Source organism: Chromobacterium sp. W521, assembly GCF_052805975.1.
The window spans coordinates 1-54390 of record NZ_JBRBAF010000021.1; the positions used below are offsets into that span (position 1 = coordinate 1).

Annotated in this window: 51 protein-coding genes; 28 read left to right on the forward strand and 23 right to left on the reverse strand. The window is 64.6% G+C overall.

Translation table 11 applies throughout. From position 1 onward, the window contains the following. From ACUXV1_RS22060 to ACUXV1_RS22080, 5 genes are all read right to left on the reverse strand, one after another. On the reverse strand, positions 1-1864 hold a 1864-nt coding region (locus ACUXV1_RS22060), incomplete at its 3' end, for a GumC family protein (protein ID WP_446020099.1). Between the two features lie 27 nt (positions 1865-1891). Continuing rightward, positions 1892-2698, reverse strand: coding sequence for a polysaccharide biosynthesis/export family protein (locus ACUXV1_RS22065; RefSeq protein WP_019104153.1), 807 nt, complete (start codon positions 2696-2698; stop codon positions 1892-1894). 5 nt (positions 2699-2703) lie between these two features. Further along, the gene (locus ACUXV1_RS22070) at positions 2704-3618 is read right to left on the reverse strand and encodes a glycosyltransferase family 2 protein (RefSeq protein ID WP_337883699.1); all 915 of its coding nucleotides are present in this window, start codon (positions 3616-3618) and stop codon (positions 2704-2706) included. Then, positions 3615-5078 carry a mannose-1-phosphate guanylyltransferase/mannose-6-phosphate isomerase gene (locus ACUXV1_RS22075; RefSeq protein ID WP_019104151.1) on the reverse strand — a complete coding sequence of 488 codons (1464 nt, stop codon included), beginning with the start codon at positions 5076-5078 and terminating at the stop codon, positions 3615-3617. Before ACUXV1_RS22075 ends, ACUXV1_RS22070 begins: the two co-directional genes overlap by 4 nt. A 7-nt stretch (positions 5079-5085) precedes the next feature. Further along, a complete protein-coding gene (locus tag ACUXV1_RS22080; protein ID WP_081556006.1) occupies positions 5086-6519 on the reverse strand; it encodes an undecaprenyl-phosphate glucose phosphotransferase in 1434 nt (477 codons plus the stop codon). Between the two features lie 238 nt (positions 6520-6757). Here ACUXV1_RS22080 and ACUXV1_RS22085 point away from each other — a divergent pair, with 238 nt between their 5' ends. The 20 genes from ACUXV1_RS22085 (at position 6758) to ACUXV1_RS22180 (ending at position 25269) form a co-directional block, all read left to right on the forward strand. Beyond that, positions 6758-6937 (forward strand): DUF3460 family protein, encoded by a 180-nt coding sequence (locus tag ACUXV1_RS22085; RefSeq protein WP_019101069.1) that lies wholly within the window; start codon positions 6758-6760, stop codon positions 6935-6937. 61 nt (positions 6938-6998) lie between these two features. After that, on the forward strand, positions 6999-7667 hold the full coding sequence (locus ACUXV1_RS22090; protein ID WP_043642366.1) for a class I SAM-dependent methyltransferase: 669 nt from the start codon (positions 6999-7001) through the stop codon (positions 7665-7667). A 266-nt stretch (positions 7668-7933) separates the two neighbouring features. Further along, a complete protein-coding gene (locus tag ACUXV1_RS22095; protein ID WP_194427191.1) occupies positions 7934-8344 on the forward strand; it encodes a biopolymer transporter ExbD in 411 nt (136 codons plus the stop codon). Continuing rightward, positions 8344-9210, forward strand: coding sequence for a cell envelope integrity protein TolA (locus ACUXV1_RS22100; protein ID WP_370551752.1), 867 nt, complete (start codon positions 8344-8346; stop codon positions 9208-9210). The genes ACUXV1_RS22095 and ACUXV1_RS22100 overlap by 1 nt, the downstream gene beginning before the upstream one ends. A 74-nt stretch (positions 9211-9284) precedes the next feature. Next, entirely contained in the window at positions 9285-10574 is a 1290-nt protein-coding gene (gene tolB, locus ACUXV1_RS22105; protein ID WP_194427193.1) for a Tol-Pal system beta propeller repeat protein TolB, read from the forward strand. A gap of 14 nt (positions 10575-10588) precedes the next feature. Then, a complete protein-coding gene (gene pal / locus ACUXV1_RS22110) occupies positions 10589-11116 on the forward strand; it encodes a peptidoglycan-associated lipoprotein Pal (RefSeq protein WP_043642370.1) in 528 nt (175 codons plus the stop codon). A gap of 308 nt (positions 11117-11424) precedes the next feature. Then, positions 11425-12168, forward strand: coding sequence for a tol-pal system protein YbgF (ybgF, locus tag ACUXV1_RS22115; protein ID WP_043642372.1), 744 nt, complete (start codon positions 11425-11427; stop codon positions 12166-12168). Positions 12169-12501: 333 nt separating this feature from the next. Continuing rightward, positions 12502-14163, forward strand: coding sequence for a hypothetical protein (locus tag ACUXV1_RS22120; protein ID WP_156039087.1), 1662 nt, complete (start codon positions 12502-12504; stop codon positions 14161-14163). Between the two features lie 27 nt (positions 14164-14190). Continuing rightward, entirely contained in the window at positions 14191-15669 is a 1479-nt protein-coding gene (locus ACUXV1_RS22125; RefSeq protein ID WP_052371023.1) for a S8 family peptidase, read from the forward strand. 316 nt (positions 15670-15985) lie between these two features. Continuing rightward, entirely contained in the window at positions 15986-16822 is an 837-nt protein-coding gene (locus ACUXV1_RS22130; RefSeq protein ID WP_446016617.1) for a CPBP family intramembrane glutamic endopeptidase, read from the forward strand. A gap of 102 nt (positions 16823-16924) precedes the next feature. Beyond that, positions 16925-17413, forward strand: coding sequence for a 5-(carboxyamino)imidazole ribonucleotide mutase (purE, locus tag ACUXV1_RS22135; protein WP_043642380.1), 489 nt, complete (start codon positions 16925-16927; stop codon positions 17411-17413). Beyond that, the gene (locus tag ACUXV1_RS22140) at positions 17413-18543 is read left to right on the forward strand and encodes a 5-(carboxyamino)imidazole ribonucleotide synthase (RefSeq protein WP_043642382.1); all 1131 of its coding nucleotides are present in this window, start codon (positions 17413-17415) and stop codon (positions 18541-18543) included. Before purE ends, ACUXV1_RS22140 begins: the two co-directional genes overlap by 1 nt. 184 nt (positions 18544-18727) lie before the next feature. Further along, positions 18728-19147, forward strand: coding sequence for a fosfomycin resistance glutathione transferase (locus tag ACUXV1_RS22145; RefSeq protein ID WP_446016615.1), 420 nt, complete (start codon positions 18728-18730; stop codon positions 19145-19147). Beyond that, positions 19144-19830, forward strand: coding sequence for a DNA alkylation repair protein (locus tag ACUXV1_RS22150; RefSeq protein WP_446016614.1), 687 nt, complete (start codon positions 19144-19146; stop codon positions 19828-19830). The genes ACUXV1_RS22145 and ACUXV1_RS22150 overlap by 4 nt, the downstream gene beginning before the upstream one ends. Next, positions 19827-20705: a phosphoribosylaminoimidazolesuccinocarboxamide synthase gene (locus ACUXV1_RS22155; RefSeq protein ID WP_043642387.1), complete on the forward strand. Its 879-nt coding sequence runs from the start codon at positions 19827-19829 to the stop codon at positions 20703-20705. The genes ACUXV1_RS22150 and ACUXV1_RS22155 overlap by 4 nt, the downstream gene beginning before the upstream one ends. A 232-nt stretch (positions 20706-20937) precedes the next feature. After that, positions 20938-21483, forward strand: a complete 546-nt coding sequence (locus ACUXV1_RS22160; RefSeq protein ID WP_043642389.1) for a cysteine hydrolase family protein — start codon at positions 20938-20940, stop codon at positions 21481-21483. Between the two features lie 5 nt (positions 21484-21488). Further along, a complete protein-coding gene (locus tag ACUXV1_RS22165; protein ID WP_043642391.1) occupies positions 21489-22070 on the forward strand; it encodes a GNAT family N-acetyltransferase in 582 nt (193 codons plus the stop codon). Positions 22071-22368: 298 nt separating this feature from the next. Beyond that, positions 22369-23307, forward strand: coding sequence for an alpha/beta hydrolase (locus ACUXV1_RS22170; protein ID WP_194427199.1), 939 nt, complete (start codon positions 22369-22371; stop codon positions 23305-23307). A 491-nt stretch (positions 23308-23798) separates the two neighbouring features. Then, the gene (locus tag ACUXV1_RS22175; protein ID WP_043642396.1) at positions 23799-24620 is read left to right on the forward strand and encodes a class I SAM-dependent methyltransferase; all 822 of its coding nucleotides are present in this window, start codon (positions 23799-23801) and stop codon (positions 24618-24620) included. 214 nt (positions 24621-24834) lie between these two features. Continuing rightward, positions 24835-25269, forward strand: a complete 435-nt coding sequence (locus ACUXV1_RS22180) for a lysozyme (protein ID WP_446016613.1) — start codon at positions 24835-24837, stop codon at positions 25267-25269. Between the two features lie 90 nt (positions 25270-25359). Here ACUXV1_RS22180 and ACUXV1_RS22185 read toward each other — a convergent pair whose 3' ends face one another. The 10 genes from ACUXV1_RS22185 to ACUXV1_RS22230 all read right to left on the reverse strand — a co-directional run bounded on the left by ACUXV1_RS22185 (position 25360) and on the right by ACUXV1_RS22230 (position 35947). Next, positions 25360-26457 (reverse strand): AAA family ATPase, encoded by a 1098-nt coding sequence (locus ACUXV1_RS22185; RefSeq protein WP_081555989.1) that lies wholly within the window; start codon positions 26455-26457, stop codon positions 25360-25362. Between the two features lie 49 nt (positions 26458-26506). Next, a complete protein-coding gene (locus ACUXV1_RS22190; RefSeq protein ID WP_446016612.1) occupies positions 26507-27334 on the reverse strand; it encodes a S1/P1 nuclease in 828 nt (275 codons plus the stop codon). 185 nt (positions 27335-27519) lie between these two features. Then, the gene (locus ACUXV1_RS22195; protein WP_043642468.1) at positions 27520-28179 is read right to left on the reverse strand and encodes a DUF799 domain-containing protein; all 660 of its coding nucleotides are present in this window, start codon (positions 28177-28179) and stop codon (positions 27520-27522) included. 11 nt (positions 28180-28190) lie between these two features. Beyond that, positions 28191-28547, reverse strand: coding sequence for a DUF4810 domain-containing protein (locus ACUXV1_RS22200; RefSeq protein WP_043642405.1), 357 nt, complete (start codon positions 28545-28547; stop codon positions 28191-28193). A 74-nt stretch (positions 28548-28621) separates the two neighbouring features. Continuing rightward, a complete protein-coding gene (locus ACUXV1_RS22205; protein WP_043642407.1) occupies positions 28622-29296 on the reverse strand; it encodes a CsgG/HfaB family protein in 675 nt (224 codons plus the stop codon). Positions 29297-29519: 223 nt separating this feature from the next. Then, complete coding sequence (tauD, locus tag ACUXV1_RS22210; RefSeq protein WP_446016611.1) at positions 29520-30350, reverse strand: taurine dioxygenase; 831 nt, start codon at positions 30348-30350, stop codon at positions 29520-29522. A 57-nt stretch (positions 30351-30407) separates the two neighbouring features. Further along, entirely contained in the window at positions 30408-31271 is an 864-nt protein-coding gene (gene tauC / locus ACUXV1_RS22215) for a taurine ABC transporter permease TauC (RefSeq protein ID WP_446016610.1), read from the reverse strand. Then, positions 31258-32052 carry a taurine ABC transporter ATP-binding protein gene (locus ACUXV1_RS22220; protein WP_043642471.1) on the reverse strand — a complete coding sequence of 265 codons (795 nt, stop codon included), beginning with the start codon at positions 32050-32052 and terminating at the stop codon, positions 31258-31260. The genes tauC and ACUXV1_RS22220 overlap by 14 nt, the downstream gene beginning before the upstream one ends. Positions 32053-32068: 16 nt before the next feature. Further along, positions 32069-33073 (reverse strand): taurine ABC transporter substrate-binding protein, encoded by a 1005-nt coding sequence (gene tauA, locus ACUXV1_RS22225; RefSeq protein ID WP_446016609.1) that lies wholly within the window; start codon positions 33071-33073, stop codon positions 32069-32071. 264 nt (positions 33074-33337) lie between these two features. Beyond that, the gene (locus ACUXV1_RS22230) at positions 33338-35947 is read right to left on the reverse strand and encodes a glycoside hydrolase family 15 protein (protein ID WP_446016608.1); all 2610 of its coding nucleotides are present in this window, start codon (positions 35945-35947) and stop codon (positions 33338-33340) included. A 238-nt stretch (positions 35948-36185) separates the two neighbouring features. Here ACUXV1_RS22230 and ACUXV1_RS22235 point away from each other — a divergent pair, with 238 nt between their 5' ends. The 3 genes from ACUXV1_RS22235 to ACUXV1_RS22245 all read left to right on the forward strand — a co-directional run bounded on the left by ACUXV1_RS22235 (position 36186) and on the right by ACUXV1_RS22245 (position 41054). Further along, entirely contained in the window at positions 36186-37790 is a 1605-nt protein-coding gene (locus ACUXV1_RS22235) for an FAD-dependent oxidoreductase (RefSeq protein ID WP_446016607.1), read from the forward strand. A 173-nt stretch (positions 37791-37963) separates the two neighbouring features. Continuing rightward, positions 37964-39919, forward strand: a complete 1956-nt coding sequence (locus ACUXV1_RS22240; protein WP_446016606.1) for a hypothetical protein — start codon at positions 37964-37966, stop codon at positions 39917-39919. Positions 39920-39956: 37 nt separating this feature from the next. After that, positions 39957-41054, forward strand: coding sequence for a ferritin-like domain-containing protein (locus ACUXV1_RS22245; protein WP_446016605.1), 1098 nt, complete (start codon positions 39957-39959; stop codon positions 41052-41054). Here ACUXV1_RS22245 and ACUXV1_RS22250 read toward each other — a convergent pair. Together ACUXV1_RS22250 and ACUXV1_RS22255 are read right to left on the reverse strand one after the other, a co-directional pair. After that, a complete protein-coding gene (locus ACUXV1_RS22250; protein WP_446016604.1) occupies positions 41029-42345 on the reverse strand; it encodes an ATP-binding protein in 1317 nt (438 codons plus the stop codon). The two genes, ACUXV1_RS22245 and ACUXV1_RS22250, sit on opposite strands and share 26 nt — an antisense overlap. Continuing rightward, positions 42342-43007 carry a response regulator gene (locus ACUXV1_RS22255; protein ID WP_043642421.1) on the reverse strand — a complete coding sequence of 222 codons (666 nt, stop codon included), beginning with the start codon at positions 43005-43007 and terminating at the stop codon, positions 42342-42344. The genes ACUXV1_RS22250 and ACUXV1_RS22255 overlap by 4 nt, the downstream gene beginning before the upstream one ends. Positions 43008-43117: 110 nt before the next feature. Here ACUXV1_RS22255 and dsbD point away from each other — a divergent pair, with 110 nt between their 5' ends. The 4 genes from dsbD to dsbG (ACUXV1_RS22275) all read left to right on the forward strand — a co-directional run bounded on the left by dsbD (position 43118) and on the right by dsbG (ACUXV1_RS22275) (position 47267). Beyond that, positions 43118-44902: a protein-disulfide reductase DsbD gene (dsbD, locus tag ACUXV1_RS22260; RefSeq protein ID WP_446016603.1), complete on the forward strand. Its 1785-nt coding sequence runs from the start codon at positions 43118-43120 to the stop codon at positions 44900-44902. 26 nt (positions 44903-44928) lie between these two features. Continuing rightward, on the forward strand, positions 44929-45678 hold the full coding sequence (gene dsbG, locus ACUXV1_RS22265) for a thiol:disulfide interchange protein DsbG (protein WP_446016602.1): 750 nt from the start codon (positions 44929-44931) through the stop codon (positions 45676-45678). A 118-nt stretch (positions 45679-45796) separates the two neighbouring features. Continuing rightward, the gene (locus ACUXV1_RS22270) at positions 45797-46510 is read left to right on the forward strand and encodes a redoxin family protein (protein WP_446016601.1); all 714 of its coding nucleotides are present in this window, start codon (positions 45797-45799) and stop codon (positions 46508-46510) included. 7 nt (positions 46511-46517) lie between these two features. Beyond that, positions 46518-47267: a thiol:disulfide interchange protein DsbG gene (dsbG, locus tag ACUXV1_RS22275; protein ID WP_446016600.1), complete on the forward strand. Its 750-nt coding sequence runs from the start codon at positions 46518-46520 to the stop codon at positions 47265-47267. Between the two features lie 7 nt (positions 47268-47274). Here the strand turns inward: dsbG (ACUXV1_RS22275) and ACUXV1_RS22280 are convergent, their stop codons facing one another. Beyond that, positions 47275-47892 carry a VTT domain-containing protein gene (locus tag ACUXV1_RS22280; protein ID WP_446016599.1) on the reverse strand — a complete coding sequence of 206 codons (618 nt, stop codon included), beginning with the start codon at positions 47890-47892 and terminating at the stop codon, positions 47275-47277. Positions 47893-48137: 245 nt separating this feature from the next. Between ACUXV1_RS22280 and ACUXV1_RS22285 the strand changes: the two genes are divergently transcribed. Beyond that, positions 48138-48872: a glycoside hydrolase family 16 protein gene (locus ACUXV1_RS22285; protein ID WP_194427214.1), complete on the forward strand. Its 735-nt coding sequence runs from the start codon at positions 48138-48140 to the stop codon at positions 48870-48872. A 201-nt stretch (positions 48873-49073) separates the two neighbouring features. On the opposite strand, the gene ACUXV1_RS22290 is transcribed toward ACUXV1_RS22285, so the two are convergent. From ACUXV1_RS22290 to ACUXV1_RS22310, 5 genes are all read right to left on the reverse strand, one after another. Further along, positions 49074-49868 carry an N-acetylmuramoyl-L-alanine amidase gene (locus ACUXV1_RS22290; protein WP_446016597.1) on the reverse strand — a complete coding sequence of 265 codons (795 nt, stop codon included), beginning with the start codon at positions 49866-49868 and terminating at the stop codon, positions 49074-49076. A 124-nt stretch (positions 49869-49992) separates the two neighbouring features. Continuing rightward, positions 49993-51180, reverse strand: coding sequence for a WD40/YVTN/BNR-like repeat-containing protein (locus ACUXV1_RS22295; RefSeq protein ID WP_446016595.1), 1188 nt, complete (start codon positions 51178-51180; stop codon positions 49993-49995). Between the two features lie 185 nt (positions 51181-51365). After that, on the reverse strand, positions 51366-52301 hold the full coding sequence (locus tag ACUXV1_RS22300) for a hypothetical protein (protein WP_446016593.1): 936 nt from the start codon (positions 52299-52301) through the stop codon (positions 51366-51368). Next, a complete protein-coding gene (locus ACUXV1_RS22305) occupies positions 52267-53274 on the reverse strand; it encodes a DUF2515 family protein (protein WP_446016591.1) in 1008 nt (335 codons plus the stop codon). Before ACUXV1_RS22305 ends, ACUXV1_RS22300 begins: the two co-directional genes overlap by 35 nt. Positions 53275-53279: 5 nt before the next feature. Continuing rightward, on the reverse strand, positions 53280-54390 hold a 1111-nt coding region (locus ACUXV1_RS22310), incomplete at its 5' end, for a DUF2345 domain-containing protein (protein ID WP_446016589.1).

The following is a 54390-nucleotide window of genomic DNA, read 5'->3' on the forward strand; positions in this document are numbered from 1 at the left end:
CCCCCCCCCCCTTGAACCCCCCCCCCCCCACCACCAGCAGGATCAGATCGGCGCGCTTCAACTGCACAAAGGCCTGTTGATTGTCGAGCAGCGCCGGCGCCTCGATCAGCGCCACTTCGCCGGGGCCGACGCGCGCGTCGCCGGCGGCCAGCCTTGCCGGCACGCCTCGCTCGGCCAACACGCGCAGGAACTGGCCGGCGATGAAGCTGACGCCCTCGCCGCGCCGCGAGGACACCAGACCGATGACCAGACCGTCTCGCGCCAGCTTGTCTGCCGGCAGTTGGCTGTAAAGTCGATAGACACTGGCTTCGAACGCCGGAGGCGGGGTTTGGCCCGGCTCCAATTCCATCAGCGTGCTCCACAGCGGCACGCCAAAACGGCGCTCAACGCCCCCACCATCGTGAATGCGCTGGTCCAGCAGGTAGCACAGGTAGAGCACGAACAGCCCCACCGCCAAACCGGCCGGCACCGCGGCCAACAGGATGGCCAAGCTCTTGGGAAACACTCGCGCCGGGCTAAAGGTGGCTTGCTCGATCACCGCGATATTGCTGATGCGGCTGTTGTCCAGCTCACGGTCGATGCGCGCTTTTTCCAGACTGTCGCGATAGAGCAGGTAGTTCTTTTCCGCCACCGCCAGATTGCGCTCCAGCCGCGACAGCTCCGGCTCCACGCTCAGAATGCGCGCGCGCTCGTCCTTCAGCGCGGCGATGGCCTTGTCGTAAGCCGCCACCTTGGCCTTTAGCTCGCCGGCGCGCATGCCGCGCTCCAGCTTGCCGCGCTCCAGCAGATTGACGAGGTCGCTGGGCACGCGGTTTTCCGAGCGCTGCACCGTGTCTTTTTCGCGCGCGATCAGCGCCTTGAGCGCAGCGATGTTTTCGTCCAACTCGCGGATGGGCGGCGCGTCCGGCAAATAAGTCTTGAGCTTGTCCAGCCGCTCCAGCTCCAAGCCGTTGAGCTTGAGCTTGAGATCCTGCTGCGCCGGATTCAGGCTCAGTTCGCGCTCCTTGGTGATTTCACGCGGCAGCTTGCCGCCGCTGGCCTGGGCATTGGCGATGCCGCCCTGCGCCGCCATCCAGTCCGCCTGGTCGGCGCTGCGCGCCGCCTCCAGCTTGTTGAGCTGGTCGGTGAGGCTGTCCAGCCTCTCCTTGGAACTGATGCCGTCGATCTGGCGCAATTGCTGGCCGATGCGTTCCTTGTAGCCGGCGATCTGCTCGGCCAGCTTGCCGCTCTCGGTTTCGTAAAACGCGTACAGGCTTTTGCGGCCCAGCGCGCGGCTGCGCTCATCGATGTACAAGGACAGCCACTTGGCCAGCACTTGCTGCGCCACCGCCGGATCGTCCCAGCTGAAAGCGATTTCCATCACCGCGGAGCCGCTCTGATGGCTGACGCTGAACTGTTTTTCCAGCCTCGCGGCCAGGCGCTCTTGCGGGGTCTGCGTTTCCACCACCCCGATCAGGGCCAGCGCGTCGCGCACCCCGTCCAACACCGTGGCGGCGGCCTGCTTCGCCTGATACTTGAAGGTTTTCCACCAGCCTTGCGGCGGCTGAGAGCGCATTTCGTTCAGGTAGTAGTCGGCGACCTGGTGGATGATGGGACGGCCGGTCAGCAGCTTTTCCTCATCCACGATGGGGTCGCGCTGGGTGCTGGGCGCCACCAGCGTCTGACGGTCGGCGTATTCGATCGGCAGCGTGCTGGTGTCGCGGCCGGGCTTGACCAGCAGCCGCGCCTCGGATTCGTAGCGGGCCGGCAGCAAGAAAGCGCCCAGCACCGCCACCAGCACGGTGGCGGCGAACGCCCATTTGAACTCCCGCCGGAAGATGAAGAACAGGCGGGCCAGATCGCGGAAGGAGCGGATTTCTATCATGTCGCTATCGCCGGTGCGGACCAGGGGCTAACCGCCGGCCTTGATGGTAGGGTTGTTCTGGATGTTGACGTTGTTGCTGCCTTTGCCGCCCAGGTCGTAATTCAGGCCTATGCCTATCGCCTTGGAGAAGGGCAGCAGCTGGTTGACGTACATGTCCACGCCTTCCACCGCCTTGCCGATGGCGGACTTGGGCACAAACACGATGTCGCCGCGTTGCAGCATGACGCCGCGCCGTCCAGCGGCCGGGTCCAGCATCCGCGCCAGATCGGTGAAATAGATCTGATACAGGCCGGTCTCGTCCATGCGCAGCAGCGCCACGTGCTCGCTGTCGGCGGACGGCAGCACTCCGCCGGCGCCGATCACCGCTTGTTCTATGCTGGCGGCGGCGCTCAGTTCGAAGGCGGACGGATTGCGCACCGCGCCGCCTACGAAGACGCGGTTGCCCGGCGCGATGGCGATGTTGACGGTGACTTGCGGCTGGCGATACAGCGTGGACAGCCGGTCGGTGATCTCCGCCCCTATCTCCTCCGGCGTGCGGCCGCCGCCGCGAACCAGGCCGGCGTGGGGGTAGGAAAAGCTGCCGTCCGGGCGTACGAAGAACAGCGCCATCTCGTCTTTTTCGGCCGGAGATTGCGCGTCTCGGACAATGCGCAGGGTGTCGCCGTTCATTACCCTGGTAACGGGCGGCGGCAATTGGCTGATGTCGCGCAGCGCCAGCTGCCGCGCTTCCACGGTCTTGGCGTCCGGCAGCGCGATGGTGCTGGGGGTGGAACAGGCCGTCAGACCGCCCAGAACGGCGAACAACAAAACGGCGGCGAGTTTGGCGGTAGTCATCGCATTCATTTCCAATAAGCGGGGAACATGCTGAGGCGGCGCTTGAGCACTCGCGGCAGCCAGCGCTCGACATGGCCCAGGCGGTAGCCGGCCAGCTTGAGCGCGCAACGCAGCAACACTTCGGACTGCCGCCACCGCTGGCCTGCCCGGCGGACGGTTTCCAGCTCGGAGCGCAGAAAACGCCGCCCTTCCGCGCCAGCGCGGCCGAAGCGCTCGGCGATCCAGCGCTCGCGGCCGTAAAACACGCCAATGTCGAAATAGCGGCGCATTTCCTCCAGCAGTCCGTAATCGTGCGAGTGGTGAACGCAGGCGGCGGCCTCGTAACGCACCGCCCAGCCGGCCAGCAGCATGCGGCCGGCGACGTGGGCGTCTTCGGAGCCGATCACGTCGGAAGGGAAACCGCCCACCTCGCGCAAGGCCTCGCGGCGATAGGCGGCGAAGGAGTCCGAGCTGAAACAGGTCCTGATGCCCAGTTCGGCGGCATCGGCCAGCCGCTTGGTGCGGCTGAACGGCGGGTAATTGAAACGGCGCGCGTGCGCGCCCAACAGGCCGGCGTCCGGCTGCGGCAGTTGGCGGCCGTAGGCGACGCCGATGTCGTCCTCCGCCAGCAGCGCGTCGCGCAAGCGGCGCAAGGCGTCGGGCCCGGCCGGGATGGCGTCCTGGGTCAGATAGATCAACACCTTGGCGTCGGTCAGTTCGCTGGCTAGCCGGCGCGTGCCGCCGTGATTGAAGTCCGCGGCGCGCACCGGCACCACGCTGGCGCCGGCGGCCAGCAGGCGCGCCCGGCTGCCGTCGCTGGACTCGCTGTCCAGCGCCAGCCATTCGTCCGGCCGCAAGCTTTGCGCCGCCAGCGCCGGCAACAGCCGGTCCAGGTGGCGACCGGCGTTGCGCACAGGCAGGATCAATGCGGTGCGGCTCACGGCGCGGCCTCCGAGCGGCCGTAGTCATCGGCGAAGCGCACGATGTCGTCCTCGCCCAGGTATTCGCCGCTCTGCACCTCGATCAATACCAGATCGATCAGCCCGGGGTTGCTCAATCTATGCGTTTCGCCAGCGGGAATGAAGGTGGATTCATTGGTGTGCAGCAAACGCTCTTCTTGGCCGTGGGTCACCATCGCGGTGCCGCTGACCACGATCCAGTGCTCGCTGCGGTGGTGGTGCATCTGCAAGGACAGCGACGCGCCCGGCTTTACCACGATGCGCTTGATCTTGTAGCGTTCGCTGTCCGCCAGCACGGTGTAATGGCCCCAGGGCCGCTGCGAGCTCAGATGCAGCCTCCAGGCAGGATGATTCTGGTCCTGCAGCCGCCGCGCCAGCTCGCGCACTTCCTGGCTGCGCCCGCGGTCTGCCACCAACAGGGCGTCCGGGGTGTCCACCACCGCCAGATTGTCCACGCCCAGCATCGCGATCAATCGGCCGCGGCTCTGGATGAAGCAATCATGGCTGTCCCGCAGCAAGGCGTCGCCGCTGACGCGGTTGCCGTCCGCGTCGGCGGGAAACTGCTCGGCCAGGCTGTCCCAGTTGCCGATATCGCTCCAGCCCAGTTCGCAACGCACCACCGCCGCGGCGCGGGTGCGCTCCATCACCGCATAGTCGATGGAAATGTCCGGGCAACGGCCAAAGCGCTCGCGCTCCAGCGCCCGCAAGCGGTGGTCCGCGCTCTGGGACGCAGGGCTGTGCGCCAGGCAATCCCGCACCGCCGCCAACACATCGGGCGCGTGTTCGGCCAGTTCCTCGCACAAAGCAGCGGCGGAAAAGCAGAACATGCCGCTGTTCCACAAATGCCGTCCGCCAGCCAGATAACCTTCGGCGGCGGCGTGGTCCGGCTTTTCCACGAAGCGAGCCACTTCCTGTCCGTCAGCGCCTATCGCCGCGCCGGCCTCGATATAGCCGAAACCGGTTTCCGCGCGGCTGGGCTTCAAGCCGAAAACGACAATGCGTCCATCGCCGGCCAGCCGCGCGGCTTTCTCCACCGCGGCGGCGAAGGCGGCTTCGTCGGCGATCAGATGATCCGCCGGCAGCGCCAATAGCAAGGGATTCGCCGCCGGTTCGCGCTCCAGCAGGTCCGCGGCCGCCGCCGCCAGCGCTGGAGCGGTATTGCGCCCTTCCGGCTCCAACAGCAGCTCCAACGCCAACCCGCCGGCGTTGACCGCCCGGCATTCGTCCAGGGTGCGCAGTTGCGCCTGCTGATTGGTGATGATCATCACCCGCTTCACCCCCGGCAGGCGCGCGGCGCGCAGAAAGGCCTTCTGCAGCAGGCTCTGATCGTCGGCCAAGCGGATGAAGGGTTTGGGAAAAGCCTGCCGGGACACCGGCCACAAGCGGGTGCCGGCGCCGCCGGACACGATGCAGGGAATCAGTTCTGGAATTTGGGTTTGCATGGCGGCCTCAATAGGCTTCGTCGGCCGACAGCACGGCCGGCAGAGTGCGGATCAGAATGTAGGCGTCGAACCACAGCGACCAGTTCTCGATGTATTCGAGATCGTGCGCCACCCGGCCCTCTATCTTGGCCAGCGTGTCGGTTTCGCCGCGGTAGCCGTTGACCTGGGCCCAGCCGGTAATGCCCGGCTTGACCCGATGGCGGGCGGAATACTCCGCCACCGCGTCTTCGAACAAGACACCGGCGGCCTTGGTGGCGGTTGCGTGCGGACGCGGCCCCACCATGGACATGCTGCCGCCCAGCACATTGAGCAATTGCGGCAGTTCGTCCAGGCTGGTCTTGCGGATGAAGCGCCCGACGCGAGTCACGCGCGGGTCGCTGCGTGTGGTTTGCGCCTCGGCGTCGGCGTCGGTCCGCTCCACGTACATGGAGCGGAATTTGTAGACCTCGATCAAACGGTTGTTGTAGCCATAGCGCCTTTGCCGGAACAACACCGGCCCCGGCGAATCCAGCTTGATCAACAAGGCGATCAGCAACATCAGCGGCGCGGTCAGCGCCAGCGCGCAAACGGCGAGCAGCACGTCCTCGCAGCGTTTGAGCAAGGGCGACCACCCCTTGAGCGGGCGCTCGGAAATATTGAACATCGGCAACCCCGCCACCGCGGTCACCCGATGATGAGCGTGCTGCAAGCCCGCCATGTCCGGCGCCAGCAGCACCGTCACCGGCAAGCGTCGCAGCATGCTGACCAAGTCTCCCATCCGCTTGACCGCCGCCCAAGGCAGCGCCACCAGGATTTGCTGTACCTCGCCCTCGCGCACCATCGTCTCCAGCCGACGCATGCCGCCCAAATAAGGCAGGCCGGCCATGGCGTGCTGCAAGCGGTCCGAACGATCGTCCACAAAGCCGATCACGCAGGCGCGGATGTCCGCGTTTTCCTTCAGAAAACCGGCCAGCAAATGGCCGCTGGCAGTACAACCCAGGATCACCGTGCGTTGCAGGCCCACGCCGCGACGCACCAGCCGGCGGCACCAGACGTGCACCAACAAGCGCTGCGCCAGCAATAAGGCCAGCGTCGCCGTAAACCAGACCGGCCACAGCCGGTCCGGCAAGGCGGCCAAGGCCGGGGACAGCCCGCGGGCCAGCCACAAGACCAAAAACAAAAGCACGCACGCCGCGGCCAAGGGCCGCAGGCGCAACTGACGTAAAAACATGCCTCCGCCGTAAACGCCCAGCGCCTGGAAAGACAGCAAAGCCAGCGCGCCGGCCAACAACAAGAGCTGTCCGGCCTGCCCGCGGGCCGCCGCGGCGGCCGGATCAAACAACAGCAAAATACAGCCGGGCGCCAGCACCATCGCCAGGTGCGTCAACCGGGCCAGCAGCCGCAGATAGGTCAAGGTCTCGGGATAGAACTGCACCAAGCCGTCCACATTGCGAATTCGCATCTTGTAAACCATTAAGTTTAATTTGATTAAACAAATCCACCTTTTCAGTTTAAAATTTTAATTTAATGTCTTTAAACCTTTTGCGTAATATCGCAGCAAAGCGTCCTACACGCAACCAGGATTTGCTCTGCACCTTGAAATCTGTTGTCAAAAAGAATGTAAAGCGAAGCCGGCAAGCTGACTGCGCGACGATTTATCGATTAAAATCACAACATCAGCCTTAGGAAGGAACGATGCGATGTATCAGTCCGATTTCACCCAATTCATCAATGGCTTCCTGGAAGAACACCCGGAAGTGGACAGCCAACGCCGTGAGCTGCGCCTGACCCTGTGGGACCGTCAATTGAACGCCGACGACCAGAAGCGCTGGAAAGAATCCCGCGTTCCGCAGCAGCCCTACGTTTACCAGCCGGAATAAAACCGGCTCCCGCCTGACCCGACGCCCGCGCCGCGGGCGTTTCCGATTGCACTGCATACCCATGACCAGCCGCACCCTGGCGCTAGACGGCGCCTTGCACGACTACTTGCTGAACATCAGCCTCAGCGAACATCCGGTGATGCGCGAGCTGCGCGAATTCACCGCCACCCACCGCATGTCCAAGATGCAAATCGCGCCGGAACAAGGCCAGTTCATGGCCTGGCTGGCTCAACTGATCGGCGCGCGCCGCTATCTGGAAATCGGCGTGTTCACCGGCTACAGCGCGCTGGCGGTCACCTTGGCGATGCCGGCGGACAGCCGCACGCTGGCCTGCGACGTCAGCGAAACCTTCACCGCCGTCGCCCGCGATTACTGGGCCCGCGCCGGCGTCGCTGATCGCATTGAGCTAGTGCTGCAACCGGCGCTCGTCACCTTGCGCCAGCAGCTGGACGCCGGCCAAGCGGGTCAGTACGACCTGGCCTTCATCGATGCGGACAAGCCAGCCTACCGCGACTACTACGAAGCCTGCCTGCAACTGGTGCGCCCCGGCGGCGTGATCGCCATCGACAATATTTTCCTGTCCGGCCGCGTGGTGGAACCCAAGCCGGAAGACCCGCCTGGCGTGCACCTGATGCACGAATTCAACGCCGGGCTGAAGCACGACCCTCGCATCCGCATGTGCGTGCTGCCGGTGGGCGATGGGCTGACCTTGTGCACGCGGCTGGCCTGAACGCCTCAGGCCGGCGCGGCCATGAACTTTTCATGATCCGCCGCGGTCTGACCCGCTTAGAGCCTGCTCATCAGTCTCGCGAGCTAAGGCGAGACAAGGCGAAAGTCGTTGAGAAAGCGGAATGTACAAGCGGTACATGAGCATTTCGAAACGGTTTTCAACGCCGTATCGCCAACGCGCAGCAGATCGTAAACAGGTTCTTAGCCGGCCCACTTGGGCCGGAGCCCGGTGTATCATGACCGCTTGCCAACGCTAACAGACGCTCCATGCTCAATCGCCGTCCCCGCCGCCAGATGAACCAGATGAACGTCGTGCCTTACATCGACGTGATGCTGGTGCTGCTGGTCATCTTCATGGTGACCGCGCCGATGTTCACGCCTGGCGTGATAGAAGTGCCCAGCGTGTCCCAAGCCGCCAGCATCGACACCCGTCCGCTGGAAGTGACCGTGGACGCCCAGGGCAAGATTCAACTGATAGACCAAGACCGCAAGACAGACGTCGCCTCCGTCGCCGACCTGGCCTCGCAGATCCAGGCGCTGGGCGCGGCCGAGCGCCCGGTGGCCATCTCCGCCGACGCCAACCTCAAATACGCCGAGGTAGTGCGCATCGCCGACAAACTCCACCAGGCCGGCGTCAAGCGCGTAGCGCTGACGGTCAAGCAGCAAAAGCAGGGATGATGGCCGCAGTGTCCACCTCCCCGCGCCCTTGGTCGCTGATTGTCTCGGTGCTGCTGCACATCGCCGTGGTCGGCCTGCTGCTGTGGGGCGGCTTCCATTCCCAAACCTTGCAGGAACAAGCGCCGGTAGCGCTGGAGCTATGGACCACCGCGCCTCCGCCCCCCGCGCCCAGCGCCGTGGCCGAACCCAAGCCCGCGCCGGTGGTGGAGCCGCCGCGTCCCGCCGTGGCGGAGCCTCCAGCCGACGTCAACCTGGGCCGCCACAAGAAACCGCCGGAGCCGCCCAAGCTCAAACCTGAACCCAAGCCCGAGCCTAAGCCGGAGCCCAAACCCGAGCCAGCGAAGAAGCCCGAACCCAAAAAAGCGGACAAACCGGCCGAGAAAAAACCGGAGGCCAAAGCGCCGTCGGCGACGGCCGCCAAGCCGCAGGCCAAACCCAAGCCGTCCAAGACCTACAATCCGGAGGCTGACGACTTGCTGGCCAGCCTGGACAGCCCCCGCGCCAACGGCAAAGCCAATGCGCGCAGCGACCAGGCCGGTTCCCCCAACGGCGTGGCCGGCGGCGCGGCCAATGGCTCGTCAACGGCCAAAGCAGGCTGGATCAGCCGGGTCAAGGCCAAAGTCACTCCGCTGGTGCAGGTGCCGCCGGAACTGAGCGGCAACCCCAAGGTAGTGTTGCAGGTCAGCCTGCTGCCCTCGCTGGAGGTGAACCGGGTTCAACTGCTGCAAAGCAGCGGCAGCAAGGCCTACGACGACGCGGTGCAAAGGGCGATCTGGGAAGCGAAAACCTTTCCGGCGCTGCCGCCCGGCGCCAATTTCAACGACGGCTACCGGCAGTTCAAAATGGAATTCCGTCCCAGGTCATAAGACGGATCAAGCACAAGCCATGATGGAACGGCTGCGGCGTCGCCTCATGCCGATAGACTGATTCGAGGGAACTAATGTCCAGCTTTAAAACTCTGTTGAATATGCTGCTCGTCACGCTGGGCCTGATGGCCGCAGGCGGCGCGCAAGCGGAAATGACTATTGAGATCGTCGGCGGCGGGGCGAATCGCCACGCCATCGCCATCGCTCCGTTCAAGGACGAGGCCAACGCCCAGGGCGGCCTGGGTCCGGTGATCAAGAACGATCTGACGATTTCCGGCGTCTTCCGCATGGTGGACGCGGCCGGCGTGGCCAATGTGCCGTTTGAGCCTGCTGACATCCGCTACCCGATGTGGCAAGCCGCCGGCGCGCAATCGGTCGCCATCGGCAAGGTGGAGGCCGCGGGAGGCGGGCAGTTGAAAATCAGCTTCCGGCTGATGGACGTCGCGCAGAAGAAACAACTGACCGGCGGCGAATTCACCGTCACCCCGGACCGCACCCGCCAAGTGGCGCACGCGATCGCCGACATGATTTACGAGGCGATCACCGGCCAGAAAGGCTTCTTCAACACCCGCATCGTTTACGTGCTGAAGACCGGCGGCAGCTATCTGCTGCAAGTGGCGGACGTGGACGGCGGACGCGCCCAGACCATTCTGCGCTCCAGGGAGCCCATTATCTCCCCGAGTTGGAGCCCGGACGGCGGACGCATCGCCTACGTGTCGTTTGAAAGCAAGAAGCCGGTGGTCTGGGTGCAGAACTTGGCCACCGGCCAGCGTTTTGCCGCCGCCAACTTCAAGGGCAGCAACTCCGCCCCGGCCTGGAGCCCGGACGGCAGCAAGCTGGCGGTGGTGCTGACCACCAGCGGCAATTCGCAGATTTACGTGATCAACGCCAACGGCGGCGGCTCGCGCCGGCTGATGTACAACGGAGGCATCGACACCGAGCCCACATGGAGCCCGGACGGCGGCAGCCTGTACTTTGTCTCCGACCGCGCCGGCGGCCCGCAGATCTACCGCGTGTCCGCCGATGGCGGCAACGCCCAGCGCGTCACCTGGGAAGGACGCTACAACGTATCGCCCAAGGTGTCGCCGGACGGCAAGACCCTGAGTTATATCCGTCGCGAGGGAGGCAACTTCCGCGTGATGGCGCAAGACCTGGCCACCAACGACAGCCGAGTGCTGTCGGACGGCGGCTACAACGAACGCCCAAGCTTCGCCCCCAACGGCCGCATGGTGCTGTACGCCAGCGACGCAGGCGGCAAGAGCGTGTTGTACGCCGCCACCACGGATGGCAGCAGCAAAGTGAAATTGGCCGTGATCAACGGCGATGTACAGGACCCGGCTTGGGGCCCATTTAATCGTCCTTAATTGGAGCTATTGATATGAACTGGAAACAACTCGTCCTCGGCACCGCCACCGTAACCCTGCTGGCCGCCTGCGCCAGCACCAAACCGGCCGACACCACCGCCGGCACCCAGCAGCCCACCACGCCGCAGACCACCGCGCCGGTGGACACCGGCAGCGGCAACCAGAATCAGGTGTCCGTGGATCCGCTGAACGATCCCAACAGCCCGCTGGCCAAGCGCAGCGTCTACTTCGGCTTCGACTCCTCCTCCGTCGACGCCAACGGCAAACCGGTCGTGGAAACCCACTCCGCCTACCTGAAGCAGAACGCGGACAAAAAAGTCATCATCCAGGGCAACACCGACGCTCGCGGCAGCCGCGAATACAACCTGGCCCTGGGTCAACGCCGCGCCGAGAGCGTGAAGAAGGCGATGGAAGTACTGGGCGCCAAGGAAAGCCAACTGGAAGCAGTCAGCTTCGGCAAGGAAAAACCGCGCGCCACCGGCAACACCGAAGCGGACTTCGCAGAGAACCGCCGCGCCGACATCGTGTACCAAGGCCACTAAGAACGGGTTTACGATCTCGCGGGCTAGGACAAGACAAGGCGAAAACGGCTGAGAAAGCGGAATGTGCAGCTGGCGCATGAGCATTTCGAGGCGCGACTCGCCTTGCCACGTCTCACGACGCGCAGCAGATCGTAAACAGGTTCTAGTCCTATGACGCCGGCCCGGTTCCCCGGGCCGGCTTTGCAGCCGGACATCGGGCGAGTGCGTTTTCACGCGCTTGCCGTTAAGATATCCGGCTGTATTCATTGCCACCCAACTCACACGCGTCGTCCCCTCCGGGGCGGACGGCGGGACATCCTGGGACAACCATGAAACGGCTCACCCTTTGCAGCGCGCTGCTGCTGGTCCTCACCGGCTGCGCCACCACCGGCGATCTGGAAGAAACCCGCCGCCAGCTGGACCAAGTCAACCGCCAGGCCTCTACGCGGCTCAATGAAGTGGAAAGCAAGCTTTCCAATGAAAAGCTGCTGGAGATGGTCAGCCAACTGGAAACGATGAAGGCAGAAGTGGCCAAGCTGCGCGGCGACGTGGAAGTGCTGAATTACAATCTGCAAACCACCCAAAAGCGTCAGAACGACCTGTACAACGACCTGGACGGCCGGCTGGGCCATCTGGAGAACAGCGGCGCCAAACCGGTGCCCGCCACGCACGGCGACGCCTCGGGCGCTGCGGACGGCGGCGCGGCCACCAGCCCGGATTACGACAAGGCGCTGAACTTGCTTCGCGCTCGCGACTTCGCCAAGGCCGCCGACGCGCTGCGCGGCTTCATCGAACAAAACCCGCAGGCGCCGCAAGTGGCGGAAGCCACCTACTGGCTGGGCGTGTCCCACACCGCCTTGCGCCAATACGACGCCGCCATCGACATCCACCGCCGCTTCGTCGAACAGTTTCCGGACAATCACTTCGCGCCGGAGGCCCTGCGCAATATCGGCAACTGCCAGCGCGACCTGGGGCAAATGGATCAAGCCAAAACCACTTATAAACGCCTGATCAAACTGTATCCCAAAACAGATTCCGCCCAGAAAGCGCGCCAGCAACTGGCAAAAATGTAACACCCCGGCCGGCTCGCTTCCGGCCCTCATGCCCCATTTTGACGCCAGCCCGCCGCGGCTGGCTTTGTCTTATGCGCCATTTCCTCCCCCGGCAAACATCTGATTTTTCAACAAAAAATTAAAACACAAATAATTATAACCGCTGGTTATCTACACGTCGCACCAAAATAGCGCATTGCTCCGTCTTTTCCATCCGCTTGTCCCCCCGCTTCCTCTTGCCTTGTCCATGCGTTTTCTCTACCAAACATGCTTACCGCATGACAATATATTCATTCTGGGTTTAAACCCGGATTAAAAACACAAACGACAAGCTATACAAAGGAGTTATCCGTGATGAGAACCAGACAAGCAAGTGGAACCCAATGGTTCCGGCTTGGCGCTATCGCCGTGGGCGTGGCGCTGATCGGCGGCCTCGCCGGCTGCGAAGACGACGGCAGCACCCCCGGCGACGGTTCCAGCCATCATGGCGGCAGCGGCCGCCTGGCGGTGGACATCTTCGGCAACCGCGGCGGCGTGCTGACCGCCGTGCCCAGCGGCCGCTGCCTGGGCGAACCGCGCGTGCAATGGAGCAACGGCGCGCGCGGCTTCAGCGCTGAGGACAGCGCGCCGGACCAGCCGCTGACCGCCACCGTCAGCTGCGCCTTGACCAGCGCCAGCCAAACCCTGGTGCCGCAGAACGTCTTCAGCGCGCCGTCGGTGTTCGCCGTGCTGAAGACGGACCGCACGCTGGCGGTCTGGGGCAGCCGACGCCTGGGCGGCGACACTTCCACCCTGCCCGCCCAGCCTAAAAACGTAGTGGCGGTGGCCGGCAACGAACGCGCGATGGCCGCGCTGCAAGCCGACGGCACCATCGTGGGCTGGGGCCGCGCCGGCTCCGGCGCCAGCTACGCCGGCCCGGTGGGCATAGGCAACGCCGACGCCACCTCTCCGGTGGCGCCGCTGGGCAAGGTGGCCAAACTGTGGCCCACCAAACGCGGCTTCGTCGCTCTCAACGACGACGGCAGCGCCACAAGCTGGGGCAATATCGAAACCACCTTCGACGGCAACGGCGGCTCCAAATCCATTTCCTCCTACTTCGACGCCGCCCGGCTGGCCGCGCTGAAGGACGTCGCCAGCGTCAGCCACAACCTGGGCGCGGTGGCGGTGCTGAAGAAAGACGGCAGCGTGCTCGCTTTCGGCGACCCCAACTCCGGCGGCGACGCCTCTCCGTTGGCCGCCAAGCTCAACAATGTGGCTAGCATCGCCGCCACGGACTACAACTTCGCCGCGCTGAAAAAAGACGGCAGCGTGGTGGTATGGGGCCTGAACTGGGACGGCCAGACCAGCGACTACTACGACGGCAGCGAAGCGATGCCGGCCGGCGTCAGCGCGGTGCAAACCAACCTCAACGTCTTCGCCGCGCTGAAGCAGGACGGCTCGGTCGCCACCATAGGCAGCGCCTACTTCGACCGCGGCGCCGACACCGGCCCGGTGGCCGGCAGCCTGGCTGGCGTGGCTAAAATCTACGCCAGCAAGACCGCCTTCGCCGCCTTGCGCAAGGACGGCAGCGTGGTCACCTGGGGCGACAGCGCCCGCAACGACGCCAGCGGCGTGCAGCACAAGCTCAACCGCGTGCGTTCCATCGCCGCCACCGAGCTGGCCTTCGCCGCCTTGCGTCAGGACGGCAGCGTTGTGACCTGGGGCGACGAGCTGCGCGGCGGCGACAGCAGCGCGGTGCAACATCGTCTGCGCAACGTGGTGGCCTTGTTCTCCAACGACTACGCCTTCGCCGCCCTAAAGGCCGACGGCAGCGTGGTCACTTGGGGCGCGCCCACTCATGGCGGCGACAGTTCCGCCGTCAACGCGCGCCTGGTCAATATCCGCGCCATCTACAGCACCCCGCTCGGCGGCTTTCTCGCCGTGGCCAAGGACGGCAAGTTCGTCGCCTGGGGCAGCCCGTCCGCCGGCGGCAACGCCCCGGCCGGCCTCGCCGCCATCCCCTACGTCAAGAACTAAGTCCCCGACGCATTGGAGCAATAGAACATGAACCGCAAAACCTCGCTGTCCCTGCTGATCGCCGCGCTGCTGGCCGGCGCCGGCGCTGAAATCGCGGCGGCCGCGCCCTCCGCCGCCGGCATCACCGGCATCATCGTCAAATACCACAGCGTCTCCCAGCAGCAACTGGTCCAGGCGCGCATCGCCAACGGCGGCCGCGCCCCGTCCAGCCGTCCAGCCGACTTCGCCGCCCGCACCCAGCGCGTGCAGCAACTGAGCGGCAGCCCCTTGCAATTCCATCACCAGATGGGCACTGGCGCCTATGTCTACCAAAGCGGCAAGACGATGAGCGTGGCCGAGGCCCAGACCCTGGCGCGCAAAATCCAGCAAGACCCGGCGGTGGAATACGCCGAGCCGGACTTCGTCATGAGCCCCAACTATCTGCCCAGCAGCCCGCTATACGCCGGCAAGCAATGGGATATGCAGGCCAGCGCCGGCGAACCGGGCGCGATGAACCTGCCCGCCGCCTGGGACCTGTCGCTGGGCGCCGGCGTCACCGTCGCGGTGCTGGACACCGGCTACCGTCCGCACGCGGACCTCAAGCCCAACCTGCTGGAGCCGGGCTACAACTTCATCTCCGACCCCAAACGCGCCCGCCTGCCCGCCGTGGCGCAAACCAACGCCGACGGCAGCCCGCTCTTGGACAGCAACGGCCAGCCGGTGCAAAGCGCGCGCACCAACAACGGCCTGGACCAAGGCGACTATAGCGACGGCAGCCTGTGCCGCGCCGGCAATAGCAGCTGGCACGGCACCCACGTGGCCGGCACCATCGCCGCGGCCGCCGGCGACGCCAACGGCCTGACCGGCGTGGCGCCCAAGTCCAAACTGCTGCCGTTGCGCGTGTTGGGCCAGTGCGGCGGCGCCAGCTCGGATATCGCCGACGCCATGCTGTGGGCAGTGGGCGCCACCGTGCCCGGCGCGCCGATCAACGCCAATGTGGCTCGAGTGCTGAGCATGTCTCTGGGCGGCGCCCAGCCTTGCAGCCGCACCTATCGCGATGCCATCCAGCAGGTCAACGCCCGCAACGGCGTGGTGGTGGTGGCCGCCGGCAACGCGATGAAAAACGTGCGTAACACCAACCCGGCCAGCTGCCCCGGCGTGATCACCGTGGCCTCCAACGGCAAATCCGGCGGCATCGCCTCCTACTCCAACTATGGCGCGATCACCACCGTCACCGCGCCGGGAGGCGATCTCAACAGCGGCGACCCCGGCATCTACTCCACGCTCAATAGCGGCACCACCGTGCCGGGCGCGGACAGCTACGCCGCCTTCCAGGGCACCTCGATGGCCACGCCCCACGTGGCCGGCCTGGTGGCGCTGATGCTGTCCTCCAACCCCAGCCTCAACTGGAAAGCGGTGCGCAACATCCTGATCAAGACCGCGCGCCCACCGGCGGCGGATTGCGAAGGTTGCTCCGCCGGCATCACCGATGCCGCCGCCGCGGTGCGCGCGGCCAAAGCCAACTAAGCCCGCCGGCGGCGCGCACTTGCGTGCAGACCGCCGGTTCGCTTACGGCTTCCTTTCCCTGCACACGGGAACCTGCCGCCGTGGTTCTGGCCCAAGCCGGACGGCGGCGGCTTTTTTCTCAACGCTTCGCGGGCGCGTTTACGATCCAGCAAATCAAGACGCGGCAAGGCGTTGCGGCTGAGAAAACGGAGTGTACACACAGTACATGAGCATTTCGAAGCCGTACTCACCGTGCAACGCTCCACGACGCGTAGCAGATCGTAAACAGGTTCTTAGGTATCATTCAGTATCCAAACCCATCCCGCCGCGAGCCCCCATGTCCCTGCCCACCCCGCCCTTGCCGGATTCCCTGTCCCTTGCAGCCTTCCTACTATTGGCGCTCGCCCTGCTGGCGGAAAGCCTGCGCCTGCGCTGGCCCTCCCGGCTGGCCGCGCTCAGCAGCGCCGGCATCGCCGTCGCTTGCGGCCTGGTGCAGCCCTTGGGCGCGGCGGCCCTCCTCACCGCCCTCGCCGTCAGCCTGGCCGCGATCCGCTACCGCCGGCCGGAGTTGTGGCTGGTCTGGATCGCTCTGCTGCTGGCGCTGGCGCTGCACGCGCTGCCCGGCTTCGACAACCCCTTGCTGTGGCAAGGCCTGAGCACGCCGAACAGCGCGCCCTATCGGCTGTACTGGAGTTACGACAAAGGCGCCGCCGGCTGGCTGCTGCTGATGGTGCTGGCGGCCAGTCCGCAGGTGGAGCGGCGCTGGGGACCGGCCGCCGCCGGCGTTGGAGCGCTGCTGTTGCTGATCGTGCTGGGCCTGGCCAGCGTGGCCGGCGTCATCGCCTGGGCGCCGAAATGGCCGTACTGGCTGCTGCCCTGGCTGTTCGCCAATTTCTTCCTGGTCTCGCTGGCGGAGGAAGCCTTCTTCCGCGCCGGCCTGCAACGCTGGCTGGAACTACGCACCGAACCCTTCGCCGCCTTGATGGCCGCCTCCGTGGCCTTTGGCCTGGTCCATGTTGCCGGCGGTTGGGTCTGGGTCGGCCTGGCTACCCTCGCCGGCCTGGGTTACGGCCTGGTTTACGCCGCCACCCGCCAGGTCTTGTGGGCGGTGCTGGCCCACGTCGCTTTCAACGCTGTGCACCTGATTCTGTTCACTTATCCGCGGCTGATGTGATATGCCCTAAGTACCTTGATGTCAAAATAAAAAACCATAACGGCAGCAGGCCCCAATCGGGTAAAATCACGCCTTTAGCCTCAACCAGCGAGCTTCTCCGCCATGATTGAAGTCGGCATCGTGATGGGTAGCAACAGCGATTGGGAAGTCATGCAGAACGCCGCCCGCGTGCTCAAGGACTTCGGCATCGCCTGTGAAACCCGCGTCGTCTCCGCCCACCGTACTCCCGACCTGCTGTTCCAATACGCAGAAACCGCTGCCGAGCGCGGCCTGAAGGCCATCATCGCCGGAGCCGGCGGCGCCGCCCACCTGCCGGGCATGCTGGCCGCCAAGACCCATCTGCCGGTGCTGGGCGTGCCGGTGCCGTCCAAATACCTGCGCGGCGAGGATTCGCTGCTCTCCATCGTGCAAATGCCCAAGGGCATCCCGGTGGCCACCTTCGCCATCGGCGAGGCCGGCGCCGCCAACGCCGCGCTGTTCGCCGTGGCCATGCTGGCCGCCACCCGCCCGGAACTGGCGGAACAGCTGATCGCCTTCCGTCGCCAGCAGGAACAGACCGTGCTGGCGATGACCTTGCCGGAGATCGAATAATGTCCGCCATCCTGCCCCCGGCAATGCTGGGCATCCTGGGCGGCGGCCAATTGGGCCGCATGTTCGCCGTGGCCGCCAAAACCATGGGCTACCGCGTTACCGTGCTGGACCCGGACGAAGCCGCGCCGGCGGCGGATTTCGCCGACCGTCACCTGTGCGCGCCGTTCAACGACCCGGCCGCGCTGGAAGATCTGGCCAGGAGCTGCGCCGCCGTCACCACCGAATTCGAAAACGTCAACGCCGACGCCATGCGCGTCTTGGCCAAGACCACCCGCGTGTCGCCATCCGGCGACTGCGTCGCCATCGCTCAGGACCGCATTGCGGAGAAAGGCTGGATCCGCAAGGCCGGCTTGCCCACCGCTCCCTATCTGGCCATCCAGAGCGTGGAAGACATTCAGGTTGAACTCGCGCCCTACCTGCCCGGCATCCTGAAAACCGCCCGCCTGGGCTATGACGGCAAGGGCCAGGTGCGGGTCGGCACCGCGGAAGAAGCGCGCGCCGCCTACGCTAATCTGGGCGGTCAAGCCTGCGTGCTGGAAAAGATGCTGGACCTGCAGCTGGAAGTGTCCGCCATCGTCACCCGAGTCAGCGCCACCCAGTGCGCGGTGTTCCCGGTGGCGGAGAATATCCACGTCGGCGGCATCCTGGACGAATCCATCGTGCCGGCGCGCATCAAGCCGGCGCTGGCGGCCGAAGCCCAAAGCATGGCGCTCAAGCTGGCCGAGGCGCTGGACTACGTCGGCGTGCTGGCGGTGGAGTTCTTCGTGCTGGCCGACGACAGCCTGGTGGTCAACGAGATCGCGCCGCGGCCGCACAACTCCGGACACTACACGCTCACCGCCTGCCTCACCGACCAGTTCCAGCAACAGGTGCGCGCAATGTGCGGCCTGCTGCCGGGCCGCACCGACCTGCTCAGCCCGGTGGTGATGGTCAACCTGCTGGGCGACGTGTGGAAGGACAACGGCGGCCAGCCCAATTGGGACGTGCTGGCGGAAGCGCCCAACGCCCAACTGCATCTGTATGGCAAGAAAAGCGCGCGCCCCGGCCGCAAGATGGGCCACTTCAATGTGATGGCGGCCACCGCCGACGAAGCCTTGGACCAGGCCCGGGCCTTGAAGGACACCTTGTAAGCGCATGGCGAAGCCTAAGAGCCCGTTCAATGTCTGCTGCGCGTCGGCGATACTGCGTTGAAAACGACTTCAGAATGCTCATGTACCACATGTACATTCCGCTTCTTCAGCCGTTTTCGCCTTGTCTCGCTCTAGCTCGCTAAACTTTGAACAGGTTCTTACAGAACTTCGCCATTTTTCCGCCATGACACTCAACGGACTGAATCACCTGACCCTGGCGGTGCGAGATCTGGAGCGCGCCTGGGATTTCTACGCCGGCATCCTGGGCTGCCAGCCCCACGCGCGCTGGGACAGCGGCGGCTATCTGAGCCTGGACGGCCTGTGGCTGTGCCTGTCCTTGGACCCCGACGCCGTGCCGCCCGCCGGCTACACCCATTACGCCTTCGGCGTCGACGCCGCCGACTTCCCGGCCTGGCGCGAACGCCTGGCCGCCGCCGGCGTCCGCCAATGGCGGGACAACCGTAGCGAGGGCGACTCGCTCTACTTCCTGGACCCGGACGGCCATCAACTGGAACTGCATGTCGGCACGCTGGCCTCGCGGCTGGCCGCCTGCCGCGCCCGGCCTTACGCCGGCATGCGCTTTTTCGACGAGGCCCCGGAGTGAACGCCGACATCGCCGCGCTGCGCACCGGACTCAGCGCCGCCGCCGTCCCGGAGCAGGCCGCGCCGATGCGCGCCTATATGCGCGAGCGGTTCGACTTTCTCGGCGTGCCCACGCCGGCGCGCCGAAAAGTATCCACGCCCTGGATCCGCGCGCTCAAGAGCCGCTCCGCGGAATACTGCCTGGACCTGGCCGAGCAACTGTGGCGGCAACCGGAACGCGAATTCCAATACGCGGCGGTGGACCTGCTGACCGCGCGCGCCGAGGAACTGCCGGCCGCCAGCCTGCCGCGGCTGCTGGCCCTCGCCGCCGCCAAGCCCTGGTGGGACTGCGTGGACGGCTTGGCCGCCTGGGTGGTCGGCGCGCTCACGCGCCAGCACCGGGATTTGCAGCGCGACATGGACGCCCTCAGCGGCGATGCCGACTTCTGGCTGCGCCGCGTCGCCATCCTGCACCAGCTGCGCTGGAAAGCCGACACCGACGCCGAACGCCTGTTCCGCTACTGCGCCGCGAATGCCGGCGACGCCGAATTCTTCATCCGCAAGGCCATAGGTTGGGCCTTGCGCGAATACGCTTACACCGACGCCAACGCCGTGCGCGCCTTTGTAGCGGCCACGCCGCTATCCGGGCTCAGCCGGCGCGAAGCCTTGAAACACATTGCCCGTTCCACCGAGGATTTCCGATGACCGGACTCAACACCACCCAACTGACCAGCTTGAAGAAAATCTACTCTGGCAAGGTCCGCGACCTGTACGAGATCGACGACCAGCGCATGCTGATGATCGCCACCGACCGGCTGTCCGCCTTCGACGTGATCCTGGACGACCCCATTCCCGGCAAGGGCCAGATTCTCACCGCCATCTCCAACTTCTGGTTCGATAAGCTCAAAGACCTGGTGCCCTGCCACCTGACCGGCGACGCGCCGGAAGACGTAGTCTCCGCCGCCGACCTGCCGCAAGTGGCCGGCCGCGCGGTGGTGGCCAAGCGCCTGAAGCCGGTGCCGATCGAAGCCGTGGTGCGCGGCTACCTGGCCGGCTCCGGCTGGAAGGAGTACCGCCAAAGCGGCACCGTCTGCGGCCTGGCGCTGCCAGCCGGCCTGCGCGAGGCGGACAAGCTGCCCGAACCCATCTTCACCCCGTCCACCAAGGCGGCGGTGGGCGATCACGACGAAAACATCAGCTACCAGCGCTGCGAGGAAATCGTCGGCGCCGAGCTGGCCGCCCAGGTGCGCGACACCGCCATCAAGCTCTACCGCGCCGCCGCCGAATTCGCCGCCAGCCGCGGCATCATCATCTGCGACACCAAGTTCGAGTTCGGCCTGGACGAAAACGGCGTGCTGACGCTGATGGATGAAGCGCTGACCCCGGACTCCAGCCGCTTCTGGCCGGCGGACAGCTACGCGCCGGGCGGCAACCCGCCGTCCTTCGACAAGCAGTTCGTCCGCGACTGGCTGGAAGCCTCCGGCTGGGACAAGCAGGCGCCGGCGCCGGCGGTGCCGCTGGAAGTGCGCGAGAAGACCGCGGCCAAGTATAAAGAAGCGCTGGACAGGCTGACCGCCTGAGAACCTGCTTACGATCTGCTGCGCTTCAGCGATACCGCGTTAAAAATGAGCTCAAAATGCTCATGTACCACTCGTACATTCCGCTTTTTCGCTCGTTTTCACCTTGTCTCGCCTTCGCTCGCGAGATCGTAAACAGATTCCAAGTTTCCACCCAAGCCCCGCCCTAGCGGGGCTTGCTTTTTGCCGCGTTTCATATGACATTGGCGACTCAATCCCGCGACAGGAAACCCCGATGAAAACCGCCCTGCTGATCATCGACGTGCAAAGCGGCATGTTCGACCACGAACCGCGCGCCGACCAGGCCGACGCCGTCATCGCCCGCCTCAACCAACTGGCCGCCGCCGCGCGCGCGGCGGGAACACCGGTGGTATGGGTCCAGCACGAACGCGCCAGCGCGCCGCTGACCCACGGCTCGGCGGAATGGCGGCTGGCCCGCGGCCTGGACGCGCAGCCGGACGACCACTACCTGCGCAAAACCACGCCGGATTCCTTCCTGCGCACCGGCCTGCATGAGCAGCTGCAACAATGGGGCGTCGGCCAATTGGTCATCGCCGGCTACGCCAGCGAATTCTGCATCGACACCACCACCCGCAGCGCGGCGGCCCACGGCTACGCCATCATCCTGGTCAGCGACGCGCACACCACCCACGACAAGGACCATGCCAGCGCCGCCCAGATCCGCGCCCATGAAAACGCCACTCTGCCCAAGCTGGGCAGTTTCGGCGTGCCCATCCTGCTGCGCGCGGCGGCCGAGATCGCCTTCCCCGCCAACGCCTGACCCGCATGCCCATCGTCCAACCCACCCTCAGCACGCCGCGCCTGCTGCTCTTGCCGGCGCAGCCCGCGCTGGCGCGCGCAATGCTCGATTTCCACGTCCGCAACCGCCAGCACTTCGAGCCCTGGGACCCGAAGCCCGGCGACATGTTCTTCACCGAGCTGTACTGGACCATGCAACTGCGCCAGCGCGTACGCGACTGGGAAGAAGGCCGCGGCGGCCGCTTCCTGCTGGCGCTGCACGCCGAGCCGGAACGGGTGATCGGCAGCGTCGGCCTCAGTAACATCAGCCGCGGCGCTTTTCAATCCTGCCACCTGGGCTACGGCCTGGACCAACACTGCCAAGGCCAGGGCCTGATGCGCGAAGCGCTGGAAGCGGTGATACGCTGCGCCTTCGACACCCTCAGGCTGCACCGGATCCAAGCCAACTACCAGCCGCATAATCTGCGCAGCGCCGGCCTGCTCAAACGCCTGGGCTTCGAGATAGAAGGCCACGCCAAGAACTACCTCTATCTGAACGGCGGCTGGCGCGACCACGTGCTGACCTCGCGGCTCAACCCGGACTTCGACCCGGAACACATGCTGGCCTGAAAGATTGTCCGCCACCTCCCCGCCAAGCCGGCGGGCTCATGACGTGACGGTTTCCAACCTTTCCACGCCTCCTGCAAGCACCGCGGCAAAGTCTCCAGCAAAGCCCACACCCCCTTGCCGCGCACTTACGCCTTTTCGGCGTGATCCAGCATCAACCTCTCGATGGCGACGCAAACGCAAGGACATTTGGATAGCGCTTGCCAGCATCGTCGCCCCATGTTCTGCTGTGAAGCCGCCGCTCCACCGCAACCCTGATGCCGCGGCGTAGTCAAAACAGGCCATAAAAGGGCTCACCGCCATGCAAACCTTCCACCTGAACGCCGACGACGGGGAAACCCTGCACGCCGCCTGCTGGCTGCCGGACGGCGCGCCCCGCGCCGTGGTGCTGATCTCCCACGGCATGAGCGAATACGCGGTGCGCTACCACCGCTTCGCCCAAACGCTGACCGCCGCCGGCTACGCGGTCTACGCCCACGACCACCGCGGCCACGGCGCCGCGCCGCGGATGCGCGGCTATTTCGCCGCCGAGAACGGCTGGGATAAGGTGGTGGCCGACGTGGAGACCCTGCGCCGCCACGCGGCGGAGCGCCACCCCAGCCTGCCAGTGGCGCTGTTCGGCCACAGCATGGGCTCCTTCATCGCCCGCGCTTATTTCCTGCGCCACGGCGCGGCGCTGTCCGGACTGGCGCTGTCCGCCACCGGCTACCGCCAGCGGCCGCTGGCCTGGCTGCTGCGCGGCCTGGCGCGGCTGGTGGCCCGCTGCGGCAGCCCGGAACGGCCAAGCCGGCTGCTGGCGCGGCTGATTTTCGGCAGCTTCAACCTGGGCTTCCTGCCCGCCCGCACCAGCATGGACTGGCTGAGCCGCGACCCGGCGGAAGTGGATAAATACCTGGCGGACCCGCTGTGCGGCTTCGACCCCTGCCCCGGCCTGTGGATAGATTTGTTCGGCGGCATCATCGCCATGGAGCGTGGCGAGGCGAGCGGCGACAGCCTGCCGCGCCGCTGTCCGGTCTGGCTGCTGGCGGGCAGCCGCGATCCGGTCAGCCTGGGCAAACTGGGCCTGGGCCAGTTGGAAATCCGCTACCGCGAAGCCGGCCTGCTCGACGTGCGGACCACGGTCTACCCCGGCGGCCGCCACGAAATGCTGAACGAAACCAACCGGGTGGAAGTGGAGCAGGACATGCTGTGCTGGCTGGAGCGGATAAGCGCGCAACCGGCCGGCGCGGGTTCAGCCTGAGAACCTGTTCACAATTCTTTTTCAGCACTTTGAAACCTTGCTAGCTAGGCAGGAAACCGCGTATTCGACGCGCCCCACCCCCCTTCAAGCCTGCCGACGGGTGGCAGGCCCGAGGTCTTAAGCGGCGGCCCTGTTTGAGCGATTTGACGCTAGCAAATCGCGAGTTCAGTCGCGCCTCGGCACCTGACGGAACCCAGCGGGAAGCCGCAGGCCAGGCTTGCTGGGCGGCCTTTGGGGGACTACCTGCGAATCTTTGATTCGCTCAGTGATAGGGGAATTTGGCCGCGCAAATTTCCCTTTCCGTTTTATTCCCTCGCGACGCTGCGTTTGCCTCGCTCGGTCACGGCGGAACCGGCCCTAAATCATCATCCGCGCAGCGGATTCAAGGCATTGGGCAATGGTTCCGAACCGGAAGGATCAGAAACAGCTCCCAAGCGCGCTGGCGCGAATTGGACTAAAATCCGGCGATTCGTTTTTCGCAGGAGGCCGCCATGAGCCTGATTCCCGAGATCAAACCGCAGCAATCGCTGGAACTGCTCAAAGAGCTGCACATCCTGACCCGCGACGGCAAGATCAACCAGGACACCCGCCGCAAGCTGAAGCAGGTGTACCACCTGTACCAGTTCATCGAACCGCTGATGGCCGACGTGCTGGCGGAAAAAGGCGAGATGAGCCTGGCCGACCACGGCGCCGGCAAATCCTATCTGGGCTTCATCCTTTACGACCTGTTCCTAAAGGACAAAGCCGCCGGCAGCGTCTACGGCATCGAAACCCGGCCGGAACTGGTCAGCCGCTCGCAGGAACTGGCCGCCCGCCTGGGCTTCGAGCGCATGGGCTTTTTGAACCTGAGCGTGGAGCAGTCGATCACCTCGGACCAACTGCCGGAGCAGGTGGACATCATCACCGCGCTGCACGCCTGCAACACCGCCACCGACGACGCCATCCGCTTCGCGCTGGCCAAGAACGCACGCTACATCGTGCTGGTGCCTTGCTGCCAGGCGGAAGTGGCCGGCGTGCTGCGTCAGAAGAAAAACCAGAGCTTCGGCCTGACTCCGCTGTCCGAAATATGGCGCCACCCCATCCATACCCGCGAGTTCGGCAGCCATCTGACCAATGTGCTGCGCTGCCTGCAGTTGGAAGCGCGCGGCTATCAACTCACCGTCACCGAACTGGTGGGCTGGGAGCACTCGATGAAGAACGAGCTGATCATCGCCAAATACACCGGCCAGCGCAAAAACAGCGCGCGCGAACGCCAGGAGGCGATTCTGAAAGAGTTGAACCTGGAAGACCTGCGCGAACGCTTCGTTTACTAGTAGCCAGTTCAAAGGCTTTAATGATTCGCGGGTTGCGGCGTCATTGCCACTGACACCCGTCGCCTCGGCCCGTTTCCGGGCCCTAAGCATAATGGGGACGACGCACCCGGACCGCCCCGCGCGGCCGGCCTCGCCCCCGCCCGCTTCTCCTCCCGCCTCAGATTCTTTCGAGCGTCTCTCCGCGTCCGCCGGGGGCCCTTCCCAGGAGCCCGACATGAATATCAGCGCCAACGGCATCAAACTGATCCAGCAATTCGAAGGCCTGCGCCTCAAGGCTTACCAGGACGCGGTGGGCGTCTGGACCATAGGCTACGGCCATACCGGTCCGGACGTGACGCCGGGCCTGGTCATCACCCAGGCCCAGGCCGACGCGCTGCTGGCGCGCGACCTGAGCCGCTTTGAAACCGGCGTCACTCGGTTGGTTCAGGTGCCGCTGCATCAGAACCAGTTCGACGCGCTGGTCAGCTTCAGCTACAACCTGGGCCTGGGCTCGCTGCAGAACTCCACGCTGCTGCGCCTGCTCAATCAGCGCGACTACGCCGGCGCGGCCGCCCAGTTCCCTCGCTGGAACAAGGCCGGCGGCAAGGTCTTGCCTGGCCTCACCCGCCGCCGCGCGGCGGAGCAAGCGCTGTTTCTGCAACCGGTCTGAGCGAGTGGTCTGAGCCATGAAAAAAGCCCAAGCGAATGCTTGGGCTTTTTCGCAGTCGGCGTATAAGCAGAAACACATCTCAGCCGCAACTCAACCCTCGTCCGCCAGCACCGTCTCGCCGTCGCGCTGCGTCAGCGTGAAACGGCGCAGCGGCCGGTGACGCGCAATCAGCTCCGCCAGCCGCGGCGAATGGCTGGTCACCCACAGCTGGCTGTGGCGGCCCGCCTCGGCGATCAGCCGCGCCAGCGCCGGCAGCAAGTCCGGGTGCAGGCTGTTTTCCGGTTCGTTCAAGGCCATGAATGCCGGCGGGCGCGGGCTGAGCAAGGCCACCGCCAGGCATAGGAAACGCAGGGTGCCGTCGGACAATTCGGCCGCCTCCAGCGGCCGCAGAATGCCGTCGCGCTGCATCAGCATCTGGAAACGGCCATGCAGCGCCTCCACCTGGAAGCGGCTGTCCGGAAAGGCGTCGGCCAGCACGCTGCGCAACAGCTCGACGTCGCCGATCTCCACGATGGTCTGGAAGGCCGACGCCAGGTTGCCGCCGTCGTGCGCCAGCACCGGCGAGCGGATGCCCACCTGCGGCGCGCGCGGCGGCGAGCCGGGCCACACCGCGAACTCATGATAGAAGCGCCAGCGCCGCAACGTCTCGCGCACTTGCGATACTTCGGGATAGAGATGCGGCTCCGACAACTGGCCAAATACCGATTCCTCGGCTTGCAGGCCCAATGGATAGGTAGTCCTGACCCCGTCCACGCTGGTAAGAAAGGCGCTTTGATTGCGCCGTTCCAGCACTTGGGCCGAAGGGCGGCGGCCCTGGCCGGCCAGCCACAGCGTCTCCTCCTTCACCAGCGGGTCCAGCGAGAACAGGCTGAGGCTGGGCTCGGGGTAGCCCAGCTGCAATTCGTAGTCGTAATCGGCCAGCCGCGCCGCCAGCGTCATGCGCTTGGGCTCGCCCTTGCGGTCCCCGCGGCGCAGGCCGCCGGCCCACATCGCCTTCTGAATGCCGCCTTCTTCCGCCAGCGCCGCGGACAGGCGACCGCAAGCAGCCTCGTGCAGCAGGCGTACCGCTTTGTAGAGATTGGATTTGCCGCAACCGTTGGGACCGACGACGACATTGAGGGGCTCCAGTACCAACCGCAGTTGGCGGATGGATCGAAAACCCTTGAGGCTGAGCTCGTGAATGGACATGGCGGCTCCGGTGACGACGGAGCCGCCATTCTAGCGCGGACGCGCCGTTTTACTGCAGCGCCTGGTTGATCACCATGGCGATGCGCGCGCCGGCCTTGGCCAGTTGCTGTTTGACCAGTTGAGCGCCGGCGGTCTGGTAGGTGCGGTCCAGGTAGGCCACGTCGCTGGGCGCGCTGCCGCAGCTGAAGTTGGACAGCGGGCCGTACACCTCGCTGCGCGCGTACTGGTTGGATTCCTTGATCCAGTCATTGATCTGCCCGCTCTGCCAGCCGGCGATGTTGCGCGCGTAGTACTTGAGGTCCTGCGCCGCCCAGCTCTGCTCGTTGGCGCCGTTTAGCGCTTGCTGCACCAGCGCGGTGTCCCACACCGAATGCAAATTGCTGACCTTGCTGCTGCCGGCCAGGCGCACGCGGACGTCGTTGCCGCCGCGGTCGTGGTTGTCGGCCGCGTGCAAAGGCTGGTGAATGTCGCCGATCATATGAAGCAGGAAGGTCAACGCCTGAGCGCGGGCGGACTTGCTCGCACTCTTGTCGGCCAGCACCTTGCTGTAGCGCGCAATCTGGTTGGACGCGCAGTTGCCGCTGGGGCAGTCGTCCTCTTCCACGCCGTCGCACACCGGCTCGTCGTTGTAATGCCATTGATCAGAACCCGGCAGTTGCTGCTTCAATTCCTGCTTGTGCTGGTCCATGTACAGGGCCAGCTGGGCGAAGTCCGCGTTGGGGATCAATTGATTGACCGCGGCCTTGGCTTGAGGGCTCAGCAATTGCTGGGCGATATAACCGGTGATGCGGTGGCCTTCCTGACCCCAGGCCAGCGCTTGGGCGCTGGGCAGCGCGAAAGCGGCGGACAGCAGCATGGCAAGCGTGAGTTTCTTCATGATGGTTTCTCTTCTGATTGTGATGGACCGCGGCCGGCGAAATGCCGGCCACTTTTATGGCGAACGCATATTACCTGAAAATCATTAAACTAAAATGCCATTCAGATTTCACGTGAAGATAAACCGCAGGCGCAAAAAAACCCGGCATTGCCGGGCGGGGTGTCTGCTACCTATCCATTGTGGACTCAGTCGGTACCGTACTTGGGAGAATACGGGCCATATAGCAAACCACCGTTATAGCCGGTGCTGAATAGACGCTGGCTGGTGATGCCGGCTACATCGTGGCTGGCGTCGGTGGCGGTGTTGATGATCTGTTTCAAGGCCGCGGTCACCAGAATGCCCACCAGGCCGCCGGAGTTATTGTTGTTGCCTTCATTGTTGGAAGCGGAGGCGGAACCGGTCCACAGCACCGCACCGGTCTTCAGGTCCACCATCTTGGCGCTGGCGGACACGATGGTGTCGCTGCTGATCACGCTGTAGCTGGTGCCGTACTTGCTCACTGTCACGTACAGGGCCGCATCCGCGCCAAAGATTTCCTTCAGCTTGGCCGGAGCCACGCCGTGGATGTCCGAAGCCGTGCTCATGCCGTTCTGCTTGAAGGTTTCTTCCACCAGCGTCACCGGCAGCACATAGTAGCCGGCTTCGGCCAGCGGCATGGTGACTTGCGACAGCATGCTGAGGCTGGCGGCTACTTCCGGCGATTCGTTCAACGGCGGCAGCACCAGAATGGAACGAGGACGGCTTTGCTTGTAAGCGGTGTAGTCGTAGGACTTGGGTGTGGCGCAGCCGGTGGCCAGCGCCGCGATGGCCAGGCAAGCCAGCCATTGGGCAATGCGTTTGATCATGGTGCGGTCTTTCACTTCTTGGCTTTTTTCAGCAGGAAGTCCATATAGGCGGCGGACTCCGGAAACAGCTGCTTCTCGGTCTGAAACTGCTGGACCATCTGATCGTCCTTGCCCAGGTTGGCGTACAGCATGCCCAGATGGGCATGGTAGCCCGGCGGCGGTGTCTTGCCGCTGGAACGGATCTTCTGCAGGTCGCGCTCCAGCGCGGTGACCTGCTCTTCAGCCGCCGCGCCCTTGAAGTGCTGATAGACCTGAGGCTGGTAGCTTTCCCACTGATACAGCGAGCTTTGGCTGGCGCAGCCGGTCAACAATGCGCCACCCAACAGGGCCAGCGCCCATAGCGGCGTTTTCGCCATCTTGTGTTTCATAATGTTCACCTTGCAATAACTGGGGCGGACGGGCTGCCAGCCCGCCCTGGAGCCATTCGAAAATTACGAGCGACTTACTTACCTGGCTGCCAGGCGCCGGAATCTATGGCCGCGGTCAGCCTGTTCACCGCCTCGCGCATCGCCAGGTCCAGCACCTTGCCGTTCAGCGTGGAGTCATAGCTGGCGGTGCCCCCGAAGCCGATGATTTCCCGGTTGGACAGGCTGTACTCGCCGGCGCCCTGAGTGGAGTACACCACTTCCGAGGTGGCCACCTTGACAATGTTGAGGTTGACCTTGGCGTAAGCGATCTGCTGTTTGCCGCGGCCGAGAATGCCGAATAGCTGATGGTCGCCCACTTCCTTGCGGCCGAATTCGGTCACATCGCCGGTCACCACATAGGCGGCGCCCTTGACCGCCTGCGCCTGCTTGCTAAACGCGGCTTCCTGCTTCATTTCTTCCAGGTTGTCGCGGTCCAGCACATTGAAGCGGTTGGTCTGCTGCAAATGGGTGATCAGAATGGTCTTGGCCTGGCCGCCCAGACGGTCCACGCCGTCGGAGAAAATGCCGCGCATATAGCTGGAGCGGTTATCGAACTTGCCCACCGCGATAGGAGAGCGTGGGCCGGCGTAAGGCTTGCCGGCGGTTTCCACCTGGGCCACCGTCAGCGCGCGCGAGCTTTCCGTCGCGCAGCCGCTCAACCCTGCGGCCGCGGCCATGGCGAGTACCAGGCATTTCTTTGCGATCTTCATTGTTATTCTCTCAAAACATCCAACACAGAAAGTCGAACATCATACTAACTGCCACGTGCAGGGTCGACGCAATTTATGCCAAAACAGCAACGACTTATCTGCGCTGAACCCAGTCTAGCCAGTGCTTGCAAGCGGCCCCTGGCGCCGCTGCGCCACACCGCCAAACCAAAGGCATGAAAAAACCCGGCCGTGGCCGGGTGGTTTGCACTGGAGTGGACCGCGCTCAACGTGGCCGGTCGCCTAGTATGGTGGCGCGGTGCATCACTCGCCGCTGCGGCAGGTAATCCGCCACCGCGTAATGCTGGGTGACGCGGTTGTCCCAGAACGCCAGGTCGTTTTCCTTCCAGCGCCAGCGCACGGTGAATTCCGGCCGCGCGGCGTGGGCGAACAGCAGTGCCAGCAAGGCCTCGCTCTCACGCGGTGCCAGCTCCAGAATCCGAGTGGTGAAGCCCTCGTTGACGAACAAGCCCTTGCGGCCGGTGACGGGATGGGTCCGCACCACCGGATGCACTACTGGCGGATGATCACGGCTGGCCTGTTGCCAGCGCGCGTATTGCGGCGTGTCCTTAAAACGGCTTTCCGGGAAAGAGTAGATAAAGCTGTGTTCGGCGCTGAGGCCGTCAAGCAATGTGCGCAAGGCCGGCGACAAGGCCTCGTAAGCGGCGCTGTTGCTGCTCCACAGCGTGTCGCCGCCCACATCCGGCAGCTGCCGCGCCGACAGCACCGCGCCCAACGGCGGGGTGGTGATGAAGGTAACGTCGGTGTGCCAATTGTCGTTGTCCGGCAAGTTGTCGACGTGGGTGTCCAGCACGATGATTTCCGGCTGCTCCGCCACCGTTGGGTAGACCGGATGCAGATGCAGATCGCCGAAGCGGGCGGCGAAGTCGCGCTGCTGGCGCGGCGTCAGCGGCTGGTTCTCGAAGAACAGCACCTGGTGACGCAGCAGCGCGGCTTCAATCGCGTCGCGCTCGGCGTCGGACAGCGGCGCGCTCAAGTCCACGCCGGAGACAATGGCCCCCAGGGCCGGGCTAAGGGCTTGCAGTTGCAGGCTCATGAATGTGTGCTCCCTATCCGCGCGGCGGATTCAATACCAAGAAAAACGAAAATCAGATCAGAAACGCTCAGGCGCGGCCCAGCCGGCGAAACGCCGTTCCACCCAACGCAGCCCCAGCTCCAGCGCCAACGCAATCCAGGCGATGATCAGGATGCCGGCGATCACCGCGTCGGTGACCAGGAACTGGGCGGCGGACTGCACCATGAAACCCAGGCCGCGGGTGGCGGCCACCAGCTCCGCCGCCACCAGCGTGGACCAGCCCACGCCCAACCCGATGCGCAGCCCGGTCAGGATGTCCGGCAACGCGCTGGGCAGCACCACCAGCCGCAGCAGCTGACCACGGCTGGCGCCCAGCGAGCGCGCGGCCTGCAGCCGCGCCGGGTCCGCTCGGCGCACGCCGGCGGCGGTGGCGATAGCCAGCGGCGCGAAGATGGCGAGATAAATCAGCAGCACTTTGCTGACCTCGCCGATGCCGAACCAGATCACGATCAAGGGCAGATAAGCCAAGGGCGGCACCGGCCGGTAAAACTCGATCAGCGGGTCCAGCGCCGCATGCGCGCGCCGGCTCAGGCCCATCAACATGCCCAGCGGCACCGCGGTGGCCGCGGCCAGCAATAGCGCCAGGCCCACCCGGCCCAGGCTGGCGGCGGCGTGACGCCACAGGCTGGCGTCCATGAAGCCGTTGACCGCCAGATCCGCCAGCCTCGTCGCCACCTGAGCAGGGCCGGGCAGAAATAGCGGCGACACCAGCCCGCCGGTGCTGGCCGCCCACCACAACAACAGCAGGCCGCCCACCGACAGCGCGCTGGGCCAGCGCCGGCGCCAGGCGGCGCGGCCAGGGACGGGAGGATGTGCCGGCGGCGGCGCGCTTAGCTCGGCTTGCGCGGCCGGGCCCAATTCAGTCAGTTCAAGCGGCGGCATGGTCGGCCTCCTCCGCGCGGAAAATCCAGTCCAGCAAATGCTCGCGCATGGCGATGAAGGCGGGATCGGCCTTGATCGAGCGCGCCGATTCGCCGGCGGCGTAGCGATGGGCGAAACCCAGCTTCTGCCGCAGCGCGATACGGCCTGGGCGCGGTGTCAGCACCAAAAGCTCGGTACCGAGGAACAACGCTTCCTCAATGCTGTGGGTAATCAGGAAAATGCCCTTGCCGCTGCGCTGCCACAGGCTGAGGATCAACGACTGCATCTTTTCCCGGGTCAACGCGTCCAGCGCGCCCAGCGGTTCGTCCAGCAGCAGGAAATCGGGATCGGCCGCCAGCGCGCGCGCCAGACCCAGACGCTGGCGCATGCCGCCGGACATCTGGCTGAGCGCGTGGCCGGCGAAAGCCTCCAGCCCCACCCAGCCCAACATGCGGCGCGCCTCGAGCCGCCGCTGCTCGCGCGGCACCCCGCGCAGGCGCAGGCCGAAAGCCACATTGTCTTCGGCGTTGAGCCAGGGCATCAGCGCGTCGTCCTGGAACACCACGCCGCGATCCGCGCCCGGCCCGCGCACGGGGCGGCCGTTGGCCAGCACCCGGCCCTGGCTGGGCGCCTGGAAACCGGCCATCAGCCCCAGCAAAGTGGACTTGCCGCACCCGGACGGCCCCAAGGCCACCACGATTTCGCCGGAGTGCAGCTCCAGCGACACCCGGTCCAAGGCTTGCACAGGACCGGACGGTCCGGCGTAGCTGACGCCGGCGTTTTCCACGATCAAGCTCGCCATCGCGGCCTCCTCGCGCTCAGCGCGTCTGCGCCAGCCGCACGAAGCGCGGCTCGATATAGGCTTGATAATCCGGCAGCACCGTTTCCACCTTCTTCTGTTCCTTCAAGAACAAGGCGGTGTCGCGCAGCGCCTTGGCGGTGCCGCCGCCCAGCAAGCGCGGCGACAGCTGCTCCTGCGCCAGCGGGAAGCGGCTGCCGGCAAGCAAGCCGGGAATCTGCGCCGGATCGGCCCCGGTCAGCCGCGCGATCTTGGCCACCTGCGGCGAGCCGACGCTCCAGGCCGCCGGCTTGGCGCGGTAATCGGCGAAGGCCTGCAAAGTCACCTTGGCGAAGGCGGCCAATGCCTGCGGCTGAGCGGCGGCGAAGTCCTTGCGCGCCACCCAGGCTTCGAAGGTGGGCGCGCCCCATTGCCCCACTTGTTCGGAATTAACCAGCACCGAGCCGGTTTTCAGCGTCTGGCTCAGCGCCGGGTCCCAGACATAGGCGGCGTCGATGTCGCCGCGCTGCCAGGCGGCGCTGATCTCGGACGGGCGCAGATTGACGATGGACAGCTTGGCCGGGTCCAGCTTCCAGTGCTTGAGCGCGGCCAGCAGGCTGTAATGGGTGGTGGAGACGTAGGGCACCGCCACTTTTTTGCCAATCAGGTCCTGCGGGGTCTTGATGCCGCTTCCCTTGCGCGCCACCAGCGCCTCGGAGTTGCCGATCTCGGCGACGATCAGAAAGGTCTGGATCGGTAGTTGGCGGGTGGCGGCGGCACTGAGTGGGCTGGAGCCCAGATCGGCGATATGCACGTCGCCGGAAGCCAGCGCGGCGAGCACTTCCGCGCCGCTCTCGAACTTGCGCCACTGCAGCGGCCGGCCGATGGCTTTTTCGTACAGGCCGTCGGCCTGGGCCACCTTGGATGGATCGACTCCGGTCTGATAACCGATGACGATGGGCGCCTCGGCGGCGTTTGCCGCCAAGGCAGCGAGAGAGAGGCTGGCGAGGCTGAGCGCCAGCAGGGAACGGCGGGATATGGACATGGCGTGCTCCTGAGAACCGGCTCACGCTCTGCTGCGCGTCGGCGGGGCGGGGTTGAGAACCGCTTTGGAATGCTGAGGTACCTGGGTACACTCCGCTCCCTCAGCGGCTCTCGCCTCGTCTCGCCCTAGCTCGCAAGATCGTAAACAAGCTCAAAGTGGTGATAGACTCAGCACACTATAAAAGCCATGTTTAATATCAAAAAGTAATTAAATTTGCTTTCAATATTCCAAATAAATCAATAGCGTATTGAATCCCGACCCGCCTCACCACTTCACCTGATCGTTCAGCGTCAGCCCGCCAGCCGGCGCCTGCAACACGCGATTGCCCGCTCGCTGCTCCCAGCTCACGCTGCCGTCGGCGTTCTTGCGGTAGTACTTGTACTCGATCCGCTGGCCCGCCGGCAGATTGACCCTGGTTCTCCACAAGGGATAAGCCGCTGCATCCGCCGGCAGGCCCAGGTCCGTGTTCCAATTGCCCAATGCGCGGGCCGCGCCGGTTACATACAGCTGTTGTCCCCAACTGGTATCAGCGGCGGCCTGGATCTCCACCGTCGCCTCACCGGCCTTGGGTTCAACGCGGCAGGCGTAGTAACGCGCGCAGGCGGCTTCCGGCAAATCCACGACGCGGCCGGCGCGGATGGAGGCCAGCAGGCTGATGTACTCGCCCATCGCCCAGCTCAGGGGCGCGATCGAACGCGTGGGCGTACCGGCGCGGTTGCCGGCTGGCGTCTCCACCGCCCAGCCGTCCGGCAGCACCGCGCTGTGCGGCCACACCTGTTCCGGCAGCATGCCCTCCGGCGTGGCCAGCTGTTTCAGCGCGGCCAGATACGGCTGGCCGGCCGCGCCGCCGCCCTGGCGCGCAATCTCGTAGATGCCGCGCTCCGCGGTGAAGATGGGCCACAGCCGGCCCACCCCGCTGCCGGCGAAATCGCCGCCGTCGTTGCGCTCGCCATAGCCGTCGAAGTTGTAGCGGAACCAGGCGTTGACCGGCAAAGCCGGCGCGCCGGGCAGCTCCAGCCGCTGGCCCAGCACCGCGTCGTAAATGCCCAGCGTGGCCAGCACAGCCGGATCATCGGCGCGCTTCACCCCCATGCGCACCAGTTCCAGGAAGCCGCCGTCCACCACTCGGCGCGCGTCGCGGCTGCCGCCGCCGTTTTTCACTTCCAGCGTTTGCGGCGTATCCGGCCCCAGCGCCGGCGCCTGGCCTGCGCGGCTCATCCCGCCTGCGCGCGCGGACGGGTTGAGGCGCAGAAAATAGCGGCCGTCGCCAAAGCCGCCGCTGCGGGTGAAGGTCCAGGCGTCCACATTCTGCTGCCAGTAGTCGGCCGCGGACAGATAGCGCGCGGCGCTGGCATCGTCGCCGTTGGCGCGGGCGATGTCGGCGGCGGCGGCCAGCCCGGCGATCTGCGCCGCCAGCGTGGACGGCGAGTAGCCGCTGTTCTCCTCCCAGCGCTCCTGATAGGTCCACGGCCCGGCGCTCAGGATGTAGTCGGCGGCCAGCTTGATGCGCGGCCACAGCGGCGAGTACACCGCCGGTCCCTGCCGCCAGGCCAGCAGGATGGGCATGGCCTGCTCGTCCATCTGGGTGCCCTGCCAATACTGCGCGCCGCTGACCCAGGCGTTTTGCGGGAAACGGCCATTGCGGCTGAAGCCGTCCGGGCAGCCGGCTGCGTCGTATTCCGCCGCGCCGCAGTCGCGACGCTGCTGCAAGGTATTGAACAGATAATCCGTCACGCGCGCTGCGGTCGCGCGGTCGCCGGCGGTGAGCAGGGCGTTGGCGAACTTGAACAGGTCGCGCGGCCACACCAGGTGGTAGCCGCCGGCGTTGGCATCGCCCTGGCTGGCGCCCCATGGCGTGCCCAGGCCGGCCACCATCGCGCCGCTGGCCTTGTCCTGCATGGTTTTCAGCGTCATCGCCGCCAGGTAGTAGCCATCGTCGGCGCTGCCGCCCTGATCGGACAGGCCGGCGGCGTAGGCCTGCCAGCCTGCGTCGTAGCGCCGCTGCGCCGCGTCCAGATCGCCGCCAAGCGCGGCGGCGGCTGTGTCCAGCGCCTGCCCCTGGCTGGCGCCGAATCCCAGCACCACATCGAAGGACACGCTGGTGGCGCGCGGGTCGCCCGCATCCAGCCAGCCCATCTGCGCCACATTGCCGTTGCCGGCGGAATCGAAAGTCCAGTCCATGCGCTTGTCAGCCGCGCCGCCCAACAGATCGGTCCAGCCGTCGCTCAAACCGACAAAACCGCTGGACACCATGCGGCGGCCGTTCTGCGTCTTCCAAGGCAGGCTGCTCAGCAGCGCCGAAGCACGCTGATTGCGGCTGGCCGCCAAGGCCGCATCGCCGCCAACACGCGTCAGGGTGGCGGCGCTGTTGCCCGCGCCGGCATTGTCCAGATAAGGCTTGAACAGTAGGTAGAGGCGAAAATCGCCGACGCGGCGGCCATCCAGCGCGCTGAAGGTGACGCGCTGGATCAGCGCGTCACGCGCCGGATCGGTGAAGATGCGCTTGCTGATGCGCCAGTGATGGGCCGCGTTGCCTGTCTGCGCCTGCCAGCTCATGCTGCGCGGATGCAGCCGCTGCACGCGGTAATCCTGCTGCTTTTCCTCATCAACGAAGCCGCCGCCGGCATCGCCCACCAAGAATTGCAAGTCCACCGCCGCCTGAGTATCCACCGCCGGGTAGAACACCTCGGAGACCACGCCGCGGTAGCCAGTGAAATACACCCGCGACGGCCCCTCCGCCGCCACGCCCACAAAAGACTTCGCCGCCGGGCCGCGCACCGCCGTCAGCCCCGGCGCGCCAAAGGCCTCGCCGGCCTGCGCCGCGCCGCTCAAACCGCCCAACAGCAGGGCCAGGCCCATCCATTGCTTGATCATGTCCGCTCGCTCCTGAATTTGGCAGGGAGCGTAGCAAAGCAACATACAAATGTCATTTCATGCCAGAACAAAACCCAGCTGTTTCAAGCATTGAGCACCCGCAATGAAGCGATAAAACACTCAAATCCTCCCACGCTCAGCATTTGCCAGCTTTCTCCGCTTTCGGCTCGCCTATAAAACAATGTCATGCAAAACGCATGGGCGCCGCCCTTGCGGCCGACTCAAAGGAGAACAAGACATGGGCTTGCACGCCATCACCCCGGACGACCACCGTTACGAAACGCTGAAAAAAGGCTTCAATCTACGCTGGCCGGCTGCCGGCCAGGCCACGGGCGGCATCATCATCTGCAGCGATGAAGCCGAAGTCGTCGCCGCGCTGCAATACGCGCTGGACCACAAGCTCAAGCCCACTATCCGCAGCGGCGGCCATTGCTACGAGGGCTTCGTCAGCAACAACCCCGGCGGCCTGATCATAGACATCGGCCAGCTCTCCGGCCTACGCCGCGACATAGCCGCGGACGGCCGGCGCTATGGCTTCCAGCTTTTGGCCGGCAATCAAAACTGGGACGGCTACGTAGGCCTGTACAAACTCACCGGCAAGACCATGCCCGGCGGCTCTTGCTACTCAGTGGGCGCCGGCGGCCACATTAGCGGCGGCGGCTACGGCCTGCTATCGCGGCTGCAGGGCCTAACCGTGGACTGGTTGAGCGCAGTGGACATTCTGCTGGCGGACGGCGGCAAGGTGCGCAAGGTACACGCCCGCGTCGACAATGAATTCGCCGACTTGCTCAAGCTGTGCAAGGGGGCCGGCGGCGGCAACGTGGGCCTGATCACCAGCTATTACTTTGACGATTTGCCGCCGGCGCCGCAGCAGGTGGGCGTGCAGCTCCTGCAATTCAGCTGGGACGATTTCAAGGATTTGGGCCGCTTCAGCGACTTGCTGCAAACCTATGGCCAATATTGGCAGGAGGCGGACAGCGAGCCCGAAGGCTACGGCCTGTTCAGCCTGCTCAAGCTCACCCACATCAGCGCCAAAAACCTGGGCCTGGTGGTGCAATACACCGACAGGGACGGCAAGCTGAATCACACCGCGCCGTTCAACGATTTCTACCGGCGCATCAAGCAAGTGGCCCAGCCGCAACTGCTCAACACCTATCTGCCCGGCGGCGGCCATCTGCCCCACATTCCGCACCGCTCACCGCCAAAAAATACCGGCTCCTTGCCTGAGCACACACAGGCGATGGACTGGCTGTACGCCACCCAAACGTTGAACGGCTCAGGCAGCAATCAGCGCGGCAAGTACAAGTCCGCCTATATGAAGCGGAACTTCAGCCCGGCGGAGTGCAAGGCCATCCACCAGCACCTTAGCTCCGACCCCGACAACCAGGATCTGGCCCAATCGCTGCTACAGGTGGACTCCTACGGCGGCGCGATCAACCACCGCAGCCCCGGCAACAACGGTTTCGACCCGGCCGACAACCAGACCGCGGTGCCTCAGCGCGCCTCGGTAATGAAGCTGCAGTACCAAAGCTACTGGACCGACCCGGCCAACGATGCCATGCACGTGAGCTGGATGCGGGCGTTTTTCGACGCCGTCTACGCCGCCGACGGCTTCAACGGCACGCCGTATCCAAGTTCGGCGGCCTTGCCGGATTCGCCTTACGAGGGCTGCTACATCAACTACCCGGATGTGGACATGTTGAACGGCGCGCGGCCGGGAACCCCTGGCTATAGCTGGGGCGAGTTGTATTACGGCGCGCTGTATCCGGAGCTGGTGGCGATCAAGCGCAAGTACGACCCGGGCAATGTGTTCAACCACGCGATGTCGCTGGGCGCGGAGTAGAGCACCCAACTCCGGCCGGGGCTCACAAAGCACCGGCCACACCGCTCCCGGCATTCACCTGTCCTAAAGAACATTGCCCTTATGGTCAGCGCTGCCTATACCCGCGCTATGCCTATGGAATTAAATCGCCAGCCATAGCCGTTCGCGGATTTTCCGGCCAGCAAGGAGCCAATATGAGCTATCTGCAGTTTCCCCGCCTGGCCTTTTCCGGCCAGTTCCAGTCAGATGTCTCCACCGTCAACAACGACCCGCGCCATTACGACAACGCCACCTTCGAGCCGCGTTTCCAGGAATACCAACAAGCGGGAGCGGACGGGCGCACCAAAACCTATAACGGCTGGTGGCACCCCACCGGCACCGCCATCATGCGCTTCGCCAACTGCCAAGTGACCAGCTTGCGCGGACCCAGCGGCATCCTGGTCACCAATCCGGCGCAAGACCCGCTGCTGTCCTGTAGCGTGGGCAACGCCATCGGCAAACCGTCCGGCAAGATGGTGGACCTGGACCCGGACTGGCAGCTGGCCTCCAGCATCTACGGCCTCGCGGTGTCGCTGCTCAAGCCGGACGGCACGCCGCTGATGACCGCCGACTATCAGAGCAACCCCTTCCGCGATCTGTGGTTTTCCCGCGCCCAAAGCCAGGGCGACAGCGCCGCCTCCGCCCTCTTTCAATCCGTGCTCATCAATATCCAGTGGCATCTGGACGGTTTCGACAGCCCGCTGCTGGCGCGCCTGATCGAGTTGAGCGAACAGGACCGGCTCTCCATCCGGCTGTCCACCTACGGCTACAGCACCGACTACAGCGATCCCGGCTTCGGTTACGGCACCGTGCTCGGCGCCATCGGTCCGGCCTATCTGGGCCAGCCGCGCTCCTTCATCCTGGGCCGCCGCTTCATGCCGACCACGCAGCAGGGCAACGACCTTGCCAGCCAGAACGGCATCGGCTGTTTCTCCTCCTGGCTGGATCAGGACACCGCCAGCCTGCAAGTGGACCTGAGCAACGCGTTGCCGCTGGACAGCCGCTTCCAGGTGGCGGCGCTGCCATCGCTGCAATACGCCGTCCTGCACAATGAATGGACGGCGCAGGACGCGGAGATAGGGCCTGACGACTACACCGTCATCGCCGGCGTGGACACCTCGCAAGCGCTGCAAGACCAGCAGGCCGGCATCCAATCGGTGCCGCTGACCGAGGAACAGTTGCGGCTGGCCAATCAGCCCTTGCCGCTGGCCATCGTCCAGCCGGTGGGCGTGGAGGGACGCGCCGTGGTCTGCGTGCGCGAGGCCTTGCTGGGCAACGAGGTGCGCGCTGAAGACTTCGCCATCCGCCTGGACCCCAACCATCCGGACCGAAACCACCAGCACACCCACGTTTACGCGGCGCGTTACGGTCAGCCGCTGGCCGGCGCGGCGCTGGCTTTCTGGGCCGGCGCGCCCATGCTGGACTACGGCGACACCCCCACCGACAAAACCCAGGGCACCACCCCGCGCGCGCTGTTGCCGGTCAACAACGTGCCCAACGCCGCCATCCGCATCAGCCCGGCGGAGCCGATCACCGACCAGGCCGGCCGGGCCGCCGTCACCCTGCACGGGCCGGAAAGCTTCGGCACCCCGCGCGAATACATGGACGGCCAGCTGTTCACCATCGCCTACAATCTGGCGGGCTCCGATCCGGCGCTGCAACAGCCCTTCGACAACTTCGCGGTGGTGGTTTTCAGCAGCTTCCCGCAGCCGGGCCAGGACATAGACCTGGACAATCCGCGCTGGGAAGACGTGCAGCCCATCCTGCAGCAATACGCCAACCTCTACCCGGTGATGAGCCAGGGCCTGTTCGACTTTTCCAAGCAAGCGGTAGCCGACGCCAGCGCCTTCATCATGCGCTTCGTTTTCGACAAGCCCATCGAGGACCCGGACCAGATGCCGGTGACGCGCGATCTGTCCGCCAGCAAGCGGCGCATGCTGATCAACTACTTCCAGAACGTCATAGACCTCACCGGCAAAACCTTCGACCGCCAGCGGATGTACGGCAAGCGCTGCCCGCTGCGCCAGAGCGCGCCGCCCAGCGAGGCCGATATCGCCGCCACTCGCGGCTCTCTCAGCACGAGCAAGAGCCGCAAAGGCAACGACGCCTGACCGTCCAACCGGCATCCCTTTCCAAGGAAACCAAGCCATGCTGAAGATACGCCAAGAACTGATGGACGAACTGCGTCAGGCCGACCACATCCAACATGTGCGAACCATGCTGGCCGGCGCGGTGCGGCTGGAGCTGTCCACCATCCCCACTTATCTGACCGCGCTGTTCTCCATCAAGCCCGGCCAGAACCAGGAAGCGCGCGCGCTGGTGCAATCGGTGGTGGTGGAGGAAATGCTGCACATGACCCTGGCCGCCAACACCTTGATCGCCATCGGCGGCAACCCACGCATCGTCGAAGACGGCCTGGCGCTCAACTACCCTGGGCCGCTGCCGATGTGCGTGGATACCGGCCTCATCGTCACCCTCAAGGCCTTGAGCCGGCAGCAGGCGCAGGAAGTGTTCATGGAGATAGAACGTCCGGACACCCAGGCCATCCTGCCCGGCGAAACCCAGGCCTATGTCGACAACCAGTCCGGCTTCGACTCCATAGGCCGCTTTTACCAGGCCATTCTGGAGCGGCTGCAACACCTGGAAAACCATGGCCACGACTGCTTCGCCCAACCGCGACTGGACGAACAGGTGGACGTCAGCCAGTGGTTCCCGCACGAGGTGCCCGACTGTCCAGACGGCAAGGTCTACGACATGGCCAGCGCCCGGGCGGTGATAGACACCATCGTGCGCCAGGGCGAAGGCATACAGGTGGAGGAGGACTGGATCAATCCCAAGGACGAGGCCGGCGGCGGCTACGCTCACTATTTCAAGTTTGGCGAAATCTACTACGGCAAACGGCTGATCCGGGACTATTCCAGCCCCTCCGGCTGGTCCTACACCGGGGAGCCGGTGCCACTGGACGAAACCGGGGTGTTCAACCTGCTGCCCAACGCCGCGCTTTCAGACTACCCGGCAGGCAGCGGCGCGGCCGTCAGCGGCGCCCAGTTCTACCAGGCCTACCAAAACCTGCTGGCCGCGCTGGACCGCACCTTCAACGGCGAGCCGCGGCACTTGGACGCCGCCATCGGCATCATGTACGAGCTGAAGCTGGTGGCGCAGAAGGTGATGCAGCACCCGGTCAACAGCAGCGTGCCGGACGTGGTGGCCGCGCCGCCGTTCATGCGCCTGCATCAGTCGAGCTGAGCGCCGGCAGCGTCAGGGCGGCGCATAGCCCGCCCTCCTCGCCGGCCAGCAGCTCCAGACGGCCGCCAAAACGCCCTGCGATCGCGGAGACGATGGACAGGCCCAGGCCGCTGCCGGCGCCGGCATGCCGCCCGCGCCAAAAGCGCTGCGCGGCCTGCTCGCGTTGAGCCGCCGTCAATCCCGGCCCCTGATCGCTCACTTCAAAACGCAAGCCCGTCTCGCTCAGCGCGGCCTCCAAACGCACCGGCGCGTCCGGCGGCGAATACCGCAAAGCGTTGTCCAGCAGATTGCGCAGCGCGGTGGCCGCCAGCGCCTGAGGCAAGGCCAGCGTGGCCTCAGGCAACGGGCCGCAGACAATGCGCCGCGGCGGTGCGGGCTCCGCGTCGCGCATCGCCAGCCGCGCCACCTCGTCTGCGCGGGCCGGCGGGCCTTCTTCCCAATCGAAAGCCCCTTCCAAACGCGCCAACATCAGCAACTGCCCCAAAGTGTTCTGCAAACGGTCCGCTCCTTCGGCGGCATGAGCAATCGCCTGCGCCGCGTCCGGCCCCTGGGTGATGCGCGCCACTTGCAGGTGAGTCTTGATCGCCGTCAGCGGGGTGCGCAGCTCATGGGCGGCGTCGCTGGTCAAACGCCGCTCGCGTTGCAGTACCTCGCCCACGCGCCGCAGCAGCTGATTCAGGCTGTCCGCCAGCGGCAACACGTCCCGCGGCAAACCCTGAGTGGCCACCGGCTCCAGCGCTTCCGGCGCGCGGCGCGCCAAGGCGCGGCGCAGCCGCTCCAGCGGGCTCAAGCCCCGGCTCACGCCCAGCCACAAGGCCACCAGGCTGCCGGCCAAGGCAGCGAGGAAGGGCACGGCGGCGGCCCAGCGGATATCCGTCAACATCGCGTCGCGTTCGGTCAGCCGGTCCGCCGTGGTCACCCGCAAGCCGTTGGCCACCACCGTATAGCTGTGCCAGCGCTCGCCGCGCAGGGTTTGTTCGGCATAGCCCGGCGCCGGATCGGCGCGGGTGTCCGGCGCGCCCGGCGTGCGCGCCAGCACCTCGCCGCGCACGGAAACGATCTGACAGGCAATGCCGGCGCCTATGCCCTCGAAACGCGGCACGGCGCGCGGCGGCGGCGCGGGCAACTGCTCCATCAGCCCGGCCACCATCTGCGCGGACATCGCCAGCCGCCGGTCCAGCGTCAGCCGCATCTGCCGGTCCAGATCATGCAGCGTCCAGGCCGCCACGCCGCCCCACAGCAGGCACAGCGACACCCCTATCCATAACAGCAAGCGCAGACGCAAACTCATTCGCCGGCCCTGCCGTAGCGATAGCCCAGGCCGCGCACCGTCTCCACCACCGCCGGCCCCAGCTTGCGCCGCAAATGGTGGATGTGCACGTTCAAGGCGTTGCTTTCAATTTCCTCGCTGTAATCATAGAGCCGGTCCTTCAGCTGCTCGGCGCTGAGAATCCGCTCCCGCGCCTGCATCAAGGCCGCCAGCAGCGCCAGTTCGCGGCGCGCCAGCGCCACAGGCCGGCCGTGTAGCCAGACTTCGCCGCGCACCGGGTCCAGCCGCAGCGGACCGTCCTCGATCACATCCACGCAACGGCCGGCGGCGCGCCGGCGCAAAGCGTGCAGCCTCGCCACCAGTTCGTCCAGATCAAAAGGCTTGAGCAGATAGTCGTCCGCGCCGGCGCGCAGACCGGCCACCCGGTCCTCCACCGCGTCGCGAGCAGTCAACACCAGCACCGGCAGCGCCTCTCCGCGCGCGCGCAAGCGCGCCAGCAAGCGCATGCCGTCCTCGTCCGGCAGCCCCAGGTCCAAAATCATCAAATCGGCGTCCAGCGTCGCCAGCGCCGCCTCGGCCTGGGCCGCGCTGCCCACCGCGTCCACCGTCAGGCCGTGAGCGCGCAGCCCGGCGACGATGCCCAGCGCAATCAACTCATTGTCTTCCACCAATAACACCCGCATTTCCTGCCTCCTTGTCGCCGCCAGCTTGCCGACGACGGATTATCCCATTGTTAACGGCGGCTTAATCCCCGGCATCCAGGCTGTGCGCATTCATCGCCATGGAGACCGCAATGCCGCTCATCTTCCGCAGCCTGTTGCTGCTGCTTTTTCTCTGGATGCCCGCCGCCCAGGCGCAAACCGGTTTTCTGCCGCCGGAACAGGCCTTCCGCCTCAGCGTCAGCGAGTTGGGCGACGGACAAGTCCGCCTGCGCTGGGACATCCGCGACGGCTATTACCTGTATCGCAAGAACATCAAGATCGCGGCCGAACCCGTCGGCAGCGTCCCGCCGCCGGCGATGCCGGCCGGCAAAACCATCCGTGATGAATTCTTCGGCGAATCCGAGGTGTATTACCAGCGGCTGGAACTACTGGTGCAAGCCGGCCAGGCGCGCCGCCTCATGCTGAGCTGGCAAGGCTGCGCCGAAGCCGGACTGTGCTATCCGCCGCAGCATCGCGCCGTTGAACTATCAGGAAGCGGCAAGGCCGTTAAAACCAGCGCGGCGGGAGCGACAGGGATGGATGCCGCCGTCCCCATCGCGCCGGCCTTGGGCGAAGACCAGGCGCTGGCGGCGCGGCTGGCTCAATCCGGCACAGGCTGGGTTTTGCTGGCCTTCTTCGGCCTTGGCCTGCTGATGACCTTCACGCCCTGCGTGTTGCCGATGGTGCCCATTCTCAGCAGCTTGATCGTGGGCAGCGGCGCCACGCCGCGGCGCGGCCTGGTGCTCGCCCTGGCCTTTGTGCTGCCGATGGCCTTGACCTACGCGGCGCTGGGCGCGCTGGCCGCCAGCATGGGCGCCAACCTGCAGGCCGCGCTGCAAACGCCGTGGGCGCTGGGCCTGTTCGCCGCGCTCTTCGTCCTGCTGGCGCTGGCCATGTTCGGCGTTTACGAGCTTCAATTGCCGGCCATGCTGCGCGACCGGCTGGCCATGGCCAGCCAGCGCCAGCGCCAGCGCGGCGGCACCCTGGGCGGCTCGGCGGCGATGGGCGTGCTGTCCGCCTTGCTGGTGGGCCCCTGCATGACCGCGCCGCTGGCCGGCGCCTTGCTCTACATCAGCGACAGCGGCGACGTGCTCAAAGGCGGCCTGGCCTTGCTCTCCATGGGCCTGGGCATGGGCGTGCCGCTCTTGCTGGTGGGCGTGCTGGGCGCCAAGCTGCTGCCGCGCCCCGGCCTGTGGATGAACCGGGTCAAAGCGGTGTTCGGCTTCCTGCTGCTGGGCATGGCCATCTGGTTCCTCGGCCGCGTGCTGCCCCCGGCGGCCAGCCTGGCCTTATGGGGCGCGTGGCTGTTCGCCCTCGCCGTCGGCTTGCTGACGCTGACCCGGCCCTGGCGCGCCAGCCCAGGCCAATGGACGCTGCGCGGCACGGCGGCGCTGCTGAGCTTGTGGGCGGCGGCGATGCTGATCGGCGCGGCCGCCGGGCAAAGCGATCCGCTGCGGCCGCTCGCCTTCATTTCCACGGCGGCCGCTCCCGCCGCCGGCATGGAACAGCTCGGCTTCGTCACCGTGCGCGACGTCCGCGCGCTGCAAAACGGCCTGGACGAAGCCGCGCGCCAAGGTCAGTGGGCGCTGGTGGACTACTACGCCGACTGGTGCGTGGCCTGCAAGGAAATCGAACACAAGGTGTTTGGCGACCCCCGCGTGCAACAAGCCTTGGCCGGCATGAAACTGCTGCGTCCCGATGTGACCGAGTCCGGTCCGGATAGCGCCGCGCTGCTCGCCTCGCGCCAGGTGATCGGCCCGCCCACGCTGCTGTTGATCGGCCCAGACGGCCAGGAGCGCCGCGCCCAACGCATCGTCGGCGCGCTCAGCCCAGACGCCTTCCTTGAACGCCTGAACCAGGCGCGACAGGCCCGCTGAGTTCAACACACCGCAAAGGACTATCAATGTTTTTCAGAATGATTCCGCCGCTGCTGCTGGCCTTGAGCCTGCCCGCCCACGCCCTGGCCGCGCCGGCCAAGCCCGCGCCCATCCAGGCGCTGGAGCGCCAAGGCTATCAAATCCTGAGCCATTTCCCCGCGCCAAGCGGCCTCAGCGGCTACTCCGCTCTTTATCTGGGGCAGCCGCAAACCGTCTACCTGACTCAGGACCGCAAGCAGGCCATCGTCGGCCAGCTCAGCGACGTCAACGGCGAGCCTTGGAACGCCCCGCAGCTGGAACGGCAATTCAGCCAAGTCCTGTGGCGGCAGCTGGAAAACAGCCACTGGGTCGCCGACGGCGACGCCCGCGCCCCGCGCATCGTCTATGTCTTCACCGACCCCAATTGCCCCTACTGCAACCGCTTCTGGAATGACGCGCGCCCCTGGGTGCAAGCCGGCAAGGTTCAAATCCGCCATATCCTGGTGGGCGTGATCAAGGCGGATAGCCCGGGCAAGGCCGCCGCCATCCTGACCGACGCCGACCCAGCCGCCGCGCTGAACCGCCATGAGCGGCAACACGCCAGCGGCGGCGTCAAACCGCTGGCCAAGCCGCCGGCCGAGACTCGCGCCAAACTGGAAGCCAACCATAAACTGATGGAACGCTTTGGCGTGTTCGCCACCCCGGTGATCTTCTATGCCGACGCCAAGGGCGCCCTGCAAAAAACCCAGGGCGCGCCCAACCCCGAACTGCTGCGCCGCATTCTTGGCCCGCATTGACGCCGGCTTGACGCCAAACCCACGCGGCTCGCTGAATTTTTTGGAAAGAACCCAGTCTATTCAAACGATTAAAAAAACAGCCGCCGCCATGCCGCCCCGCGCGGCACAGGACTGAACCATGCTTTCTTTCCACCTTGGCCCGCTGGCCATTCCCATCAGCCTGACCATCGTCGTCGCCGCCTGGCTGGCCGCCCACGGCGCCGGCCTGCTCGCCGGCCGAGGCCGCCGCGTCAGCGTGGCCGCCCACCTCAACGACATGCTGTTGTGGGGCTTCGTCGCCGCGCGCGTCGGTTTCGTCCTGTATTGGTTTTCGCTGTACTCCCACCAGCCACTGACGATGCTGGACCTGCGCGACGGCAGCTTTCTGCCCTGGGCCGGCATCGCCGCCGCGCTCGCCCTGGCCGCTTGGCGCGGCTGGCGCCGGCCGGAACTGCGCCAGTTGGACGGCCCGCCCGCCTCGCTGCCGGCCCTGGCCAGCGGTAAACCGGTGGTGCTCAATCTCTGGGCCAGTTGGTGTCCGCCCTGCAGGAGGGAAATGCCGCTGCTGCAAGACGCCCAGCAGCAAAGGCCAGACGTGCGCTTCATCTTCGCCAACCAGGGAGAGGATGAAGTCGCGGTCCGCGATTTCTTCCGCAAACAGCCGCTGCGGCTTCAGCACGTGCTGCTGGACTCCGCCGGCGCTCTGGGCCGGGAGTACGGCTCCGTGGCGCTGCCCACCACGCTGTTTTTCGACGCCGACGGGCGTCTGGCCTCCGTCCATCTGGGCGAACTATCCGCAGCCACCCTGGCCAGCAAACTGCAAACGCTCGCCCGCTCAAACTCCAAGGAATAAACGCGCCATGACCACCCCGCTCGTTCTCCGCCTGGCGCCGCTGGCGCTCTGGCTCAGCCTGCACGCCCTCCCCGCCCACGCCCAGCCCTGGCCGGCGCCCATCCAGGCGTTGGAGGCTCAGGGCTATGAAATCCTCGGCAGCTTCCCCGGCCCGTCCGGGCTCACCGGCTACGCCTCGCTCTACCTGGGCCGGCCGCAGGCCGTCTACCTGACCGCGGACGGCCAGCAGGCCATCGTCGGCAATGCCACCGACGCCAACGGCGAAAAATGGAACTCCGAGCTGCTGGACCGGCAATTCAGCGCCGCGCTGTGGCGGCAATTGGAAACCAGCCACTGGATAGCCGACGGGAAGACCGGCGCCCAACGCGTGATCTACACCTTCACCGATCCCAACTGTCCCTACTGCCGACAGCTCTGGCGCGCCGCCCGGCCCTGGGTCCAGGCCGGCAAGGTCCAGATCCGCCACATCCTGGTGGGCCTGCTGGCCGAAGACAGCCCGGCCAAGGCCGCCGCCCTGCTGGCCGCGCCGGACCCGGCCGCCGCGCTGGCGCGCCACGAGGCCGGCGCTTCAATCCAACCGCTGGCCAAACCCCCGGCCGCCGTCAGCGCCAAACTGGCGGCCAACCAACAGTTGATGGAGCGCTTCGGCGTGTTCGCCACCCCGGCCTCCTTCTACCGCGACGCTCAGGGCCAGCTGCAAAAAGTGCAGGGCGCGCCCACGGCGGCCACGCTGCAAAAACTGCTAGGGCCGCGCTGAGCTCGGCTCAGCCGTTCCGGCGGCTACGCCGCCACTGCCACAGCGGCGGCAGCAAGAGCAGCGCCACCATGCCCAGCACCAGCCACAGCATATTGTCCTGCACCCAGGGGATCGCCCCCAGCCAGTAGCCCATGGACACCAGCCCGCCGCACCAGATCAACGCGCCCAGCACGTTGTAGCAGGCGAAGCGTCGCGGGCACATGCCGGTCAACCCGGCCAGGAACGGCGCCACTGTACGCACGACAGGCACGAAACGGCCGATGGTGATGGTGGGCGCGCCGTAGCGGTCGAAAAAGGTTTGGGTCTTGGCCAGATGCTGCGGCTTGACCCAGCCGCGGCGGATCAGCGTCTGTCCCAGCGCGGAGCGGCCTATGCTGTAATTCAGCAAATCCCCCAGGATGGCGGCCAGCGTGATCAGCCCCATGGGCCACCACGGCGACACGCCCTGCGCGCCCAACAAGGCGCCGGTGGCGAACAAGAGCCCGTCGCCGGGCAGGAAGGGCAGGACCACCAGGCCGGTTTCGCAAAACACGATGGCGGCCACGATCCACACCCCCATCACCCAGTTCTGCGCCAGCAAGGACATCAGATTCTCATCCCCGAACAACCAGCTCAGAAACCCCATGGTCAACACAATCGCACTCCTCGCATGATGAAAGCCACCGCCGCCAGACCAGCGCCCGCAGAGCCTTGGCTTGACGCTACCTAAAACTTGACCGCGCCGGCGGGCCAATGGTTCAGACGCGAGCATTCGGCCATCGCCGACGCCTGTTCCTTTGTTCACCCAACAGAAAGTCATTTGGCATTATATTCCAGGCAGACAGTCCCTCCACCGCCTGGCTGCGCCCAGGCCACCGCCAAAGGAAGACCATGCTACGTGTCCGCTATTTGTTCATCGCCGCCGTCCTGGCCGTTTCCGGCCTGGCTCAGGCCAAGGCCCTGAATTTCTCCGGCTATGCCTGGGAAGTCCGCAACCAAAGCCAAAGCGGCCCCGGCCCCAACGACTGGGACGAAAACAATGCCTGGGTGGACGCCCAAGGCCGGCTCCACCTCAAGATCGCCCAACGCGGCGGCAAGTGGAGCAGCGCCGAAGTCTACCTGCCGCAACGGCTGGGCTTTGGCCGCTACCAGTTCAAGCTGATAGGCCGGCCGGACCTGTTCGACGACAACATCGTGCTGGGCCTGTTCAACTACCCGACGCCGGACGTGGGCCCGGACGCCACCAATGAAATCGACATCGAATTCGCCCGCTGGGGCAACCGGCAAAACCCGATGGGCAACTATACCGTCTACCCGGCCGTGCCCGGCCCCAAGCCCACCTCCTACGCCTTTGAACCGCACCTCAACGGCGACTACAGCACCCATCGCTTCAACTGGGACGCCAGCCGGGTGCTCTACCAATCGCTGCACGGCCACCAGGACGGCGACCTGTATGAAATGGCGCGCTGGAACTTCGCCCCGACAGACCCCAAGCGCCTGGTGCCGCAACAGCCGCTGCCGCCACACATCAATCTGTGGCTGTTCCAGGGACGGCCGCCCAAGGACGGCAAGGAAGTGGAAATCGTGATCCAGGAGTTCTCCTTCATCCCAGCCGCCGCAAAATAGCCGTACAGCGAGAGCGGAAATGAAAAACCCGGCCTGCCGGCCGGGTTTCGCACTGAGAGCGGCTAAAATTGTCAGTTTCACGGCTGAGGCAAGGCTCGCCGACGCAGAAAACGAAGTTTCTGCGAAGCTGCAGTACTTGGAGTACGACAAGTCGGCGCAACGCAGCATCAGGGGTTTGTTAGCCGCGGAGTACAAGACGCGTCAAAGCTTGATCAAGGCCAGGCGCTTTGGCCAATAACGCTCCAGCAAGGCAAACAGGATGGCCGCGGTTTCCACGTCCATCACCCCGCGGTAATCGCTGGCGCGGAAATGCATCTGGAAGGCGCGCACCAGGGCGGTAAAGCCGGCGTCGCCGCCCGCCGCCGCCACCTCGTAGCCGTAATGCTTGAACGCCTCTAGCATCTTCTCCCGGCTGGGCAAACCCTGCTGCTGGAACTGCCGGGCGTACTTGCACTGCGTCTCCGCCTCCGGCCACGCGCCCACCCCGGCCTGGTGCAGCTCCAGCCACGGGAACATCGGCCCCGGATCGCTCTTGCGGCCCACGGCGATGTCGGAATGGCCCAGCACGTTCACCGGGCTGATGTCCGGATAGCGCGCCAGAATGTTCCGCGCCAATTCCGTCACCGCCTCCACTTGCTGCGGGTGAAAAGGCGGAAACACCATGCCGCCCTTGTCCTCCCGCGCCAGATTGACGATTTCCACGCCGATGGACGAATCGTTCAGATTGCTGCGGCCGTCCCAGGAACTGGCGCCGGCGTGCCAGGCGCGGTCGTTCTCGTCCACCAGATTGAACAGATTCATCTGCTTGAAGCCGGCCTGCTGATAGCTGGGGTCGCTGGGGTCCGGCGCCAGATAATGCGCGCTCACCTGGCCGGAGCCGGTCAGCGCCTTGATGGAACCGGCGAAGTCCAGCGCGGTGTAATGCAGGATCAGGAAACGGACGCGTTTGTTGAAGCCTTGGACCGAGCGATAAGTATTGAACAGGATGGGCGTCATGAAGAATCTCCAGGAGGGGAATGGGAAGGGATGCGGCCGGCCAGACAGCCGGCACATAGAGTCTGAGTCCTCCCGGGCGCAGGGGTTCGGCGGGGGTGACGGGTGTCACCCCCGGCCTTCACGGCTACAAGCTACGCCAATACAACGAATGTGTCTGGTATTTCCAGATACGATTGCTCTCCGCCTCATAGAACCAGGCAAACGCGGAACCGTCATTGGTTTCACTCCATTTGCGGCCTCCATCGGTGCTGGTCAAGGTGATCGAATCCCGCATCGCCTGGCCTGGCTGCTGGCTGTCTCCCGCCAGCACCAGCTGATTCTGTTTGCCGACAAACAAGGCGCCGGGAATCACATGCGGCTCGAAGCCATGGCGCAGCACCTCCTCGCCCTGTTTCCACAACACATAGGCCGCCGGCCGCAATTGTTCCTCCGCCACCGTCTCCGGCTGCAACTGACCTTGCAAGGCAATCAAATGCAAGCCGCCGCCCATGGCCGGCTTGATGTCGACGATGGACTGCTGCTTGAACACCGCCTCCGGGCGCATCCATTTCAACGGCAGATCCTCCGCCTTGACATCCCAAGGCAAGCTATACAACAAGGCGCTTTCCTCCACCGTGCCGAAGCTGCCGCCCAAGCGAGTCTGCCGCACATAGAACGACAGACGCAAGGTGCCATCCTCCGCCAGGTCGAACGCGTCAAAGCGGGCACGGGTGTCCGGCACCATGGGCGACAAGCCATTGCCGTCCGGATTGGCCATCAGCCGCTGATTGGCCCAGGACGGCATCGGCAAGGCCTCCCAGTGCTCGCCGCCGTCGCGGGTGCGCCAAATGCGCATCCCTTCCGCCACCAGATAGCCACGTTTACCGTCGTTCAAGAACAGCGGCTGGCCAGGCTGGATGCGTTCCGGCCATGGCAACTGCCTCCAGTTGACACCACCATCCTCGGACTTCCACAAAGCGTGCCAGCTTTGACCATAGCCGTCAGCTCCCGCCGGCAGCTTGAAATTCATCCAGTCCGTGGAGACATAGATGGTTTTCCAATCGGCGGACAACCACCAGGCTCCATTCTGCCCGCGCTGCTCGAAAATGCGCTTGACTCCGTGTTCCATATCACCGCGCAGCAGCCTGACCGTGGAGCGGTTGCTAACCTCCTTGACGTCGTTCATCCAGGGCTCCTGCACCCCCGGCACCCCGGGCCGGCTACGCTCGGCCACCGGCTTGAGCTTGATCTCGGGGCCAATCGGCTTGAAGATGAAGAGTTGCCGGCCATGGACACGCAGATCGCCGCCGCCATACGGCTTGTCTTGTTCCATCAACTCAAGTTGATGCGTCCAGAGGAAAGCAACCCGATACAAGTTAGCTCCGGCAATGGCCAGGACCACAATAGCCACACTGAGAGATACCGCACGCCTCGTCACCTTGCCATCGTCTCTCTTTAAAACACAGCCACAGTCAAATCCAGTGGCTACATGTTCAAGCCATAGAACTTATGCTAGCGCTACTTCCCAACAGGCTCTGCCGGTAAAGGCGGATCTTGATAACCGATATCAATAGCCACACCCTGAGCACGCAACTGAGCTTCTTTTATATTGCGTTCCTGCTTCCATTTCCGTGCAGCCGCATCCCATAAACTACGCCAATGATCACGCTCTTCAAATTCAAAATTTGAGCTGAATTGCTGCTCAGCACTGCTTATGCTGACGTTCAACAAATAAGCGCCAGGCTTGGCAGGGTCCATGCGCTGCATATCCCTGTCAAACTCCAAACTAAGAAAGGCATCCTTTGCATAGAAGCTCCAGCGGGTCCTAGCCGGCATTGTCATCCACTCCGTCAATGACAACTCATAGTCAGGGTCTAATGCCCCATGCTTCTGCACAGCGTACTCATAAGCTGCTTTGCCACTCAAACGCGGGTCCGTCTCTTCGATATACTTCTGCCAACCTGCAGCGCGAATCGATTTGACCAAATTCCATACATAACGTCTTGCCACATCATGCTCTATCGAGGACTGAGAGGACAAGCCTGCGCTTAGCTGTATGCTATCGATGCCTTCTTTTTTATCCATATCCTGTGTGCCAGTCACACTGAGCACCCGTGGAATTTCCAGACTATGGCTACCATGCTCTAAACGTACAACTATGGATTGCTTGGTGCACAAGGGCTGAATTTTATAAAAATTAACCCCTGCTGGTTGTGCATTGACATGCACAATATCACCATATTTATTTTTCCAGTCTACTCCACCTTGATTCAAGGCTATTGATATTTTTTCAGGATAATCCATTTTTCCCTTCTCTTTTTCTTTTCCTTCAGAAAGATAGGCACATGCAGCAACTACGGCACACCCAATCAAGACTGTAAGTAGAATGATTTTTTTCACAACCACACCGTTTAGATGACTAGTTTGAAACATGCCATGCAGCCATAGTTGCAAGCTCTTTTTCCATAAATGGTTTCTTGCGTTTCATCAACTCATGGAAATCATTCGCTGCGCTACGAATCCAAGTCATTCGACTATTATAGTCTTCTAAGACTGTTTCTTCTGGGGCAGACGACTTCATACTTTTATCTGAAGTTTTGCATTCATGTGTAAAAATCAACTCTAAATCAGGAGAAAACCAGCTCATCCAACCTCTTTGCCGTTGCACCCATTTTGCGAATTTATCATCCTCATACATCAATGGCTGTAAAACAATTTGCTGTTCATGCTCTGCCACTTTCAACAAATGATCTAACTGCAATTTTTCTCGCTGAGTTCCCTTACTACTATTTTCGATAGCCTTTACGGTTTTGAAAGATTCTATTATATAAGATGAGAGCTTAAGATAATTTAATGTCGGCAATGCTGTTTCTGCCCAAGGGAAGCGCTTCAAATTATCTAACACTTGCTTATGGCAGCCATCCCTCCCTCTTGCACTCAAACAATCTTCAAAAGTAGCAGCACTATAACTATGATACCAATGAGTAGGAGCGATATCTTGAAAAAGCCAGAAATTCCCTTTCCCCAACCCATCTCTCACATAGCCAAAATCCCAGTTTTCACCAAGCTTCGGCATAAGCTTCCCAGCATCCACTCGAATTAAATCCAAAGTACATGCCACTGTTTTACTAGCAAAAGCACCCAGCGCCATCCAATAATAACGCCCCTTTTTTTTAGGGTCACCATAATCTTCTAGCTCTAGGTAAAATCGGGAATAAGTCGCTGAAATTACTCTAGCCCTTTGCGCATAATCTGCCATTAGAGCCCGCACAGGTCTAAAAGTGTAACCTTGCTCTCTCCTAGACAGGCGATCATAGGCGAACTGCTGTGCCAATGACCACATTGTGTCACAACCAGCTTCAATTTTGCACACGGAACCATCTTGAGTATTAGTCGTGGCTGTCTTGCGTAAAGTATCAGTCGCCATGGCAATTATTTTTCATCTAAGGGAAGAATTTCGCTCCAAACCATTTGAGCTTCTAATGGTGTGGCAGAGCTAGTATGAATACGCTGATTACTGCCATCTGGTTTAATTTGATGAAGCAATTGATTCTTGCCATCATGAATTGCAAGTGTAATTCCCTTGAGTGGCTTGCCATCGGGCCCAAGAACCTGAAATCTCTCATCATATAAGTCTGCACTTGGAAATCCCTTCATATTGACCCCAATGCTCGCCGGCCCGCTCATCTGATGGCTGGCCCCCTTCACCGATACCTTGCCGGGGCAATGCAGTTCGATATTGCCGCCGGCGATGCGGATGTAAGCGCCGCCGCTGACGTTGAGCAGAATTTCCTGCTTGGCCGCTACCGTGATTCTTTCCTTGCAGGAAGTCACCGTCACGTCCTTGTCCGCGGTGACCTCGACGCTGTCGCTCTGTGCTTGAACCTGCACCTTGCCCTTGGCGGCGATCAGCTTCAGCGAAATCTTGTCTTGCAGGCCGGTGACGAACAGGCTGATGTGCTGGCCCACATTGTGAATCCAGCGCCGGCCGCTGGTCTGGTTGGTATCGCGCTGCGCTACCAGGTCCAGGTTGGTGCCCGCCGCCACGGTCTGGCTTTGCTGGCTCAGGCTGGCGATGCCGGCGGGGGCGGACAGCACGATCAGCGGCTGCTGGCCGGCCTGGTCTTTCGCGGTTTTGCCGTCTTTGTCGGTGTTGGAGCCGGCTTCCCAGGCTTTCAGGGCGGCGGCCTGGTGTTGCAGGTGGCCTTCGGTTTTCTTGGCGGCCTTAGCGTTGTCCGCGCCGATTTCTTCCGGCCCGGTTTCCATGGTGTCCGCCTGCTGGCCAGTGGCGGTGTCGGCCAGGCTTTGGCTCAGGCCCAAAGCCGCGTCCAGCTGGCTTTGCGCCTGTTCACGCGCCAGCTGTTTGCCGGAAGCGCCGTTCTGCGCTTCGGTGCTCAACAGCAGGCCGTGGCCGGCGCGGATGGCGCCGTGGCTGTCGGTTCTGAGTTCGAAGCCGTCGCCGCGCGGCTCGGCTTTGCCGTTGCTGCGCGGGTGGGTGAGGAAGCCCTGGTTGAGCTGGGTCTTGCCCGGTTCGCTCGATAGT

Coding starts and splice junctions, on each gene's coding strand:
- purE (WP_043642380.1), top strand. CDS start 16,925: ATGATTGAAGTCGGCATCGTGATGGGTAGCAACAGCGATTGGGAAGTC.
- ACUXV1_RS22090 (WP_043642366.1), top strand. CDS start 6,999: ATGACCAGCCGCACCCTGGCGCTAGACGGCGCCTTGCACGACTACTTG.
- ACUXV1_RS22085 (WP_019101069.1), top strand. CDS start 6,758: ATGTATCAGTCCGATTTCACCCAATTCATCAATGGCTTCCTGGAAGAA.
- ACUXV1_RS22230 (WP_446016608.1), bottom strand. CDS start 35,947: ATGATCAAGCAATGGATGGGCCTGGCCCTGCTGTTGGGCGGTTTGAGC.
- ACUXV1_RS22130 (WP_446016617.1), top strand. CDS start 15,986: ATGTCCCTGCCCACCCCGCCCTTGCCGGATTCCCTGTCCCTTGCAGCC.
- ACUXV1_RS22235 (WP_446016607.1), top strand. CDS start 36,186: ATGGGCTTGCACGCCATCACCCCGGACGACCACCGTTACGAAACGCTG.
- ACUXV1_RS22250 (WP_446016604.1), bottom strand. CDS start 42,345: ATGAGTTTGCGTCTGCGCTTGCTGTTATGGATAGGGGTGTCGCTGTGC.
- ACUXV1_RS22245 (WP_446016605.1), top strand. CDS start 39,957: ATGCTGAAGATACGCCAAGAACTGATGGACGAACTGCGTCAGGCCGAC.
- tauD (WP_446016611.1), bottom strand. CDS start 30,350: ATGAGCCTGCAACTGCAAGCCCTTAGCCCGGCCCTGGGGGCCATTGTC.
- ACUXV1_RS22175 (WP_043642396.1), top strand. CDS start 23,799: ATGAGCCTGATTCCCGAGATCAAACCGCAGCAATCGCTGGAACTGCTC.
- ACUXV1_RS22280 (WP_446016599.1), bottom strand. CDS start 47,892: ATGGGGTTTCTGAGCTGGTTGTTCGGGGATGAGAATCTGATGTCCTTG.
- ACUXV1_RS22145 (WP_446016615.1), top strand. CDS start 18,728: ATGACACTCAACGGACTGAATCACCTGACCCTGGCGGTGCGAGATCTG.
- ACUXV1_RS22305 (WP_446016591.1), bottom strand. CDS start 53,274: ATGGCGACTGATACTTTACGCAAGACAGCCACGACTAATACTCAAGAT.
- ACUXV1_RS22065 (WP_019104153.1), bottom strand. CDS start 2,698: ATGACTACCGCCAAACTCGCCGCCGTTTTGTTGTTCGCCGTTCTGGGC.
- ACUXV1_RS22125 (WP_052371023.1), top strand. CDS start 14,191: ATGAACCGCAAAACCTCGCTGTCCCTGCTGATCGCCGCGCTGCTGGCC.
- ACUXV1_RS22255 (WP_043642421.1), bottom strand. CDS start 43,007: ATGCGGGTGTTATTGGTGGAAGACAATGAGTTGATTGCGCTGGGCATC.
- ACUXV1_RS22295 (WP_446016595.1), bottom strand. CDS start 51,180: ATGGAACAAGACAAGCCGTATGGCGGCGGCGATCTGCGTGTCCATGGC.
- tauA (WP_446016609.1), bottom strand. CDS start 33,073: ATGTCCATATCCCGCCGTTCCCTGCTGGCGCTCAGCCTCGCCAGCCTC.
- dsbD (WP_446016603.1), top strand. CDS start 43,118: ATGCCGCTCATCTTCCGCAGCCTGTTGCTGCTGCTTTTTCTCTGGATG.
- ACUXV1_RS22095 (WP_194427191.1), top strand. CDS start 7,934: ATGCTCAATCGCCGTCCCCGCCGCCAGATGAACCAGATGAACGTCGTG.
- ACUXV1_RS22205 (WP_043642407.1), bottom strand. CDS start 29,296: ATGAAGATCGCAAAGAAATGCCTGGTACTCGCCATGGCCGCGGCCGCA.
- tauC (WP_446016610.1), bottom strand. CDS start 31,271: ATGCCGCCGCTTGAACTGACTGAATTGGGCCCGGCCGCGCAAGCCGAG.
- ACUXV1_RS22220 (WP_043642471.1), bottom strand. CDS start 32,052: ATGGCGAGCTTGATCGTGGAAAACGCCGGCGTCAGCTACGCCGGACCG.
- ACUXV1_RS22240 (WP_446016606.1), top strand. CDS start 37,964: ATGAGCTATCTGCAGTTTCCCCGCCTGGCCTTTTCCGGCCAGTTCCAG.
- ACUXV1_RS22080 (WP_081556006.1), bottom strand. CDS start 6,519: ATGCGAATTCGCAATGTGGACGGCTTGGTGCAGTTCTATCCCGAGACC.
- ybgF (WP_043642372.1), top strand. CDS start 11,425: ATGAAACGGCTCACCCTTTGCAGCGCGCTGCTGCTGGTCCTCACCGGC.
- ACUXV1_RS22075 (WP_019104151.1), bottom strand. CDS start 5,078: ATGCAAACCCAAATTCCAGAACTGATTCCCTGCATCGTGTCCGGCGGC.
- ACUXV1_RS22270 (WP_446016601.1), top strand. CDS start 45,797: ATGCTTTCTTTCCACCTTGGCCCGCTGGCCATTCCCATCAGCCTGACC.
- ACUXV1_RS22285 (WP_194427214.1), top strand. CDS start 48,138: ATGCTACGTGTCCGCTATTTGTTCATCGCCGCCGTCCTGGCCGTTTCC.
- pal (WP_043642370.1), top strand. CDS start 10,589: ATGAACTGGAAACAACTCGTCCTCGGCACCGCCACCGTAACCCTGCTG.
- ACUXV1_RS22165 (WP_043642391.1), top strand. CDS start 21,489: ATGCCCATCGTCCAACCCACCCTCAGCACGCCGCGCCTGCTGCTCTTG.
- dsbG (WP_446016602.1), top strand. CDS start 44,929: ATGTTTTTCAGAATGATTCCGCCGCTGCTGCTGGCCTTGAGCCTGCCC.
- ACUXV1_RS22155 (WP_043642387.1), top strand. CDS start 19,827: ATGACCGGACTCAACACCACCCAACTGACCAGCTTGAAGAAAATCTAC.
- ACUXV1_RS22200 (WP_043642405.1), bottom strand. CDS start 28,547: ATGAAACACAAGATGGCGAAAACGCCGCTATGGGCGCTGGCCCTGTTG.
- ACUXV1_RS22140 (WP_043642382.1), top strand. CDS start 17,413: ATGTCCGCCATCCTGCCCCCGGCAATGCTGGGCATCCTGGGCGGCGGC.
- ACUXV1_RS22190 (WP_446016612.1), bottom strand. CDS start 27,334: ATGAAGAAACTCACGCTTGCCATGCTGCTGTCCGCCGCTTTCGCGCTG.
- tolB (WP_194427193.1), top strand. CDS start 9,285: ATGTCCAGCTTTAAAACTCTGTTGAATATGCTGCTCGTCACGCTGGGC.
- ACUXV1_RS22185 (WP_081555989.1), bottom strand. CDS start 26,457: ATGTCCATTCACGAGCTCAGCCTCAAGGGTTTTCGATCCATCCGCCAA.
- ACUXV1_RS22290 (WP_446016597.1), bottom strand. CDS start 49,868: ATGACGCCCATCCTGTTCAATACTTATCGCTCGGTCCAAGGCTTCAAC.
- ACUXV1_RS22160 (WP_043642389.1), top strand. CDS start 20,938: ATGAAAACCGCCCTGCTGATCATCGACGTGCAAAGCGGCATGTTCGAC.
- ACUXV1_RS22120 (WP_156039087.1), top strand. CDS start 12,502: ATGAGAACCAGACAAGCAAGTGGAACCCAATGGTTCCGGCTTGGCGCT.
- dsbG (WP_446016600.1), top strand. CDS start 46,518: ATGACCACCCCGCTCGTTCTCCGCCTGGCGCCGCTGGCGCTCTGGCTC.
- ACUXV1_RS22170 (WP_194427199.1), top strand. CDS start 22,369: ATGCAAACCTTCCACCTGAACGCCGACGACGGGGAAACCCTGCACGCC.
- ACUXV1_RS22100 (WP_370551752.1), top strand. CDS start 8,344: ATGGCCGCAGTGTCCACCTCCCCGCGCCCTTGGTCGCTGATTGTCTCG.
- ACUXV1_RS22195 (WP_043642468.1), bottom strand. CDS start 28,179: ATGATCAAACGCATTGCCCAATGGCTGGCTTGCCTGGCCATCGCGGCG.
- ACUXV1_RS22180 (WP_446016613.1), top strand. CDS start 24,835: ATGAATATCAGCGCCAACGGCATCAAACTGATCCAGCAATTCGAAGGC.